The sequence below is a fragment of the Candidatus Methylobacter favarea genome (genome assembly GCF_902806695.1).
GTDB classification, from domain to species: domain Bacteria; phylum Pseudomonadota; class Gammaproteobacteria; order Methylococcales; family Methylomonadaceae; genus Methylobacter_B; species Methylobacter_B favarea.
Map to the genome: position 1 here is coordinate 1 of NZ_CADCXN010000091.1, position 57,671 is coordinate 57,671.

The 57,671-nt window shown below is 49.2% G+C and carries 52 protein-coding genes (1 of these 52 running past the window's edge); 26 read left to right on the plus strand and 26 right to left on the minus strand.

Features of this window, described 5'->3' with window-relative positions; translation table 11 throughout:
* Positions 1-299: 299 nt before the first annotated feature.
* The 4 genes from HUX64_RS14360 to HUX64_RS14375 form a co-directional block, all read right to left on the minus strand.
* Positions 300-731, minus strand: coding sequence for a VanZ family protein (locus HUX64_RS14360; protein WP_174626907.1), 432 nt, complete (start codon positions 729-731; stop codon positions 300-302).
* Positions 732-801: 70 nt separating this feature from the next.
* Positions 802-1,899, minus strand: a complete 1,098-nt coding sequence (nadA, locus tag HUX64_RS14365) for a quinolinate synthase NadA (RefSeq protein ID WP_174626908.1) — start codon at positions 1,897-1,899, stop codon at positions 802-804.
* A 439-nt stretch (positions 1,900-2,338) separates the two neighbouring features.
* Positions 2,339-4,123 (minus strand): aspartate--tRNA ligase, encoded by a 1,785-nt coding sequence (aspS, locus tag HUX64_RS14370; RefSeq protein WP_174626909.1) that lies wholly within the window; start codon positions 4,121-4,123, stop codon positions 2,339-2,341.
* Positions 4,124-4,190: 67 nt separating this feature from the next.
* Positions 4,191-4,502 carry an FmdB family zinc ribbon protein gene (locus HUX64_RS14375; protein ID WP_174626910.1) on the minus strand — a complete coding sequence of 104 codons (312 nt, stop codon included), beginning with the start codon at positions 4,500-4,502 and terminating at the stop codon, positions 4,191-4,193.
* Positions 4,503-4,614: 112 nt separating this feature from the next.
* On the opposite strand from HUX64_RS14375, the gene pyrC reads away from it, so the two are divergent.
* Entirely contained in the window at positions 4,615-5,658 is a 1,044-nt protein-coding gene (pyrC, locus tag HUX64_RS14380) for a dihydroorotase (RefSeq protein ID WP_174626911.1), read from the plus strand.
* Positions 5,659-5,707: 49 nt separating this feature from the next.
* Here the strand turns inward: pyrC and HUX64_RS14385 are convergent, their stop codons facing one another.
* Positions 5,708-6,469, minus strand: coding sequence for an MlaA family lipoprotein (locus HUX64_RS14385; RefSeq protein ID WP_174626912.1), 762 nt, complete (start codon positions 6,467-6,469; stop codon positions 5,708-5,710).
* Between the two features lie 129 nt (positions 6,470-6,598).
* Here HUX64_RS14385 and rnt point away from each other — a divergent pair, with 129 nt between their 5' ends.
* Entirely contained in the window at positions 6,599-7,243 is a 645-nt protein-coding gene (gene rnt, locus HUX64_RS14390) for a ribonuclease T (RefSeq protein ID WP_174626913.1), read from the plus strand.
* 60 nt (positions 7,244-7,303) lie between these two features.
* Here rnt and grxD read toward each other — a convergent pair whose 3' ends face one another.
* Entirely contained in the window at positions 7,304-7,624 is a 321-nt protein-coding gene (grxD, locus tag HUX64_RS14395; protein ID WP_281355340.1) for a Grx4 family monothiol glutaredoxin, read from the minus strand.
* Between the two features lie 166 nt (positions 7,625-7,790).
* Between grxD and HUX64_RS14400 the strand changes: the two genes are divergently transcribed.
* The 4 genes from HUX64_RS14400 to ilvD all read left to right on the plus strand — a co-directional run bounded on the left by HUX64_RS14400 (position 7,791) and on the right by ilvD (position 12,365).
* Positions 7,791-9,014 carry an aspartate aminotransferase family protein gene (locus tag HUX64_RS14400; protein ID WP_174626914.1) on the plus strand — a complete coding sequence of 408 codons (1,224 nt, stop codon included), beginning with the start codon at positions 7,791-7,793 and terminating at the stop codon, positions 9,012-9,014.
* The gene (gene argF / locus HUX64_RS14405) at positions 8,983-9,885 is read left to right on the plus strand and encodes an ornithine carbamoyltransferase (RefSeq protein WP_174626915.1); all 903 of its coding nucleotides are present in this window, start codon (positions 8,983-8,985) and stop codon (positions 9,883-9,885) included. The genes HUX64_RS14400 and argF overlap by 32 nt, the downstream gene beginning before the upstream one ends.
* A 42-nt stretch (positions 9,886-9,927) precedes the next feature.
* Positions 9,928-10,599 (plus strand): TIGR04211 family SH3 domain-containing protein, encoded by a 672-nt coding sequence (locus HUX64_RS14410; protein ID WP_174626916.1) that lies wholly within the window; start codon positions 9,928-9,930, stop codon positions 10,597-10,599.
* Positions 10,600-10,670: 71 nt separating this feature from the next.
* A complete protein-coding gene (gene ilvD / locus HUX64_RS14415) occupies positions 10,671-12,365 on the plus strand; it encodes a dihydroxy-acid dehydratase (RefSeq protein WP_174626917.1) in 1,695 nt (564 codons plus the stop codon).
* Between the two features lie 213 nt (positions 12,366-12,578).
* Here ilvD and HUX64_RS14420 read toward each other — a convergent pair whose 3' ends face one another.
* The 4 genes from HUX64_RS14420 to HUX64_RS14430 all read right to left on the minus strand — a co-directional run bounded on the left by HUX64_RS14420 (position 12,579) and on the right by HUX64_RS14430 (position 13,648).
* Positions 12,579-12,863, minus strand: a complete 285-nt coding sequence (locus HUX64_RS14420) for a hydantoinase B/oxoprolinase family protein (RefSeq protein ID WP_174626918.1) — start codon at positions 12,861-12,863, stop codon at positions 12,579-12,581.
* A 78-nt stretch (positions 12,864-12,941) separates the two neighbouring features.
* Positions 12,942-13,103, minus strand: coding sequence for a hypothetical protein (locus HUX64_RS19310; RefSeq protein ID WP_217426549.1), 162 nt, complete (start codon positions 13,101-13,103; stop codon positions 12,942-12,944).
* Positions 13,082-13,294 (minus strand): hydantoinase B/oxoprolinase family protein, encoded by a 213-nt coding sequence (locus HUX64_RS14425; RefSeq protein WP_174626919.1) that lies wholly within the window; start codon positions 13,292-13,294, stop codon positions 13,082-13,084. Before HUX64_RS14425 ends, HUX64_RS19310 begins: the two co-directional genes overlap by 22 nt.
* A 171-nt stretch (positions 13,295-13,465) precedes the next feature.
* Complete coding sequence (locus HUX64_RS14430) at positions 13,466-13,648, minus strand: hypothetical protein (RefSeq protein WP_174626920.1); 183 nt, start codon at positions 13,646-13,648, stop codon at positions 13,466-13,468.
* 905 nt (positions 13,649-14,553) lie between these two features.
* Here HUX64_RS14430 and HUX64_RS14435 point away from each other — a divergent pair.
* From HUX64_RS14435 to HUX64_RS14445, 3 genes are all read left to right on the plus strand, one after another.
* Entirely contained in the window at positions 14,554-15,294 is a 741-nt protein-coding gene (locus HUX64_RS14435; protein ID WP_174626921.1) for a hypothetical protein, read from the plus strand.
* Positions 15,295-15,323: 29 nt separating this feature from the next.
* Complete coding sequence (locus HUX64_RS14440) at positions 15,324-15,734, plus strand: DUF3574 domain-containing protein (protein WP_174626922.1); 411 nt, start codon at positions 15,324-15,326, stop codon at positions 15,732-15,734.
* Positions 15,735-15,926: 192 nt separating this feature from the next.
* Positions 15,927-17,102 (plus strand): M20 aminoacylase family protein, encoded by a 1,176-nt coding sequence (locus tag HUX64_RS14445; RefSeq protein WP_174626923.1) that lies wholly within the window; start codon positions 15,927-15,929, stop codon positions 17,100-17,102.
* On the opposite strand, the gene ribA is transcribed toward HUX64_RS14445, so the two are convergent.
* The gene (gene ribA / locus HUX64_RS14450) at positions 17,099-17,713 is read right to left on the minus strand and encodes a GTP cyclohydrolase II (protein WP_174626924.1); all 615 of its coding nucleotides are present in this window, start codon (positions 17,711-17,713) and stop codon (positions 17,099-17,101) included. The two genes, HUX64_RS14445 and ribA, sit on opposite strands and share 4 nt — an antisense overlap.
* A gap of 493 nt (positions 17,714-18,206) precedes the next feature.
* Here ribA and hspQ point away from each other — a divergent pair, with 493 nt between their 5' ends.
* The 4 genes from hspQ to HUX64_RS14470 all read left to right on the plus strand — a co-directional run bounded on the left by hspQ (position 18,207) and on the right by HUX64_RS14470 (position 21,640).
* Positions 18,207-18,518, plus strand: coding sequence for a heat shock protein HspQ (hspQ, locus tag HUX64_RS14455; protein WP_174626925.1), 312 nt, complete (start codon positions 18,207-18,209; stop codon positions 18,516-18,518).
* Positions 18,519-18,971: 453 nt separating this feature from the next.
* Entirely contained in the window at positions 18,972-20,360 is a 1,389-nt protein-coding gene (locus HUX64_RS14460; RefSeq protein WP_174626926.1) for a hypothetical protein, read from the plus strand.
* A 225-nt stretch (positions 20,361-20,585) separates the two neighbouring features.
* Positions 20,586-21,137 carry an FMN-binding protein gene (locus HUX64_RS14465; RefSeq protein ID WP_174626927.1) on the plus strand — a complete coding sequence of 184 codons (552 nt, stop codon included), beginning with the start codon at positions 20,586-20,588 and terminating at the stop codon, positions 21,135-21,137.
* Positions 21,137-21,640, plus strand: coding sequence for a hypothetical protein (locus tag HUX64_RS14470; protein WP_174626928.1), 504 nt, complete (start codon positions 21,137-21,139; stop codon positions 21,638-21,640). The genes HUX64_RS14465 and HUX64_RS14470 overlap by 1 nt, the downstream gene beginning before the upstream one ends.
* A 119-nt stretch (positions 21,641-21,759) precedes the next feature.
* Here HUX64_RS14470 and HUX64_RS14475 read toward each other — a convergent pair whose 3' ends face one another.
* From HUX64_RS14475 to HUX64_RS14495, 5 genes are all read right to left on the minus strand, one after another.
* Entirely contained in the window at positions 21,760-24,312 is a 2,553-nt protein-coding gene (locus HUX64_RS14475) for an endonuclease/exonuclease/phosphatase family protein (RefSeq protein WP_174626929.1), read from the minus strand.
* A complete protein-coding gene (locus HUX64_RS14480) occupies positions 24,231-25,508 on the minus strand; it encodes a glycosyltransferase (RefSeq protein ID WP_217426550.1) in 1,278 nt (425 codons plus the stop codon). The genes HUX64_RS14475 and HUX64_RS14480 overlap by 82 nt, the downstream gene beginning before the upstream one ends.
* 11 nt (positions 25,509-25,519) lie before the next feature.
* Complete coding sequence (locus tag HUX64_RS14485) at positions 25,520-27,775, minus strand: hypothetical protein (RefSeq protein WP_174626931.1); 2,256 nt, start codon at positions 27,773-27,775, stop codon at positions 25,520-25,522.
* A 483-nt stretch (positions 27,776-28,258) separates the two neighbouring features.
* On the minus strand, positions 28,259-28,876 hold the full coding sequence (locus HUX64_RS14490) for a class I SAM-dependent methyltransferase (protein WP_174626932.1): 618 nt from the start codon (positions 28,874-28,876) through the stop codon (positions 28,259-28,261).
* A 167-nt stretch (positions 28,877-29,043) separates the two neighbouring features.
* Entirely contained in the window at positions 29,044-29,502 is a 459-nt protein-coding gene (locus tag HUX64_RS14495; protein ID WP_217426551.1) for a hypothetical protein, read from the minus strand.
* An 863-nt stretch (positions 29,503-30,365) separates the two neighbouring features.
* Between HUX64_RS14495 and msrP the strand changes: the two genes are divergently transcribed.
* The 11 genes from msrP (at position 30,366) to HUX64_RS14550 (ending at position 43,397) form a co-directional block, all read left to right on the plus strand.
* Positions 30,366-31,295 (plus strand): protein-methionine-sulfoxide reductase catalytic subunit MsrP, encoded by a 930-nt coding sequence (gene msrP / locus HUX64_RS14500; protein ID WP_174626933.1) that lies wholly within the window; start codon positions 30,366-30,368, stop codon positions 31,293-31,295.
* Positions 31,296-31,299: 4 nt separating this feature from the next.
* Positions 31,300-31,941, plus strand: coding sequence for a protein-methionine-sulfoxide reductase heme-binding subunit MsrQ (locus HUX64_RS14505; protein WP_174626934.1), 642 nt, complete (start codon positions 31,300-31,302; stop codon positions 31,939-31,941).
* A gap of 185 nt (positions 31,942-32,126) precedes the next feature.
* Positions 32,127-33,116 (plus strand): DNA cytosine methyltransferase, encoded by a 990-nt coding sequence (locus HUX64_RS14510; RefSeq protein WP_174626935.1) that lies wholly within the window; start codon positions 32,127-32,129, stop codon positions 33,114-33,116.
* Positions 33,116-33,691: an HNH endonuclease gene (locus tag HUX64_RS14515; protein ID WP_174626936.1), complete on the plus strand. Its 576-nt coding sequence runs from the start codon at positions 33,116-33,118 to the stop codon at positions 33,689-33,691. Before HUX64_RS14510 ends, HUX64_RS14515 begins: the two co-directional genes overlap by 1 nt.
* Positions 33,692-33,712: 21 nt before the next feature.
* Positions 33,713-34,123, plus strand: a complete 411-nt coding sequence (locus HUX64_RS14520) for a very short patch repair endonuclease (RefSeq protein WP_246247041.1) — start codon at positions 33,713-33,715, stop codon at positions 34,121-34,123.
* Between the two features lie 303 nt (positions 34,124-34,426).
* Positions 34,427-35,437: a DUF475 domain-containing protein gene (locus HUX64_RS14525; RefSeq protein ID WP_174626937.1), complete on the plus strand. Its 1,011-nt coding sequence runs from the start codon at positions 34,427-34,429 to the stop codon at positions 35,435-35,437.
* Positions 35,438-35,538: 101 nt separating this feature from the next.
* On the plus strand, positions 35,539-36,744 hold the full coding sequence (locus HUX64_RS14530; RefSeq protein ID WP_174626938.1) for an ABC transporter permease: 1,206 nt from the start codon (positions 35,539-35,541) through the stop codon (positions 36,742-36,744).
* Between the two features lie 3 nt (positions 36,745-36,747).
* Positions 36,748-37,947, plus strand: a complete 1,200-nt coding sequence (locus tag HUX64_RS14535; RefSeq protein WP_174626939.1) for an ABC transporter permease — start codon at positions 36,748-36,750, stop codon at positions 37,945-37,947.
* A 542-nt stretch (positions 37,948-38,489) separates the two neighbouring features.
* On the plus strand, positions 38,490-40,034 hold the full coding sequence (locus HUX64_RS14540; protein ID WP_174626940.1) for an OprO/OprP family phosphate-selective porin: 1,545 nt from the start codon (positions 38,490-38,492) through the stop codon (positions 40,032-40,034).
* A gap of 229 nt (positions 40,035-40,263) precedes the next feature.
* Positions 40,264-41,793 (plus strand): choice-of-anchor I domain-containing protein, encoded by a 1,530-nt coding sequence (locus tag HUX64_RS14545; protein WP_174626941.1) that lies wholly within the window; start codon positions 40,264-40,266, stop codon positions 41,791-41,793.
* Between the two features lie 275 nt (positions 41,794-42,068).
* A complete protein-coding gene (locus tag HUX64_RS14550; protein ID WP_174626942.1) occupies positions 42,069-43,397 on the plus strand; it encodes a lipopolysaccharide biosynthesis protein in 1,329 nt (442 codons plus the stop codon).
* Between the two features lie 346 nt (positions 43,398-43,743).
* Here the strand turns inward: HUX64_RS14550 and HUX64_RS14555 are convergent, their stop codons facing one another.
* Together HUX64_RS14555 and HUX64_RS14560 are read right to left on the minus strand one after the other, a co-directional pair.
* Complete coding sequence (locus tag HUX64_RS14555) at positions 43,744-45,294, minus strand: alkaline phosphatase PhoX (RefSeq protein ID WP_174626943.1); 1,551 nt, start codon at positions 45,292-45,294, stop codon at positions 43,744-43,746.
* Positions 45,295-45,621: 327 nt separating this feature from the next.
* Positions 45,622-46,953, minus strand: coding sequence for a CorA family divalent cation transporter (locus tag HUX64_RS14560; protein ID WP_174626944.1), 1,332 nt, complete (start codon positions 46,951-46,953; stop codon positions 45,622-45,624).
* Positions 46,954-47,496: 543 nt separating this feature from the next.
* Between HUX64_RS14560 and HUX64_RS14565 the strand changes: the two genes are divergently transcribed.
* Positions 47,497-48,741 (plus strand): glycerophosphodiester phosphodiesterase family protein, encoded by a 1,245-nt coding sequence (locus tag HUX64_RS14565; protein WP_174626945.1) that lies wholly within the window; start codon positions 47,497-47,499, stop codon positions 48,739-48,741.
* A gap of 119 nt (positions 48,742-48,860) precedes the next feature.
* On the opposite strand, the gene corA is transcribed toward HUX64_RS14565, so the two are convergent.
* The 8 genes from corA to HUX64_RS19315 all read right to left on the minus strand — a co-directional run bounded on the left by corA (position 48,861) and on the right by HUX64_RS19315 (position 57,209).
* Positions 48,861-49,850 (minus strand): magnesium/cobalt transporter CorA, encoded by a 990-nt coding sequence (gene corA, locus HUX64_RS14570; RefSeq protein ID WP_246247042.1) that lies wholly within the window; start codon positions 49,848-49,850, stop codon positions 48,861-48,863.
* 12 nt (positions 49,851-49,862) lie between these two features.
* Positions 49,863-51,071 (minus strand): hypothetical protein, encoded by a 1,209-nt coding sequence (locus HUX64_RS14575; protein WP_174626946.1) that lies wholly within the window; start codon positions 51,069-51,071, stop codon positions 49,863-49,865.
* 236 nt (positions 51,072-51,307) lie between these two features.
* Positions 51,308-52,486 carry an MGDG synthase family glycosyltransferase gene (locus tag HUX64_RS14580; RefSeq protein WP_174626947.1) on the minus strand — a complete coding sequence of 393 codons (1,179 nt, stop codon included), beginning with the start codon at positions 52,484-52,486 and terminating at the stop codon, positions 51,308-51,310.
* A gap of 27 nt (positions 52,487-52,513) precedes the next feature.
* Entirely contained in the window at positions 52,514-52,966 is a 453-nt protein-coding gene (locus HUX64_RS14585) for an NUDIX domain-containing protein (protein ID WP_174626948.1), read from the minus strand.
* Between the two features lie 67 nt (positions 52,967-53,033).
* On the minus strand, positions 53,034-54,347 hold the full coding sequence (gene lplT, locus HUX64_RS14590; RefSeq protein ID WP_217426552.1) for a lysophospholipid transporter LplT: 1,314 nt from the start codon (positions 54,345-54,347) through the stop codon (positions 53,034-53,036).
* A 230-nt stretch (positions 54,348-54,577) separates the two neighbouring features.
* Positions 54,578-55,444, minus strand: coding sequence for a UDP-2,3-diacylglucosamine diphosphatase (locus HUX64_RS14595; RefSeq protein ID WP_246247043.1), 867 nt, complete (start codon positions 55,442-55,444; stop codon positions 54,578-54,580).
* A gap of 98 nt (positions 55,445-55,542) precedes the next feature.
* The gene (locus HUX64_RS14600) at positions 55,543-56,601 is read right to left on the minus strand and encodes a glycosyltransferase family 4 protein (protein WP_174626949.1); all 1,059 of its coding nucleotides are present in this window, start codon (positions 56,599-56,601) and stop codon (positions 55,543-55,545) included.
* A gap of 302 nt (positions 56,602-56,903) precedes the next feature.
* Complete coding sequence (locus tag HUX64_RS19315; RefSeq protein ID WP_217426553.1) at positions 56,904-57,209, minus strand: hypothetical protein; 306 nt, start codon at positions 57,207-57,209, stop codon at positions 56,904-56,906.
* Between the two features lie 340 nt (positions 57,210-57,549).
* Here HUX64_RS19315 and HUX64_RS14605 point away from each other — a divergent pair, with 340 nt between their 5' ends.
* Positions 57,550-57,671 carry the start of a hypothetical protein gene (locus tag HUX64_RS14605; protein WP_174626950.1) on the plus strand. The gene runs 346 nt beyond the window's last position, so only the first 122 of its 468 coding nucleotides appear in the window; it begins with the start codon at positions 57,550-57,552; its stop codon lies beyond the right edge, outside the window.

Genomic DNA, 57,671 nt, shown 5'->3' on the forward strand with positions numbered 1-57,671 from the left:
GCATCGGCCGTTCCATAACCTCGCTGTGCAACTATGAATGCTACGGCCTGCTCGAGGGTAATGCCGTTTTATACCGGGCATTGATTTCGCTGGCGCCGCTGGAAACCATACTGAAATCGCTCAAGCCCTAGGCCGTGCCCGGATATCCGGAATGGAATTACGGAGCAAGCGTATTAGTGATTTTGACAGCGAGGCTTTCTACACCTTAAATGTTAATTTCTTCACAGCTTGCTGCTTCAACACCGGTAAAGTTCAAGTCTGTAAACATCGCAAGCATTGCAATTAAAAGCGCGAGGACTTTATAAGCGCCCATAAAAATCTACTTGTTTAGTGAACATTAATCTATAGACTGACACGCCTATAATTGCCCCGATAAAATTAAAACCGGCATCGGTCAAGGAGCCAAATCGGCCCGGCACGAATGTCTGATGCCATTCATCCAGAAAGCCATAACCAACCGTCAGTATCAGGGTCAGTATTAAAGTATAGGAAAATTTTGCAAACCAATTGCGTAAAGACCAAAGCCAAAGCCAGGCAAGCACTGCATAAAACGGGATATGAAGAAAATTCTGAAGGTTCGGCGATATCCATGTGAGCGGGTTTAAGGTATGGTTCGCAATGCCTTGATCGTCGGGAATGGAAGACAAGCAAAAAATCCCCGCCATATAGAGCAATGGCCAAATAATACTGGCGCGCAAGTTGTGATAATGAATCGCGTAAGTTTTTTGCATGGCAGGGATTGAATTATAGGCGGTTTTTTTGCAGCATCCTGATGCGGACTAAATGGAGCCGGCAGAAAGACTAATTTATAGTCAGCATATTATCCAGAGCCTTTTTAGCTAACCGCGCATCTTCTACGGGCACGGAAATCTGATTTATCACATGCCCTTCCGCGAGATTTTCCAGCACCCAGGCCAAATGTTGAGGGTCTGTTCTGAACATCGTTGAGCACATGCACAGGGCAGGCGACATAAAATGCACATTTTTACCCTGAGACTTACACTCTTCGTGCAGACGGTTGACCAGATTTAATTCTGTCGCAACCAGCCAGCGGGTATTGGCTTCGGCTTCGCGCACTGTGCGCAGAATAAACTCTGTAGAACCGATGTAATCGGATCTCTGGCAAACTTCAAACGAGGCTTCCGGGTGCGAGATTACTTTGGTTTCCGGAAAACGTTGCAGAAAGTTATCAATTTGTTCCGGCCTAAATACCTGATGTACCGAACAAAAACCCTTCCATAGGATTATTTTGGCATTTTTAATTTGCGCTTCGGTCAGTCCGCCCATCGGCTTGTTAAAATCCCAGACAAGCATTTCCTCCAGCGGAATGCCCATGCTGTAGCCCGTGTTGCGGCCTAAATGCTGATCAGGGAAAAACAGCACTTTGGAGCGTTTGGAAAAACTCCATTCCAGTATTTTCCGGGCATTGGACGAAGTACAGACAATACCGTCATGCTTGCCGCAAAAAGCTTTAAGGTCTGCGGCGGAATTAATATAGGTAATCGGCGTAAGCTCGGTTTCCACATTGATAATTCTGGCCAGTTCATCCCAGCACTTTTGAACCTTCGCCAGATTTGCCATATCAGCCATGGAACAGCCTGCCGCTAGATCCGGCAAAATGGCAATCTGCTCGGGCCGGGAGAGAATGTCGGCTACTTCCGCCATAAAATGCACGCCGCAGAATACGATGTATTCGGCATCCGATTTTGCCGCGTCCCTGGAAAGTTTTAATGAGTCGCCGGAAAAATCAGCATGTTTGAATACTTCATCGCGCTGGTAGTGGTGGCCCAGTACAACGCAACGTGTCCCGAGCCGGGCTTTAGCCGCAATAATGCGGGCATCGCATTCCTCATCATCGAGTAATGCATAATCTTGTATGGGTAATGCAGTAGAAATCATATTAATTCAGGTTTGAATTCAAAAATATTGATTAAATCAAGGCCGCTATGGTTAAAGATGTTCATTTTGTTGACCATTGCCAATCTAACCGTATAACGGTGATTTAATCCTCTAAAATTTATTAGACAGCTAATTTCTTTTCTATATCCCTGGTTTTGGCAAGTATGCGTATGCAGTATGTATACTGCAATAAATTGAAAACAAGAATTTACAAAAAACTTGATGGAGCCATTGGCTGAACCACATGCATTCTAACCAAAACCGATTTTTGCAAAGGTTATAAGGTTATGGTGTTAAAAGTGCTGATAAATATGTGCCTGCTGGACTGCTGAATGACGGAGTGGGATCACAACAGCCTTTAATAGAAAGAAAGATAAGCTCTGAAATAAACACTGGCATTACGGTTTCGCGATCTGCTATCGTGATATTATTATTGCTCTTAAACTTTCTCTTTTCCCGCAGGTTTAATCAGGCGAATTCCCAGCTCCCGCAATTGCTCATCTGTCACCAGGGCCGGGGCATTTACTAAAGGACATGCCGCTGACTGGGTTTTAGGGAAGGCAATTACATCGCGAATGGAAGCCGATCCGGTCATCAGCATGACTAAACGATCAAGACCAAAAGCCAGCCCGCCATGCGGGGGGGCGCCGTATTTCAAGGCTTCCAGCAGGAAGCCGAATTTTTCTTCGGCTTCTTCCTCGCCAATCCCCAAAATATTAAAAACGGTTTGCTGCATGGCTGTGCGGTTAATACGAATTGAACCGCCGCCTACTTCGGTGCCGTTTAACACCAAATCATAAGCGCGCGATAGCGCTGCGCCCGGGTTGGCTACGAGCGCTTCATCTGAACAGCTCGGCGCAGTAAAAGGATGATGAATGGCATTGTAGCGCTGAGATTTTTCATCCCAGTCAAACATCGGGAAATCGACAACCCAGACCGGCTTCCATTCACCTTCAAGCAGGTTAAAGTCATGGCCCAGCTTTACCCGCAAGGCGCCCATGGCTTCATTAACGACATTGGCCTTATCGGCGCCGAAGAAAATCAAATCACCGGTTTGCGCATTCGTTTTAGCAAGAACTTTCATCCAAATTGCATCCGGCGCAAATTTTAGAATCGGCGACTGCAAGCCGTCCATGCCGGCCTGGCGGTCATTGACTTTTATATAAGCCAGACCTTTTGCGCCATAAATGCTGACAAATTTTGTCAAGTCATCAATGTCTTTACGGCTTAAATCGCTTCCCCTAGGCAAGCGCAGCGCCACTACGCGGCCGTCAGGATCATTGGCAGGGCCTGAAAATACCTTGAAATCGACAGCTTTCATTTCCTCTGCAATATCGACCAGCTCAAGCAGAATTCGCAGGTCAGGACGATCCACGCCGAACCGGGACATGGATTCCTGAAAAGTCAGGCGCGGAAATTTGGCGTCCAGCTTGACATTAATCACCTTGGCAAACAGTTGCCGGATCATTTCTTCCATGATAGTCATAATCTCGTTTTCATCCATGAACGATGTTTCTATATCCAGCTGGGTAAATTCAGGCTGTCTGTCGGCGCGTAAATCTTCATCGCGGAAACAGCGCACGACTTGATAATAGCGATCCATGCCCGCAATCATCAGCATTTGTTTATACAATTGCGGGGATTGCGGCAGTGCAAAAAAGGCGTTTTCATGGGTACGGCTGGGCACGATATAATCGCGCGCGCCTTCGGGCGTGGCTTTGGTCAGATAAGGCGTTTCGATTTCGAAAAATTCATTATCATCGAGAAAATTTCGAAGCGTCCGCGTCACATCCCGGCGTATTTTCATTTTTTCCTGCATGGCCGTACGACGCAAGTCGATATAGCGATAGCGCAAGCGCAGTTCTTCATTGACTTCTATATCGCTTTCTACCGGGAAAGGCGGGGTTTCCGATTCGTTTAATATTTCAATCCGGGCGGCCAGCACTTCAATTTCACCCGAGTGCATATTAGGATTAACCGTGCCGGCAGGCCGATCCCGAATTAGCCCTTTAATACTTAAAACATATTCACTGCGTGCGCTTTCGGCCACTGCGAAAGTTTCCGGAGAATCCGGATCAAATACCACTTGTACGAGACCTGTCCGATCTCTCAGATCGATAAAAATGACTCCGCCATGATCTCTGCGCCGATGAACCCAGCCGAATAACTCAACTGCTTGTCCTGAGTGATGTTTGTTTAATTCTCCGCACTTGTGCGTACGCATAAATTCTCTCTGTTAATCCCAAAAGCTGTCGATAGTACTTGCTTGAACTCCCTTATGCAAGACGGTGCTAATGATCGCCGCAGCTGCCGCCCGAAGGGCAGGCAGCGGGCTTTGAAGTCGACGAAGCGGCTGGGGAAGTAGCGGTCGAAGACGCCGTACTTGAGCTGCTGCTTTCACCGGCTACATTTTTCCTTGAGCCGCTTTTAAAGTCAGTTTCGTACCAGCCGCTTCCTTTTAATCTGAATCCTGCCGCTGAAATCTTTTTTATCAGTTCCGGCTTGTTGCAAGCCGGGCAGTAAATTAATGGTTCGGCGCTGAATTTTTGTAAAGCCTCATGCTCATGACCGCATGATTGACAGTGGTACTCGTAAATTGGCATTACTCACTCCGATAAGAAAAATAATAATAAAACTGAAATGAAGGGTCTGTGTTAGTTTTTCAAGACCGTTACTATAAAATAGTCATCTATTCTACAAAAAAGAACTTATATAATGAAGAGATTAACCATTACCCGTCCTGATGACTGGCATGTGCATGTCAGAAGCGGCGCTATTTTAAAAACGGTCATGCCCCATACCGCGCGGCAATTCGCCCGCGCAATCATCATGCCCAACCTGAAGCCGGCTGTTGCGACAGTGTCTCATGCTTTGGCTTACCGGCAAGAAATTCTTCAGGCGGTTCCTGAAACAGTGTGTTTCAAGCCGCTGATGACGCTCTATCTTAGCGGTTCGACAACCCTGGCTGAAATTAAAAAAGCCGCAGAATCTGAATATGTCCATGCCTTTAAACTTTATCCGGCCGGCGCGACTACCCATTCCGACTCGGGCGTTGCCGATATAAAGGCCGTCTACCCGTTGTTTACGGCAATGGAAAAATATGACCTGCCGCTGCTCATTCATGGCGAAGTCACCGATGAACACTGTGATATTTTTGACCGCGAACGGGTGTTTGTTGATACTACTCTGACGGATATCGTTCGTACTTTTCCGGGTTTGCGCATTGTTGTCGAACACGTTACCACTACAGAAGCCGTCCAGTTTGTGCAAGGGGCCGGCAGCAATATTGCCGCAACGATTACCCCTCAGCATCTGATGTACAACCGTAATATCCTTCTGGCAGGCGGCATTCGCCCGCATTACTATTGCCTGCCGATTATAAAACGCGAACGCCATCGGCTGGCATTGGTTGCTGCCGCCACCAGCGGTAGTACAAAATTTTTTCTGGGCACAGACAGTGCCCCGCATTTATCCTCGTTAAAAGAAACAGCTTGCGGCTGTGCAGGCTGTTTCAGCGCGCACGCTGCGCTGGAACTTTACGCAGAACTATTTGAACAGGCTGGGGCCCTGGATAAACTGGAAGGTTTCGCCAGTTTTTTCGGTCCGGATTTTTATCGGTTGCCCAGGAATTCAGACTTTGTCACGCTGGAAAAAACCTCCTGGAAAGTTCCGGCTGTTTATGGACAAAATGGCATAGCGATTACTCCGCTCAAAGCGGGCGAAGAGCTATTCTGGAAGCTGCAATCACAAGGGGCATAAAATAGCTCAGCAGCAGTTACTGCCCAGTTATATGTCATTGAAAGTATAATTAATAGGGTTGAACAGGCGCTAAATCATCCTTATCGAATTCTTCCTCATCTTCCAGCAAATGAGTATCTTCAGGCACATTACCGTCGTTAATCAGGTATTCCCGCTGCTGGAAATAAGCGCTTTTAAAAAATGCATACCGGTCTAAAGCCGCCTCCGACGCAACCCTTTCAGTTTCCAGATTATCTGCACGCTGATCGGTAGCATTTACAGCGAACAGTCCGCTAGTGATAACGCCGCTGTCAAGATAACTGATAGGATTCATGGCCGCATCCCCGAGCAGGCCGCCAACGCCGCGCGGAGAACTGGAGCCCAAAAACGGCAGCACCAGATAAGGACCGGAAGGCAGACCCCAAACGCCTAGTGTCTGATCAAAATCTTCCTTGTGCTTGGGTAAATCAATCGTTGTCGCGGCATCGACAAAACCTCCGAGACCGACCACCGTATTGACAATAAACCGGGATCCGTCCCTGCCGGTTTGCGCCAGTTTCCACTGCAGCAAATCGTTAAGGGTTACGCCCATATCGTTAAGGTTGCTGAAAAAATTAGTCACACCGCGGTCGGCGAATGCCGGCATGACCCATTGATAGCCTTTGGCCACCGGTTTCATGGCATACTGGTCAAAATTATCATTAAACACCTGTACACCTCTATTCCATCCTTCCCAGGGATCCCGGGGGTCTTCCGAGGTAGTTGCACATCCTCCCAGTATTGCAATCAAGGCGAGATAACCCAGTTGTACAAGCAACTTTTTCTTTTGCATTTTATCCCCTCCAGTTTTGCTATTATTTTTATTACATGTTGATTTTCGCGTAACATATCATAAACAGATCAAGCCATCGAGCACCCCATCCTTACTTCTCATCACTTTAATTCTCTGTATAACTCCATAATGGATACCCCAGCCATCCCTTTAGGCAAGCGCTTTAGAGGATTCCTGCCGGTTATTGTCGATATAGAAACGGCCGGCTTTAATCCCAAAAAAAATGCCCTGCTGGAAATTGCGGCAATTATTGTTGAATACAATAGCAACGCTGATCTGGAAATCACCGAGCGCTACTCCACGCATGTCATTCCCTTTAAAAATGCCGAACTGGACGAAGCGGCTCTTAAATTTAACGGCATAGATCCGCATCATCCTTTTCGGATGGCTATTGATGAGAAAGAGGCGCTGCACATGCTGTTTAAACCCATCAAGAATGCGGTCAAGCGCAACGACTGCAACCGCGCCATTCTGGTGGGTCACAATCCGGCTTTTGACATTAATTTCCTGAATGCGGCTATTTACCGAACGCAAACCAAACGCAGTCCTTTTCATCCTTTCAGCACCTTTGATACGGCGACACTGGGGGGACTGGTTTACCAGCAAACCGTCCTGGCTAGAATTGCTCAGGCGGCAGGCATGGAATGGGATAACGAAAAAGCCCATTCGGCATTATATGATGCAGAACAGACCGCTGAAATATTTTGCAGGATTGTCAATCGCTGGAAACAACTCGAATTACGGGATTCGGGTTCAGGAGAAATATGCCCATAGAGCTGAAGCGAAAGGCTCTATGGGCAGAATAAGCTACCCGGACTTATTACACTGTATTTATTACACTGTGCCGTTGACGGCTGCCAGCATCTTTGGCAATTCACCTTTTTTATACAAATCAATGACAATGTCACAGCCGCCTATCAGTTCGCCGCCGATATAGAGCTGCGGATAGGTCGGCCAGTTTGAATACGCCTTAAGCGCTTCCCGAAGCTCAGGATCTTCAAAAATATTCACATGTATATATTTTGCCTGACAGGCATCGAGTATCTGAACCGTTTGGCCGGAAAAGCCGCATTGAGGGAAGTCAGGTGAACCTTTCATGTATAAAACTACCGGATTATTTTCAATCTGGTCTTTAATTCTTTCTATAACGTTCATAATAGTCGCTCAACAAAATTATTTGGACCGGCTAATCTTATCAACTTTATGGCCCTGAAAAAAGTAAATCTTGCAATTCAATCTTGCTTGGTAATAAATTGAAAACTATAATCAAAAACTTTTTAACAGGGGCAGATTGCGCCTGTTTTTGCTTACAGGATGCTCAATGACCAGCCATATTATGCCAACCTATGGACGCTTGCCGGTGACTTTTGAAAGAGGCGAGGGCGTATGGCTGTGGGATGAAAAGAATAACCGTTATCTGGATGCCTTATCCGGCATTGCCGTATGCAATCTGGGGCATGCACATCCGGCTATCCATGCAGCTATCTGTAAACAAAGCAGAGCCTTGCTGCATACGTCGAATTTATACGGCATAGCCAAGCAGGAGCGATTGGCTGTAAAACTGGCTGAGCAAAGCGGCATGGATAACGTATTTTTTTGTAATTCCGGCGCCGAAGCCAATGAAGCCGCAATCAAGCTGGCACGCATGTATGGTCATGAATCAGGCATAGACAAGCCGGCGATTATCGTCATGGAGAAAAGTTTCCATGGACGGACCCTGGCAACGTTAAGCGCTACCGGCAATTCAAAAGTGCAGCAAGGTTTTGCGCCATTGGTGGAAGGGTTTATCCGCGTTCCTTATAATGACGTCAGCGAAATCAAACTAGAGCTTGAACAGCATAAGAATATCGTTGCCGTTTTAGTTGAACCGATTCAGGGAGAAGGGGGCGTCAATATTCCCGGGGAAGATTATCTTAACCAGATACGCAGTCTTTGCGACCGGCATCATGTGCTGATGATGCTCGATGAAATCCAGACCGGGATCGGCCGCACCGGGGAATTTCTTGCATATCAGCACAACAATATCATCCCCGATGTCTGCACATTGGCCAAAGCCTTGGGCAATGGCGTGCCTATCGGCGCCTGTCTTGCTCATGGCAAGGCCGCGCAGCTGTTCACAGCAGGCAATCACGGCTCTACTTTCGGCGGCAACCCCTTAGCCTGCAGCGCAGCGTTAGCGGTATTGGAAACCCTGGAGCATGAAAACCTGATTAATTCGGCTGAGCAAAAAGGCAATGCTATTTGTTCCGGGTTTACTGAACACTTACGGAATAATGAGCATATTGTTGATATTCGCCACAAAGGCCTGATGATCGGCATTGAACTCGATAAACCCTGCGCAGAGCTGGTTAAATCAGCGCTGCAACAGGGATTATTGATAAACGTTACCAATGAAAAAACCATCCGTTTGTTGCCGCCCTTGATCATCAATGATCAGGAAATTAATCAACTCGTTATCACTTTAACGACTCTGATTCAAGACTACACGGCTCATCTGCATACAACGCAAACCTATGAATCCCAGACACTTTATAAGCCTGCTTGATTTAACCGGCGAAGAATTTCGCTATCTTATCAGTAGAGCCATTGAACTGAAAAATAATCGCGACCCTGATTATCAGCCTTTAAAAGGCCAGGTATTGGCGATGATTTTTGAAAAATCATCGACGCGCACGCGAATTTCCTTCGAAGCCGGAATGACTCACTTTGGCGGCAGCGCATTATTTTTATCGCCCCGGGATACACAGCTGGGGCGTGGGGAACCGCTGCAGGACAGCGCCAAAGTTATTTCCCGCATGGTCGACGGCATTATGCTGAGAACCAACAAGCATGAAACAGTGACAACATTCGCCCAGCATTCCCATGTTCCCGTTATTAACGGTTTAACTGACCAGCAGCATCCTTGCCAGCTACTGGCGGATATGCAGACCTATTTTGAACATCGCGGCGATATTAAAGGCAAAACTGTAGCCTGGATCGGCGACGGCAATAATATGTGCCATTCCTACATACATGCCGCGAGCGTGCTTGATTTTAAATTGCACATTGCTTGCCCTTCCGGTTACCAGCCTGTAAAAGCTATTGTAGAGAGCGCCGGTGATCGTATCAGGTTTTTTGACACAGCCCTGGAGGCCGCTAAAAACTCCGATCTTTGCGTCACTGATGTATGGGCCAGCATGGGGCAGGAGGAAGAACTCAAACAACGCGAACATGCCTTTAAGGATTATCAGGTAAACACAGCCGTTATGAAGGCAGCAAATGATAGGGCCTTGTTCATGCATTGTTTGCCGGCACACAGGGGCGAGGAAGTCAGTGCTAATGTTATAGATGGGCCGCAGAGTGTGATATTCGATGAAGCTGAAAATCGGCTGCATGTTCAAAAAGCATTGCTGGAGTTTCTCATGGGTAAAAAATAGCGTTATAGTTGCTTCCTTTGACGACTAACTAATAGGATTCAAGTGAAAAAAATACTGATATCTTTGTATGTTTTACTGGTAGTTTTTGCTTCAGCGCAGGCTGAAACAGTCTATGTTACGGATAGTTTGAATTTATCCTTAAGGAGCGAACCCAGCAATCAGAGTAAAGTAGTAAAACTGCTTCCTACCGGAACTCCTCTAACGGTTATAAGCGAGAACAAAAAAACCGGTTTTACTCATGTTCGCCTGGAGAACGGCATCGAGGGTTACATGCCGACGCGTAATACCATAAAGGAACCTCCCAGCCGCTTTCAACTGGAAACAACCAATAAAACCCTTGCTTCCTTACAAACAGAAAATGCCTCCCTCAAAGCTGACATTGCCAAACTAAGAGACTCTATCACTCCAGGCACGTCTATTGAAAAGTCTTTAGCCGCAGAACGGGATCAGTTAAGCAGGGAACTTAGTGAATTGAAAAAAAGTGCTGCCAATACCTTACAATTAAAAAATGAACGGGATGAACTTCAGGAACGCGTGGTCAATGTGGAGCGGGATCTGCAGCAGTTTAAACTTGAAAACCAGGCATTGAAGGATAGTTCCAAACAGGACTGGTTTTTATACGGCGGCGTACTATCTCTGGCCGGCGTTCTTTTCGGATTTATTCTGCCCAAAATCGGCTGGCGCCGAAAAAACAGCGGCTGGGACAGTTTTTGAAGCTTTATGTTTGCCTGGCTAGCAGTTAAACCACAACCTTTATTTACATAACAACCTCGGGAAATTCTTGCATGGCTAATTCAGGCGACACTACACGTACCTATTCTTCTTTGGTCGTTGACGGCATGGAGCGCGCGCCAAGCCGCGCCATGCTGCACGCCGTCGGTTTTAAAAATGAAGACTTCAAAAAACCGCAAATAGGCATAGCCTCAACCTGGAGCATGGTCACGCCCTGCAACATGCACATCAACAAACTGGCTGATGCAGCGGCGTCGGGGGTTGACAATGCCAATGGCAAGGCCGTTATTTTTAATACCATTACGATATCCGACGGCATATCGATGGGCACTGAAGGCATGAAATATTCGCTGGTGTCGCGTGAAGTCATTGCCGATTCGATAGAAACCGTCGTCGGCTGCCAGGGTTTTGACGGTATTGTTGCGATTGGCGGCTGCGATAAAAATATGCCGGGCTGCATGCTTGCCCTATTACGACTGAATCGTCCTGCCATCTTCGTTTATGGCGGCACCATCATGCCGGGATGTCACAAAGATAAAAAACTGGATGTTGTTTCCGTCTTTGAAGCAGTCGGCGCCAGAGCCAACAACCAGATCGATGATGCCGAACTTGCTGAAATTGAAGCCAAGGCGATTCCGGGAGCTGGTTCTTGCGGCGGCATGTATACCGCCAACACGATGGCTTCCGCGATTGAAGCCCTGGGCATGAGTCTGCCGAACAGCTCCGCCCAGGCGGCTATATCAAACGATAAAAGGCTGGACTGTGAACGCGCCGGCGCCGCTGTACTGGAACTGCTGAAAAAAGACATCAAACCCAGCGACATCATGACCAAAGCCGCGTTTGAAAATGCGATCACTGTCGTTATTGCCCTCGGCGGCTCTACCAATGCGGTATTGCATCTACTGGCGATGGCCAACGCCGGCAATGTTGACATTACCCTGGATGACTTCACCCGTATCGGCAAGCATGTGCCATTGCTTGCCGATTTAAAACCGAGCGGCCGTTACCAGATGGCCGAACTGATCGAAATTGGCGGCATTCAACCTTTAATGAAAATTCTGCTCGACAAGCGCTTGCTGCACGGCGACTGCCTGACCGTAACTGGCCTTACCCTGGCGGAAAATCTTAGCCGTGTAGAACCTTATCCGAATGGACAGGATATGATTCATTCGCTGGACAATCCAATTAAAAATAACAGCCATATTGTGGTTTTATACGGCAATCTTGCCTCCGGAGGCGCCGTTGCCAAAATTACCGGCAAGGAAGGCCTGCGCTTTACCGGCAAGGCTAAAGTCTTCGATACCGAAGAGCAGGCGCTGCACAGCATCCTGAATGGCGGCATCGTTAAAGGCGATGTTATTGTAATTCGCTACGAAGGACCTAAAGGCGGCCCGGGAATGCGGGAAATGCTGTCGCCTACATCGGCGATTATGGGCAAGGGCCTGGGCAAGGATGTCGCCTTGATCACCGACGGCCGCTTTTCCGGCGGCACGCACGGCTTTGTCGTCGGGCACATTACGCCGGAAGCCTATGTGGGCGGGCCGATAGCAATCATCGAAAATGGCGACATCATTACTATTGATGCGGAAAACAATGAATTGAAGCTGGTTATCAATGAACACGAAATAGCGCGCCGTCTGGAAAAATGGCAGCAACCGGCGCCCCGTTATACGCGGGGAGTTTTGGCGAAATATGCAAGGCTGGTCAGTTCTGCATCGCTGGGAGCAGTGACGGATAATCTGGATTAATTGCTGGGCGGGCTGGGTAAGGAAGCCCGACAATATCGTCCATCCAGGAACCCCAACCCCGAAAACTATTCCTAACTGCATTCAAACCCACCTCGCCTGGTTTTTAATCTGATCAATATTGCCCGCATTCGCCTCAGTTTCGGTAAAGCCAGGGAAGATTACGATTCAGTTATGGCTATGGATGACACTATTCACGCCAGACTTTCCAGACTTTCAGCGTTTAAACCCGAACGGCGGAATTCTGCGGTGACTGGAAAGGATATCGGCAGTGATCGGCTCCAGGAAATTTAGGCAGTAAATTACGTCATCGACGCCACGGTTGCGCCCGGGCCAGCCGCTTCGTTTTCGAATGGAAAATTCCTGCAACCATACCGGAAAACATAACTCCAGCACTTCCGGATCGGTAATCTGCGAGTTGGTCATGGGCGTGGGCATCGCAGCCGCCAAAACCGGCCCCTGCCCATACGTCCACCGGTTCGTAATATGGGTAGCGGTCATTGCCGAAGATGAAATTGTTCATCGAGATCAAGGGGCGGCCAGCACGCGGACTGTGACGTACAAAGCCTCTACGATGTATTACGAGGTTTCGATATTGCCTTTTAGCACTGCGGCCGGATAGCCGATATTATGCATGAAGCGGCGGGTATGACACTTCCCGGCGGCTTCATGCAGCGGGCGTTGAGCGGGATGTCGTCCTGCACTAGCGTTACGAATACCTAAAGAACCGCCAGCGTGCATACCGCGGCAGGGACGTTGAAATTATTCGACAATTGCAGGAGACTACCCGTGAAGTTGATACAGGCTTGCTGCTGCTTACGAATATTGACGCCGATTTCTATGCCGTCATTTATGATATATCGGCAATCCTTTTCGGATAATTTCGTAAGCTCTGCAATGCGGGCTTCGGCCTTTCCAACACTATTTTGCATACATGCCTGCATTACTGGTAGCGGATATAGGCAATCGTGCAGCAGTTCGGGCGCCCTTTTGTTAGTGCAATTTGCGCCTGCAGGCCGGTGGCATCGAAAATTGCACAGGAGAAATCAAGGCGTTACTTGGTATTGACTGAATACGCTGCATTCCAGCACAAATCCCTATTATTAGTCAAAGAATATCAATAGATTATAGCTTTTTTCAAGCACGACTGGATCTGCGCGGGTTCTGGCGGCAAATGCCTGATGCAGGTGCTCCGAGAGGGTCAACAACAAATCGCCATTGCTTTGCAGTTCTCCATGTCCGTCGGGTTCGATGGCAATGGTCGAGGTCGGATCTACGATGATCACAGGCCGGTCTGCCCTAGCGTATAGGCACGGTAGACCGGCGTGTCACGCCATCACGAAAGACAGCATTGAAGGCGTCAAGCCAGTAAGTTGGACTGCCGAGGCTTGCCACTGTCACAGCTTCAACCGGCAATGGGGGGTTCTTAACAAAACCTGAAACGTTGCCGGTACTGTTGCTTGAAATTACTACTCCATCAAACCCTAAATTAATTCCCCGTACTAATCGGATAAATGCCCCTAACCTTAGCGTGGTCAGATCCTTTAAGGCTGACTCAGAGTTTTATAGAAATAGTTAATAAACGCCAAGCTGTTATCTTTACATCTGCCGGGAGAGTTACAGTTGCCCTATGGAATGACTTTGCGCCTGTCAAAGCCCAACTCCACTCCAATCTGATTCATCTCCGCTGACCCTGTTAAAGACGCAAATCAGGTGTGCTAAAGCTTGAATTCCGGTCATAGCACTTTTGCCTTATTCTGCGCTGGGCATGCTGGTTTTTTATAGGTTCAAGCTTGACTCTTTCCCCACAGTTCCCTCAAGTCGGTTTTGTAATCTTTTCATCGGTTCCCCGATAACGTTATCTCGAATTATTAGTAACGTCTACTATAATCTTTTAACTTGACCGAAGAAAACCAGAGGTTTTAGTAGGGGTTATTCAGGGATTATTGTACTAACGATAACAGGAAGATTGATTCACTAAAATATCTTTTTCTACTGTAGCGCGCCTCCAATAATCGGGTCAAAGCAGGTGTAATAGCTGCATGACATTATACCTGAAACCGTATATCTTTTTAGTCGGGATATATATGATTAATAAAGCCGAATTAGTTACAATAATAGTATTGTTAACGCCTTAATAAGGTATATAGAGAAAATTAATAAATATTTTTCTTAGTTAGGAGTTTGATTCATGCATAGAATCAATACAGTATTAAAATCTATGGAAACTTTCAACCACCGCAGTGCATCACTTTTCTTGGTATTACTTATTTGTGGTGATCTTGCCTTTGTAGTCCTTCATTTTATTATGCTTTTTCTTAGATTAGAAAACTCTCCGCTTAGCCTCGAAATGGATAAAGGATACTCAGAGATATACCAGTACCTAAAGTATTTCTGGATTACCATTATTCTAATTCTTGTTTCATTAAAAGAAGCTTCGCTAAATTATATTGCATGGGTATTGGTTTTTGTATACTTTCTTTTTGATGATTCCTTGCAAATTCATGAGCGAGTCGGAAGCTACATCGCGGCAAACCTTAGTTTTATGCCAATTCTTGGGCTAAGACTTCAAGATTTTGGAGAACTTATTGTCTCAGCTGCTGCAGGAATTATTCTATTACTTCCTCTCGTATTGGCTTATAAGCACGGAACGAGGAAATTCCAAAAGATATCCCGAGACTTTGCTCTTTTAATACTTGTATTAATCTTCTTCAGTGTAGTTATAGACATGGTTCATATCGCAATTAAACTGGGTTGGGAAGTTACCTTTATTCTAGGCGTGATTGAAGAAAGCGGCGAAATGTTGTCGGTGAGTCTCATTCTTTGGTATGTCTTTCTAGTGATGGTGCGCGACTGTGATCCTGGTTGTTATCTTTATGAATATGCAGCTACCCTCCTGACTAGACGCTCCATAAAAGCAGACAAGTTTTAACATTAGCTTGCGCAGTTTCGGAGCTTTCCGTGCCGTGGTTTCATAATACACTTATTGTTGGGTTGGCAATCGCGCTTAGTGCCTGCGCCGCACGGGGCGAACTCGCCTGCAAGAGCAGCGAGCGGTTGGCCGTCCATGAGTCGCTGTACTTCGGTACGGCCAGGCCAAATGGAACGGTGTCCTATGAGCAGTGGCGCGAATTCCTGAAAGCCACTATAACGCCCCGGTTTCCCCTGGGCCTTACGGTGTGGCAAGCGACTGGACAGTGGCGCTCCGCTAATGGCGAGATTAGCCGTGAATCATCTTACGTTCTCGTCCTTGTTCATCCTGACGATGTAATCAGTGAGCGGGCTGTACTCGAAATTGTCGAAATCTACAAGTCCCGGTTTCAGCAGGAAGCCGTGCTTCGGGTTCGGGCCAGCGCATGCATGTCTTTCTAATTGAGCCTGTTTACAAAATTGGCGTTTAATCCTGCGGGGAATGAAGCGCCCGAGGTAAAAGTTACGGGCTGATCTTATTAGCTTCATTCTCATTTTGCTTTATAAATAACTCTCATTGAGTGTTAATACTTACATTTTCATGACTTTTAGTTGTAGCATAGTATTTTGAACAATGGGAATTCCATTTTTCTCATGGTTATAGCAAATGATTTCAAACAATTACACGCCGAAATGCGGCTATGGCGGCAGCATTTGCACCAGTTTCCCGAAACGGCTTTTGAGGAAACCGGGACAGCAAAATTTATCGCCGAGAAGCTGGCAGATTTCGGTTTGGACGTTCATCAGGGCTTGGGCAAAACCGGCGTTGTAGCTACGCTTTCTGCCGGCAGCAGCAGCAAAAAAATTGCCTTGCGGGCGGATATGGACGCTTTGTTCATTCAGGAACAAAACACGTTTGCCTATAAATCCCGTCATGACGGAAAAATGCATGCCTGCGGTCATGACGGTCATTCCTCCATGTTATTGGGCGCAGCCAAATATCTGGCTGGCCATCGCAATTTTAACGGTACGGTGTATTTTATTTTTCAGCCTGCCGAGGAAGGCCGTGCCGGCGCTCAACAAATGATAGCCGACGGATTATTTGAAAAATTTCCGGCGGACTGTGTGTTCGGCATGCATAATTTCCCCGATATTCCGCCGGGTCATTTTGCCGTTAAATCCGGCGCGATGATGGCATCCTTTGATTGCTTTGAAATCATTATCACCGGGCAGGCGACCCATGCGGCAATGCCGCATCTGGGCAATGATGCGATTGTCGCTTCCGCCCATCTGGTTACCGCGTTACAGACGATTGTCAGCAGAACCATCAATCCTGCCGATCCTGCCGTCGTCAGCATTACCCAGATTCATGCCGGAAATACCTGGAACGCAATACCGGAATCGGTTATTTTGCGGGGCACTTTCCGGTGTTTTGACCACACGGTTCAGAAAATCATTGCCGATAAAATCAGGCAATTGGTCAAGGCAATCTGCGAAGGTTTCGATGTTAAGGCGGAAATCAGGTTTAACCCGGAAAATCCGGGTTATCCGGTGACATTTAATTCCGAAACTGAAACCGGGATGGCGTTAAAGGCGGCAATAGACCTGGCGGGAGAGGATGGTGTGGATCGGCAACCTATTCCCTGCATGGGCTCGGAAGACTTTGCCTTTATGCTGCAGGAAAAGCCGGGCTGCTATATCTGGATAGGCAACGGCTCTTCTGAAAACAATTGTTTACTGCATAATCCCCGTTATGATTTTAATGATGACATATTGCCGATGGGTGCGGCTTACTGGGTGAAACTGGCGGAAACGGTTCTGGGCGTTTAATCCTGCTCGTTTGTCGGCTGAAACAGTATATGCGCCATTTTTTTGGCCTTGGTTTTTAAATAGCTTAAGTTGTCCTTGTGTGCGACAACTTCAATCGGGACACGCCCCGCTACATTTATACCCAGCTTTTTTAAGCCTTCTATTTTTTTAGGATTATTGGTAATCAGTTTTATGGAGCGTATATCCAGATCTACCAGAATTAAGGCGGCGATACTGTACTCTCTTTCATCAGCAAGGTGGCCGAGGTGAATATTGGCATCAACCGTATCCATGCCCTTATCCTGCAAATTATACGCCTGCAGTTTTTTCAGCAAGCCTATGCCGCGTCCTTCCTGACGAAGATAGATTAATACCCCGAAATCTGCTTCATCAATAAGCTCCATTGCCATATCAAGCTGCTCGCCGCAATCACATCGCCTTGAACCCAATACATCGCCGGTGAAACATTCGGAATGAATGCGCACCGGCACATCTTCTTTATCTGCAACATCGCCTTTAACCAGTGCGATATGTTCTTTATCATCAATGGTATTGCTGTAATAATGAAGAATGAACTCGCCGTGCCGGGTGGGGATGGGGGTTTGTACTAAATCGTTCAGTTGTGGTTTCACGTAAATAACTAATCCAAAAACTCTTTATATTTTACTCAATTCAACTGCGCAAGCTAAAATTTTATTCCACTCTTTCGGATACAGGTTTTGTCCTTATTACAAATACGAGTAAAATCGCCGCTTTTTGTAAGCACTTTCGATTTTTCCAGGTTAAATTTTCACCACTTAATCACAGCATTGCTTTGTTATGATAGTCTTTAGGATATATTTAATCCAGCTCGCCTAATCCGGAGCGAACTTGATGTTTGAACAGGTCATTAACGACCACCAAATGGAGCGAATTTTTATACGTTTTTAACTGTGCCCCAGGCGTCATCCCGCTTATGGGCTTTATCCCCAAGGGCATGTTTCCTTAGTGCTTGCAGTATACCGAACATTGCTGCCAGTCATCATGAATAATAGTTTGTTTTTGAGAGGGATAAGGCCAGGTCGGGAATGCGTTATCGCGTATATTTATAGATGCGCAAAAGGTAATAGGGCAAGGTAAACAGTGATGCAAAAGGCAAATTTTTTTATCGGTCAAATTATTTACCACAAACTTTTCGACTATCGGGGGGTTATTTTTGATGCTGATTTTCAATTTCTGGGCAGTCAGGATTGGTATGACAAGATTGCCCGCAGCCGACCGTCAAAAAATCAGCCCTGGTATCATGTCCTGGTAGACAATGCCACACATCATACCTATATTGCGGAAAGTAATTTAGAGCCCAGCAAAATAATCACACCGATTAATCATCCCTGGATTGATCGTTATTTCGAGCAGCTGGAGGATGGGGTTTATCAGCTTAAAACCAGAAAAAACTAGAGCTATCGGAGAAGCTTCCGAAGCCACCAAGCGAGGGCTTGGGATCCTTATTTCTAGCCTCAACCCAGATAAACATCTCTCCGCTCGCTCAATCCGTATCTTCTCAAAGGCGTAGCCTGAATGTGTTTGATCGTAGCCGGTAAAAATAGAGACTCCCTTTAGCACAACAACGGGATTGATCAACTGCAGGGCGCCTGCCATCGCCGGTCATGAATTCAACATCTGTTCCAGCAATAAAAGCTGCGTATCCCGGCTTGTATAGGCCAGTTTTTGCTATCGCCAAAACCGCTTTTAACGTTATGACTGAAAATTCCCTGACTCACAGAAATGTGATTTTGATGGTTTATTAAGTTTCATGCATTGTAATTATACATATCTAAATAAGAATCATTTGCAATATTAGAGTTATTTAATTTATCATACCTGCACCCCAATTTTATAATCGGATGTGCAATGAAAATTAACAACCATACGTTATTTAAAGGCAGTGTAATAACAGTGCTGATCGCTTTGACCACCTCGGTCAATGCATTGGAAAAACCGCAAACCATGGAGGAAATGTGGAAAATTATTGAGGCGCAACAAAAGCAAATTGATGAAATGAAAACCGCAATGGCGGCCAAAGTGCCTAAAACTGCTGATGGAAGTGTGAAAAATCTGGAGCGAAAAACTGATGTATTGAGCCAGGAAGTGGAAAAACTGCGGACTAATCTGGTTATTCCTGAAGAAACCAAATATAAAAGTGCTTATGGCCTGGGCCCTGCCGCTTCTAAAGTCTATCAGGTCGGCAAAGGACTGTCGATTGGCGGCTATGGGGAAGGCCATTATCAGGCCAATGTGGGCGAGAAAGGCAATAACAAAGACAATGCTGACCTGGAACGAATGGTTCTTTACGCCGGTTATAAATTTACTGATCGGATACTTTTCAATAGTGAACTGGAGTTTGAGCATGCTTCTACCGGAGAGGGAGCTGAAGAAAAAGGCGAGGTTTCGGTTGAATTTGCAGCGCTGGATTTCTTTATTGATCCATTAGCCAACATCCGTGCCGGCTTGGTGCTGATGCCCATGGGCTTTATCAACCAGATTCACGAGCCGCCGTTTTATTTTGGCAACAATCGGCCTGAAGTGGAACGCCGGATTATTCCCAGCACCTGGCGTGAAGTCGGCGTTGGTTTGTTTGGCCAAATCACGCCGGAGTTGACCTATACGACCTATGTAGTCAACGGCCTGGATGCTTCAGAGTTTAGCGCCGACGGCATCCGCGGAGGACGCGGCCAAGGCAGTCAGGCAAAGGCGGAAAACTTCGGTTTTGTCGGACGTGTTGATTACACGCCCGCGGCATTGCCCGGCGTCACCGTAGGCGGTTCCGCATATGTCGGCAATTCCGGACAAAACCAGAGTTTTGCCGGAACAAAGGCCGATGTTTTTACGCAACTTTACGAAGGCCATTTGCAATGGAAATACCGGGGACTGGAATTCAGGACCTTGGGTTCATGGGGCCACATCAATGATGCCGAATTGCTGAGCGCGCAAAAAGGCGAAGCCATCGGTTCAGAAAACTTTGGGTGGTATGCGGAAGTGGGCTATGACATTTTGCCATGGCTATTTAACGATACAACTCAATATCTTGCGCCATTCATCCGTTATGAAAGGCTGGATACTATTGCCAAAGCACCCGACGGTTTTGCCGATGATCTAAGCAAGGACTGGCAAATTTATCAGGCAGGCTTGCAATATAAACCTATCCCAAATGTCGTACTCAAGGCTGACTACCGCAACCGGGTTGCCAAACAGGGACCGCTATCTGATGATTTTAACCTCGGCTTCGGTTTTATTTTCTAGCATCAAAAAGCATTGGGCGCTTCATAATTCAAATCCTATAGTATGATATTAATGAGCCGGTAAGTCGAAAAATACAGTCTCTCGTTTCAGTACTAACTGGAGCGCTGATTCGACCGGAAACTGCCAGTAAGATATTTCTTGTTAAAGAAAGATCTTACTGGCAGTTTGTTTTAAGTTGCCCGGATTTTTTCTGCTGGCAAACCCGATTCTTGAAGGAGAACAGAAATGAAAGTAATCAGTCATAAGATATGTTTACTACTCTTATTGCTGCTGACAATTCCACAATCCAGCATTGCCACAATTTTTTACAGCAAGAATGAGGCGATGGAACTGGCTTTCGGTAAAAGCAAGCAAGTGGAATTGCTATCATTATTTCCGAATGATCAGGAAACGGCCAAAATTCAGAAATTAGCTAAAGTCAAGCTCGAATCCGGCTTATTTACATTTTATATCGGCAAGGAGCAAGGGAACATCCTTGGCTATGCGGCGATTGAATCCATAACTGTCAGAACCAAGCCGGAAACGTTGATGATTGTGTTGACGCCCGAAGGCGAGTTACGCAATGTCTATACTCTTGCCTTTCACGAGCCGCCCGAATATCAGCCGCCCGAGCGCTGGTATCAACAGCTGTATAAACGTCCGTTAAGCGCGATGGATTTTAATAAAGGCGTGGATGGAATAAGCGGCGCGACCTTAAGTACGCGAGCGGCAATCACGAGTATCCGCAAGGTGATGGCGATTTATCAGGTTCTCGTTAAAGACAAGAGTAAACTCTAATGCGTTATTTTGTAACTGGCGAACAGCATCGCAAATCATTGCTTAATACCCTGGTCCTGATGTTCCTCGGCTATATTGTTTTGTTATGGATAAGCAATGGCCTGATGTTTTTTCATCGCATGAATTTAACGCCTGATTCAGTGGTGAGCTATTATCTGGGTTCTGAAGAACAATTTATTCCGCCCAGAAGCTACGAAGGAATGCTGGAAGTATCTCATTTTCATTTGTTTTCTATGGGCATACTGGTAGTGACATTAACTCATTTAATGTTAATGACCGAGTTTTCGACCCGGTTAAAAATCTGGATAAGCAGTTTGACTTATCTGTCCGCCATAGCCGATGAAGCGGGCGGGTGGCTGGTCAGATTCGTCCACCCGCTGTTTGCCTGGTTTAAAATCGCAGCTTTTTTATTATTAGAGTTTTCGTTGGCGGCGCTGCTGATCGTCGTCATTGTAGCGCTAATTCGCGCCAGAATTCAGCTCCGTCAAAATATCAGGGCTTAGAATTCATGCTGAGCAGTTTCCAGCCATACGGGGTCCAGCCGTGTTCATGTTACGGTCGGAATAACCGACAGCTGTACATCTATCTGCACGGGCTTCTCAACATGAAGTTTGATGCAAAGCTAGCCATTGCCCTTTGCTAGGCCAGCAGACTCAGGCGTATTGACGCGGTCTGACCTTGATAAATGCGTCCTGGCCGGTATGCGCATCTCGACGATCAGCGGCAGATGATCCGATGCGAGGCGGGAAAGCTCTGCCCTCGGCACTTCGACATTAAGCACTTCAATGCCGGAGTCGATAAATATATAGTCAAGACGCGCAGTGGGGAAACGGCCAAAAAAAGTGCTGCGCGGCCGGTATCGGCTCAGTTCGAGCTGAGCGTCCTGGAGGCGCTGGCGCAGCTGTCGGCAAATGGCAGAGGAAGGCCGCGCGTTGAAATCACCGCAAAGCACGGCTGGCGAGCGGCAGCTGGGATGCTGCAGCCAGGCTGCGCCAAGCAAGGCTTGCACCTGCATCTGACGCTCCCGGGGCGATAGCCCCAAGTGAGTATTGATGACTTGAATCTCCATGCCGTTGAATTCAATTTCCACCCACAGCGCTCCGCGTGATTCAAGCTCCGGCCGCTTTGACAGGCGGGGCAAAGCGGCCGCCTTGATCAGGCGCATCGGCAGACGGCTAAGCACTGCATTACCGTAACGCCCTTCTCCTATATAGCGAGCCGGATGAAAATGGAAATTCATTTCCAGAGACGCTGCGATGCGCCGAACCTGGTCGATGCCGCCGGTGCGGGCCCGCCCTACGTCGAGTTCCTGCAGAGCCACAACGTCCGGCCTGTGGCAGGCGATGACCCGGGCAATGCGTTCCGGCGAAGGCTGGCCATCCATGCCGATACAGCTATGAACATTGTAGGTCATAATTCTCAAGACCTCGCCAACGGAGCCCTGCCATTGACGCACCTGAGCCATACGGCTCTCGGTTCTACCTAACAAATGGAGCGCTGCCTGGCGCAGATCAGCTGTACGCAGATAGCCGCGCTGTCGAGTCGGCAAGGGCAGGGGCGCATCGTTGGGCAGCAAGGCAAAGGCGGTAGTCTCTTCGGGTGAGATGCCGCCGTGAGCGCCGTGTTCTATAGCGAACGTGTAAGCCGGGCCGTCGGCTCGCCAGCCACAGGCAATGAATTCGCCGGCCTCCGGATGATGACACAATTTGATCAGATCCTGGCTGGCTTCCTCGAGGAAAGGATGATCAGCGCCCAGGATTTGAATGCTATCCTCGGGCAGCATGAACTCTCCGGCTTCGGTCCAGGCGCGCGCACGATTGGGGGCATCCTTGATCAGCACCAGCGGTATCCCGGCATCTTCCACAAGATCCCGTGCGAGCTCGGCTCGCGTTTTGGACGCAAGTTCGCCGTTTCGGTAGATCATGGCAACGGGGCCCAGGGCGGCGACGGTCAATTGCGGACTTTCTACCTCGGCTTGCGAGTTATTTCGAACCGGAAGCAGCCGCTGGATCTTTTTGCCGCCGAGGAATTGCACCCTGTGCAGTTGAATGCCCCACGGGCCATTGGATTGAACGGTAACCGGCTCATTCAGCTGCCGGGTGCACAACTCCGCGACTGCTTCGGCAAGGCTGCGGCCGTGCACCTGGTGGTAGGGCAGAGCGTATTGCTGTCCATGATCCGAGTAGATCCAGACATCGTAATGGCGATGTGCCGAGCGCTGCGCTGCACGCCAGATACGCGCGATAGCATCATCGATCCCCTTGAGTGTCCAGTGGGCAAATTCCGAAGAAGGACCGCGCCGATGGGCTTGCTCATCGTAGCCAAGAAAATTCAGGTGGATAATGGGCAAGCCTCTGGCAATATCGATTTTTACGCCAATCACAGCCAGTTCGCGGAGCAAAATCGCGATTACTACCCGCGTAGGCACGAATTTCAGTTCTGCGATCAGATCATGTCCATCGATGAGTCCGCGGATGCAATCCACTAGCGCCAGCATCGTTTCGAGCACAAGCAGAGCCGCTGTACGCACGAAACTATGGGCATTACTGATAATGAGCAAAACGAAGACCAGCGGGCTGGACTCGCGCAGGGAAGGTCCCCAGCCCAGGGCGTTCGGGCAAAAATGCGCCTCTGCGGCGCCGCCGGTATAATTGTCGACATAGGCACTGCCGCCCTTGAGCAGCGGCTCGGCTCCATATTTCTCCAATTTGCTCTCCACCAGGGCTGTGATCTCCGGCTCGAACATACGCACCAGTTTGCCGGAAGCGCGTTCCATGAAGTTAAAACCCGGCACTGCTGCTTTTATGCCATAAAACAACTCAGCCTGGACTGCAGCGGTAGTTGAGGGTATGCCCGCATACTGCGGATGCAGCCGGTAACGCTCACGCTTGATCAGACGTTGCAGGAAAGGCATCCCGCCCTGTTTCAGGCCATGGCTCAATTGCGAATGAGCCAGGCCGTCGATCTGAATAAGCACCAGACCCGGTTCTGTGGCTGGGCCTGCCGACCTCGGCAGCCTTAACAGCCGCGCCAGCCATTCGCTCCGGCTCAAGCCGCGGCGCAGTTTCCGGATGAAGGCTTCTATGCGGCCGATCACCCGTTTTTTCCCGGCGGGGATTCGCTGCTGGCGAGCGCGGCGCTGGCAGCTTCTGTCATGCCTTTGACAATCTCCCATTCCGTCTTGATGAACTGCAGCAATTTCTCCCATTGATATTCGGCTTCGGCGCGCTCGACAAATTTTTTCACGCGCAGGCTTTCATAGCAGGCCAGAGCCTTGGCCGTGGTGTGCGGCACCGAAAATTCCCTTGCTGTTTCACGGGCACAGTATTGCAGAGTTTGCAGACTCGCTTCAGGCAGGTTGATCATCCAGGTCAGGGCTGATATGAATGCCGGCAGCGTTTTATCGCGCAATAGGCGGCCATTGTGGCCATCCCTGACTACTTCCTGCACGCCGGCCGCATCCAGCGCCACTACCGGCACGCCCGCTGCCATGGCCTCGGCCAATACGATGCCCTGGGTTTCACTTTCGGAAGCGAAGGCGAATACATTCATGGCGTCATAAGCATCAGCCAGCCGTGGCAGTTCCAGGATGCCGGCAAAGTGCAGCCGGGAGTCGAGATTTGCGCGCCTGAAAATAGCGCGAATAGATTCTTCCGACGGCCCCTTGCCGCCTACCAGAAAATGGGCTCGGGGTTGAGTTTCAAGAAAAGCGGCTACCGCTTCGGCCAGGAAAACCAGATTTTTTTCCGGAGCCAGACGGCCCAGGTGGCCGACGACAAAGGCATCCTGCGGAATACCCATGGCGGCGCGAAAGGGCGCTCCTTTACCTTGAGCAAAGCGTTCGACATCGATGCCGGTAGGCACCGCTGTAATCGGCCTTATTACTCCCCTCTGCTGAAGGAGGACGGCGATGCTCTCACTGGGAGCAAAGACCTGATCGCACAAGTTGGCGTAGCGGGTGGCCAACTCGATCACGAAGCGCTTAAGGGTAGGCGAATTGCCCGGGACATAATGGGTATATTCCTCATAGCGAGTATGATGGGTAAATACCAGCGGCAGCCGGTGAAAGCGGGCCACGCGCAAGGCCGTCATGCCCAGGAGATAAGGATGATGGGCGTGCACGATATCCGGCCGGAGCTCATCAAGAGCGTCAGTAAGAAGGCCGGCGACCGGCAATACCACCGAAAAATCGCTGCCGTTAAAGTTCTGAACGGCGGGAATGCGTATCACGTCTGCCTCAGCCTGCGGCATATCGGCGAATTCAGGCGCTACCACCAGCACCCGATGGCCGCGCTGTCGATAAGCGTTCGTGAAGGTTTCCACCGAGCGCGCCACGCCGCCTACATGCGGGGTGAAAGTATTCGTCAGCATGACTATATTCATCAAATCACCTTTATCAAGCGGGCGCTGGTCTCACCGGGCAACACGCGGGAATGAACAAAGCCCGGCAGACGAAGCTCTATTTTAGGCGGCTGGCCATGCCAGATCGCCTGCCATCTTATTTTAATTGCTTCAGGCGATGCCGGCTTTTCCGGCTCTATCGTCATCGAGACGGTGCCGAATGCCGTCGGCGCCGGACCGAAGCTTAACGTCTCTTTATGAGACAGCCATGCCGGAAAAATGCCTTCACCCATGATCAGAGCCTCTCCTTCTTCGCGAAGAAAACAGTGACGCATCATGAGAATCCACTCGGCCGCCGCCCATACATGCTGGCCATCGCCCATACAGCCGCCGCCCGTACGCGGGTGGATAGCTTCGGGCCACTGACCGGTCGGCGAGGCCATGCCGGCGACTGCATCCATAAGCTCCCGGTAACGCATATCGCCGGCTCGCAGCAGCACCTGGGCGACATGTAAGGTCAGATAGGCATTGATGCCCGAATGAATCATATCCTGAAAAAAGCCGCCGCCGAAGAAGCAGTTTTTCAGTAGAAACTCTACTGTAGCGCTCAGCCGCAAGTCATCCGGCGGCTGCAATTGCAAGGGATAGCCGCCGGCGAGCGAGCCGATAGCGCCGGCATCCAGCCGACGGTAGGGAGAAGCCGGCATAGCCGCACCGCCAGTGCGTTCAGCGACCAGGTCAAGACTGCGCTCCAGCGCTTGCCGGAAATCCTGAGCCTCATGTTTGAAGGTCTGTCCAAGGGTCTTGTCGCCTAGGTATCCGGCAAGCGCCGCCGCTGCATGCAGGCCGGCAATTCCCCAGAAATCATCCCAGTAATAATAATCATTGGGCCCCAGATGTTCGGCGCTGAAGCCCGCTGGGAAAAGGCCCGCCTGCAGCGCCTGGCCTTCTCCCTTCAAACGCTTGCGCACGATCCAGTTGGCGCCGCGTCGGGCGGCAAGCCACCAATCTGCTTTTGGCGGCCGGTTAGTAACTTCACAGAAGCGGCGCATAATCCAGAGCGCTTCGCCATTGGAATCCCATTCCCCATCCTGCGAGCGGAAATAGCCTGTTGGCGTTTGGCGCGCGGGAAAACGGTCCAGTGCGCGCTCGACGCGCTCGTTAAACCCGGCACACAGCAGGGCATGGAGAATGAAAGCCGCGTCGCGGAACCAGAACCGCTTGTAGGTATAAGGACCCGGATAGATATCGTCGGCGCTGTGCAGCACTAAGGTATGCAGCCCTGCATCGTATAGAAACTGAAAGCGCCTGTCGGGAATGCGCAGCGCACAAGCGCCCTGAAGGCTGCTTGTCCAGGTGGCTGCAGAGGCTGCTGTTTTATTCGTCCATTGCAGAGGCACATGCACCGTGATCGTCCGCGACTGCCCGGCTTCCAGTTTAAACAGCGCCGCGGCCGTAGCCATGCCCACATCGCACTCGGTCTGCTGCTGATCTTCACGATCATTGAGATGAATTGAGACGTCGCCGCCGCGGTAATCCGAAACATGGTGGCGATCAACCGGTGCGCTGAAAGCAATTTTGCATTTTCCATCGACGAGCCAGCCCGTGCGCTCGGGCACGAGTTCTATGCGATTAATAAAACTGACGCCTTCCGGATTGTAAGGCCTGAGCGCCACTGCCAGCCAGCCGGGCCGGCTGCTGCGCGCTTCCAGTTGCAGCTGGCAGACGAGGCTCTCCGATACAGGCTCGACTGATGCCCTAGTGAGCAGCCAGAGATCGCCTTGCGTCGTCTCTGTCGTCACCACCGGACCTTGACTTAATTCCAGACGCTGTATGGTGGCGTCGGCACGCGATGGCAACAGAAGCTCGCCGTCCGATGCAATGACCCATCCGTCCAGCGACCAGCCGTCGTAAATGGGCGTCAGCAGTCCCCGTGGATCGATAATGGGTAAATCGGGGCACTCCGGCCAGCCGATAGCGGTCCAGTTACGATGAGTGAGATTGACATGGGTAATGGAAAAAGCCCTGGGCACGAAGGCATCATCCGCTGGATCAAACTGGCGTTCGATCCAGTAAGGCCATACCCAGTCCAGGTTATGCTGGATGACGCGGCTATTTATTAGCCCGCGGGCATGAAACAGGGCACCGGCGCGCAGCAACTCGACCGGCTGATCCACTTCGGAAGGCTGAGCGAAACGCTGCAGCCCAGCCAGGACTGTCATCGGGTCCAAAAAGCCGTGACTGCGCGCCAGCCGGCGCAACACAAACCGCCACGGCATCCATTTCAGCCACGGCATGGCGGGTCTCCCCAAGCGTCTTCGCGGATCTTTTTAACCCCGGCCTTGCGAACGGTTCGGTGAAAAAAGACGACGGCTTCTGAACTCATGATAAAACCCAAACCATAAAAACCTCATTCCGATGATGCGCGTTCCAAGGCACTATAACTCCTGTCATTACTCAGGCAAATTTTTTGATTCTGATCCGTTTGAATAATCTTCTGGTATGAATAGAGATCGCTAATCAACCCAAAGTTCCTCGCCAGGGAAATGCTTCATCAATTGAGGTTAAGTTATTCAAGATTTTAATCCCCCCCTTATGCGAAAAGATGAATGTGAGGTTGGGCAAATACTGATTAGCGCGTGATGATTATCAAAGCGATTCTTGGCCTTTTCATTGCATAACAGGCTCATTGACCCATGCATTTAGCCACCCGGACACGTCAAGTAAGCTTAAGGTGTGCAATTTTCACACTTGATCGATCACTGGTGTTCAGAAGCTTCCTATTTTCTGGCTTCAATCAACTTGATCATATCGCCGCTGCGCTCATCAATGCGCACCCCATCAAAGGCGCAGGCCTGAATGTGTTTGACCGTAGTCCGGTTGATATGGGTTCCGGCCATCGCAACAACAAGCGGATTGATTAACTGCATGGCGGCTGCCAGCGCCAGGCGTGAACTTAATACCTGTTCCAGCAATAAAAGCTGTCCGCCCGGCTTGCATACCCGATACAGTTCCTTCAATCCTTTCAGGGGCGAGGGCACTGAACAAAAAACAAACGAACCGATAACCGTATCAAAACTGTTGCTGGCAAAGCACAAGGACTGAATATCCATTAATTCCAGATCAACAGTGATGTTTTTTCTGCTCCGCTTGTGCGCCGCCTGCTGCAGCATCTTTTTACTGAAATCAATTGCGGTTATGCGCGCATCTTCAGGATAATAGTCAAAGTTCTTGCCCGTACCTACGCCTACTTCAAGGATATGATATCCCTCCACTTTTTCCCATAATTTTTGACGCCAGGATTTAAAAACCAAGCCTTCCATCACCGCTTCGATGGCGTCGAAATAGGGCGCAATCTGATCATATCGTTTTTGTATGCGGGCGCTGTCAGGCTTCATAATGAATTAGTCATTGATTGGATTGTTGTAGAGCACCGCCAGACTTGATCGCTATCGACTTCCTGTCAGTGCTGCGGACAGATTGTAAAAAGTTTAAATACCGGCCAGCAACGAGAGCAAGCCCCAGAGTCTTGAGGCCAATTGCAGCGATAGGGGAGCCCTCCATATCAAGTCAGTTTAATGATAGCGATGACGGCAGAAATGGTTAGGCCTAACGACCAGAACATGAATCTGTCCAGGCGAGTGGTGATGATGGTTAAATGCTTATCGATTTGCTCAAAGCGCTTGTCCACCTGCTCAAAGCGCTTATCCACCTGCTCGAAACGCTTGTCCACTTGCTCAAAGCGCTTGTTCATATCGGCGCGCATTTCATCAAAACGTTTGTTCATTTCTTCAAAACGCTTGTTGCTGTTCTCAAAGCCCTGCATCATCAACTCGCGCTGATGCTTGAGCTCTTCTTCAACACGGACAATACGCTCGCGGATATCCAGCTCATAACGCACATTGGCATTGGCAAATTCCGGATGCGCAGCCAGGCTTTGTTCGATAAGCTGCTGGATTTGTTGCAGATCTTCTTGAGCAAGCGCCATAATAATGGCTCCATCGGGGAATAGTTTTGATGCCATATTAGCGACAATACAATTAATTGGCAACAGCGCCCTCTGCTTTATTCCGGTTATGAAGTCATCCGATTAACAGCCAAATGGATCAGGAAAATCGGGAATTATAATAGCGGGCTCGCCTTCAATAGCGCATGAAAAATGGAGAAACCGCCTGCAAGATTACAGCCTGCGTTAACAGCACATTCAGAATTTCAAGGCGGGCGCATCCATGAAGTGTACTTGGGAAAGATAAAAAGATGCACTTGCATTCATTGGTGCGAGAGACATGGATTTTTCCGCAAACAGAGCCTGTTTGCCCTTGATAACCAGGCAATACCCGAAGAATCCCAAACGCGACGTCGAACGACAATGCCTGGAAAATTAATGTCAAGGCGCCAACCGCCGCCTCACTGAAGTCTCTATCGGTCTGAGAAGGCAGGCTTCCGTACCAAACCTGGGCTGCGAATTACATCGAGGGATGAGAAGGAGAAAATATCAGAGAGAGGCAGTTTTTTGTATCAATCACGCCTGGCATAAGGCATTGAGCGAGTTTAAAGTGCTGGAAGCGCTTCGGGCGGCAAAAACCGGATCAAATATTGGGCAGATAGCGGCAATGCATTTTGTAACTCTGCATTTGTTGCTTGCCAGGCCAGTTGCTTGCCAATTCGGATTTTGTCGGGTATTTTCAAGATTCGATGAATATTTTTGCCGTTTACCGGGGAGTACCTGCGATAGAGGCAATTCTGATCAGGCAGCATCATCAATGCGTCTATTCGGAAAACCGCACGGAGCCGGCTTGGGCATAACAATATGCTACTGTAAATTCCCTGAACCGAAGCAGCGATTGAATAATCTTATGGTTAGCAAATTTAAGGAGAATAAAGCGCATGAAAAAAAATGAAGCACGGATTAAAGCCTCCGAAATTACCCCGCGCGAATTGTTTTACGCGCGGCGTCGCTTTATGCAATTGGCCGCCGGCGCGTCTGCCGCGGCATTGCTGCCTGAATCGGTCCTGGCCGGCGATAAACTGGCGGACGTTAAAACCTCGGCCTATACCTTGCCGGATAAATTAACGCCGATGGAAGATGTGACCCGATACAACAATTTTTACGAATTCGGCACCGATAAGGAAGATCCGGCCAAAAATGCAGGCCGTTTGAAAACGCGCCCGTGGACGGTAACGGTGGAAGGTGAAGTTAACAAGCCCAAGGTTTTTGATATCGACGAGCTGCTCAAACTGGCGCCGCTGGAAGAGCGCATTTACCGGCTGCGTTGCGTGGAAGCCTGGTCGATGGTAGTGCCCTGGGTGGGATTTTCCCTGGCCGAACTGATTAAACGCGTAGAACCTACCGGCAATGCCAGATTCGTGGAATTTATTTCCCTGCATGATCCGGAGCAAATGCCCGGGCAAAAATTTTCCGTGCTGGAATGGCCTTACCGGGAGGGACTGCGCATGGACGAAGCTATGCATCCTCTGACTTTGCTTGCCGTAGGCCTTTATGGAGAAGTGCTGCCGAATCAGAATGGCGCGCCTGTGCGTGTGGTCATTCCGTGGAAATACGGCTTTAAAAGCGCCAAATCCATCGTACGCATTCTTTTTGCGGAAAAACAGCCGGTATCGAGCTGGACCCAGTCAGCTCCCGGCGAGTACGGCTTTTATGCCAATGTCAACCCGGCTGTCGATCATCCGCGCTGGAGCCAGGCCAAGGAGCGCCGCATCGGCGAATTTCTTAAACGCAAGACCTTGCCGTTTAACGGTTATGCGGATCAGGTTGCGCATCTGTATACGGGAATGGATCTGATTAAAAATTTCTGATGCCATGACTCTCAAGACTCTCGACGCCAGCTTTGTAGAGGGGATAAAAACAGGCGTTTTTTTGCTGGCTCTGGCTCCGTTGATTAAATTGGGAATTGGCTTCTATATTGATGCATTAGGCGCTAATCCTATCGAAAAAATCACTAGGACGACTGGCTACTGGACGCTGACTTTTCTGTTGATTACGCTCTCCATTACTCCAGTCAGGCGATTACTGGGCTGGAATTGGCTGATTCGCCTGCGGCGGATGCTCGGCTTGTTCGCGTTTTTTTACGGCAGTCTGCATTTTCTGACTTATCTCGTGCTGGACCAGTTCTTCGACTGGCCCGCCATAGTCAAGGACATCGTCAAACGGCCCTATATCACCGTGGGCTTTCCTTCTTTTATACTGATGATTCCCTTGGCGATAACCTCAACCGACCGTATGATCAGCAGGTTGGGAGGCAAGCGTTGGCGCTGGCTGCATCGTTTGGTTTATCTGAGCGCAGTGGGCGGCGTGGTGCATTACTGGTGGCTGGTAAAAAAGGATATTACCAACCCGGCCACTTTCGCCTTGCTGCTCGGGATTTTATTGGGTATCCGGCTGATTTACCGGGCGCGCGGTCTTATTAAAGTCAGGCTTGGCCCAAAGACTGTCTCGTCATAAGGGTACCTATGAAGCGGTGGCGAATATTCGGCAGGCCGGTATAATGCTTAATTTAAGGTTAACAGATTTTATTTCACCCGGCCATATCTATGGGATACTACAAGTGTTGGGTTACGCACCAAGGCCGCTAACCCAGCCTAAGGCCCTGTTGGCGCATGACAAAATAATAAATAGAGAATGCACAAATGATAAAAACAAGTTTTACATCTTTAGAGCTATGCGCCGGCGGCGGCGGGCAAGCTTTAGGGCTTGAAATGGCGGGCTTTAGTCATCAAGGGTTGGTAGAAATAGATCGCCAATGCTGCGAAACGCTACGCTTTAACCGCCCGCATTGGCAAGTTTTCGAACAAGACCTAGAGACATTCTGCGGCGCACCTTTCAAGAGTATAGACCTGCTTGCCGGTGGTTTGCCTTGCCCGCCATTTTCAAAGGCTGGCAAGCAGTTAGGTAAGGCCGACGAAAGAAACATGTTTCCGTCGGCTATTCGTCTTATTGATGAAATCCGTCCCCGCGCCGTTATGATTGAAAATGTAAGAGGTATTCTTGACGCGGTTTTTGATGATTACCGGAATTATGTATCAGGAAAAATAGGCAAGCTTGGTTATAAAACCGACTGGCGGCTTTTAAATGCTTCAGACTATGGCGTTCCACAGTTACGCCCCCGCGTGGTTTTTGTCGCCATCCGCAAGGAATACGCCGCAAATTTTGAATGGCCAACCACGAACACATATAACCCGCCAACAGTGGGAGAAACCCTTTTTGATCTTATGGCCGTGGACGGCTGGCGCGGCGCGGCAGCGTGGCGCGATCAAGCTAATCAGATAGCACCCACCATTGTTGGAGGCTCGAAAAAACACGGAGGCCCAGATCTTGGACCGACTCGCGCCCGTAAAGCGTGGTCGGCTTTAGGCGTTGACGGACTTGGTATAATTGATAAAGCACCGGAGCCTGATTTTTTAGGTATGCCGCGCTTAACCGTTCAAATGGTTGCGAGACTTCAAGGTTTCCCCGACGATTGGATTTTTACAGGGAAAAAAACGCCGGCTTACCGGCAAATTGGTAATGCTTTCCCGCCGCCTGTGGCGTGCGCTGTTGCCAACAAAATAAACGCTTGCCTTACCGCAGCCGACCAAGTTATTCAAATAACTACAGCACGAAAAAGGAAAACAGCTTAATGACAGAAAAAAAGAAATCCAGTTCTAAGGAAAAAATAAGACAATTCCTTCTCGCTAACATCGGTAGAGTAATTAAATCCCATGAATTACAAGCAGCGGCTGATGGAGCCGTTCAATACAGCCGACGTCTTCGAGAATTGCGGGAGCAAGAAGGCTGGAAGATTCTTACTCACAATGACAGCCTTGAATTAAAGCCGGGCGAATATCTCTTAACAGAAGCGCCATCGGGCACATTGGATTTAGCTTTTGTTCGAGGTCTATCGTCAAAATTAAGGGCTGAAGTTCTTGATCGTAACGGTTTTACTTGTCAAATGTGCGGACTTACGCCAGGTGATATTGACCCAGGAACAAGGCGCAAGGTTCGGCTTCACATAGGGCATATAAAAGATAAAAGCTTAGGCGGTAAAGATGAATTGTCTAACCTTCGGTCTTTATGCTCAACTTGCAATCAGGGCGCTAAAAATATTACCGCCGAAAAACCAACGGCCATTTGGTTATTATCTCAAATCCGACGCGCGGGCCAAGACGAGCAAAGAGCCGTTTACAATTGGCTTCGCGGAAGGTTCGGAGGTTAAAACCTAAAGTAATGGCATCTGGTGGATAAATTAAGCCCTGCCCGCCGCTCCCAAAATATGAGGGCAATCCGCAGCACGGGAACAAAACCCGAAATTATTGTCCGCCGTCTTGCCCATGCAATGGGCTACCGTTTCCGGCTTCACCGCAAAGACCTTGCAGGCAAGCCGGATATAGTTTTTCCAAGCCGCCGCGCTGTTGTTTTTGTTCATGGCTGTTTTTGGCATCAGCACCAAGACCCGGCTTGCAAGGATGCCCGCCCGCCAAAATCAAACATTGATTACTGGCGCCCTAAACTAACCCGCAACCAAACTCGCGATACTGAACAAGAAGCCGCCCTCCTGGCTCAAGGCTGGCGTGTTCTGGTTATTTGGGAATGCCAAATCAAGGACACGGAAAAGATCAAACAGACGTTAAAAGCATTTCTGGCTTAATTGTTTCATAAATATTGTGGCCCAAGAATATAAAACACAAGAAATGGTAACATCCGGTTTCTAGGATCCCATTTGCTGAGACTATCAGGCTGCTCTGGCCTATATTAATTGAGAATGGGCCCGCATTAATTAAGAACAGCTCTTAGCTGATTCAATACTCTCCTGTGTTATATTTTTTAAAATACCGCAGATACAGGTAAACTTGCTTTCTCGCTACCCGTAAAATGCTTCGGTTTCTTATCGCCAAACCGGGAAAACGTTTCTATCCGTCTATATTGAATTACTACTATTAAAAGGTATTATATGCAGCATTTTCGTCTTTCTTTAATCGTCACAGTCATTTGTCTGGCGGCAGCCTTTTATTGGGGCGGGATAATGGGCGCAGTTATTGCCGTTATTCTCGGAATTCTGGAGGTCAGCCTGTCATTTGATAATGCGGTGGTCAATGCCTCCGTATTAAAGCGCATGGATGAGCGCTGGCAATTCTATTTTTTAACCTGGGGGATTTTGATCGCGGTTTTCGGCATGCGCTTGTTGTTTCCCATTTTGATTGTTGCAGCAGCGACCGGTATCGGCTTTGCGGGCGTGGCGGAGATGGCGTTAAACGATACGGCAACCTATGCGCGGCATTTAACCGAATCCCATGTGCAGATTGCAGCTTTTGGCGGCATGTTTTTATTGATGGTGTTTTTTTCGTTTATTTTTGATGAAGGCAAGGAATTGCATTGGCTGGGACGGATAGAGGAAAAAATAGCCTCGTTTGGAAAGCTTGAAGCGATTGAAATCATATTGGCCCTGGGGGTGCTTTTAATAAGCCAGCACTGGCTGCCCGAGGAAATACGCCTGAAAGCGCTGTTTGCCGGCATTTCAGGTGTGATCCTGTTCGTTATTGTAGACAGTCTTGCGACTTTATTCGAGAGCGAGGAAGAAGGCGAAGAACTGTCTGTGGTGCTGAAAAAAGGCAGCATCATGAGTTTTCTGTATCTGGAGGTACTGGATGCATCATTTTCATTTGACGGTGTTATCGGCGCGTTCGCGATTACCAAGGATGTGATTATTATTATGCTGGGTTTGGCTATCGGCGCCATGTTTGTCCGAAGCCTGACAGTTTATCTGGTGCGCCGGGGCACTCTCGATGAATATGTGTTTCTGGAACATGGCGCCCACTATGCCATTGGCGTACTGGCGGGCATTATGCTGGTAAGCATGCGCTATCATACGCCTGAAGTAGTAACCGGTCTGATCGGCGCCGTTTTGATCGGCCTGTCGGTACTTTCATCGATTCGTTACAAAAAAAAGATGGCATTGATGTAAATGCCATCACTCTTGCGCCGCGGCGGCTGTAACTGGAATTCTCCCCATTAAAGCCGCCGTTATATTTTCATTACTGCACAGGCCTGGATTGGCTTCTCGAAATGCTGGTCACAGATACTTTTTATCACGCTCTCATCGCCGTTAAATCCCGGCCTTTGCGAGCTTTGCTTATTATTCTGGCCATGAGCATCGGCGTGGCTTCGGTTACTGTTTTAACGGCCCTGGGTGAAAGCGCCCGGAGCTATATTGTGCACGAGTTTGAGGCGCTGGGGACGCATCTGGTTATTGTCCTGCCGGGGCGCAATGAAACTACCGGCGGACATCCGCCGCTATTTGGAGAGACGCCGAGGGATTTAACGCTGGATGATGCCGGGGCCCTAGCCGGCAGTCCTTATATAGCCGCGATTGCGCCGCTTACCATCGGCTCTGCGCCGGTTTCAACACGGGGCCTGGAGCGTGAAACCAATATCTTCGGCTCGACTCATGCATTAAAACGGGTGCGTCATCTGAGTATGTCTCAAGGCAGTTTTCTGCCTGAAATGGAAGTCGATCAAGCCCTGTCGGTTTGCGTGATCGGCCAGACCATACGTGAACAACTGTTCGCCAATCAGCCGGCGCTTGGGCAATGGCTGCGTATTAATGACCGCCGCTTCCGGGTGATCGGCGTGTTGGCATCAAAAGGCCAATCCATCGGCGTCGATTTTGATGAAATGGTGATTATTCCAGTGGCCTCTGCCCAGGCTTTATTTGATACCCGCTCATTATTCAGAATTCTTGTGGAAACCAAATCCGAACAGGCGATGCACAAGGCCGTCGAGCAAATCAAAAGCCTGATAAAGGCACGCCATGAAGGGGAGGAGGATATTACTATCATTACCCAGGACAGCGTGGTCGGCACCTTTGATAAAATATTAACGGCATTGACTTTAACGGTAAGCAGTATTGCTGCGATAAGCCTGGCCGTGGCCGGTATTCTGGTGATGAATGTCATGCTGGTCAGCGTTACGCAGCGCACGGCGGAAATCGGCTTGCTTAAGGCATTGGGCGCTACCCGACGTCAATTGCACTGGCTGTTTTTAACCGAGGCGGCCATGCTTTCTGTGGCCGGCGCAGTGTTGGGACTGATAGTGGGACAATTAACCCTTGCGACATTACGGATCGTTTATCCCGCTTTTCCCCTTGAGCTTCCGGTGTGGGCATTGTTTGCCGCGCTGCTCGTGGCCCTGTTTACCGGTCTGGTATTCGGGGTATTGCCGGCTCGGAAAGCGTCCAGGCTGAAACCTGTCGCGGCATTGGCCAAACGCTAGGCAATGCGCTACGCCGACCTGATCTCCCTGTCATACCGGACGGTTATCAGCCATAAACTGCGTTCCTCGCTAACGGCTCTGGGGCTGATTATCGGTATTGCCGCCGTGATTATCCTGACGTCCATAGGCCGCGGCATTCATACTTTTGTACTGGCGGAGTTCACTCAGTTCGGGACTAATCTGGCGAGCGTATTTCCCGGCAAAAAAACTACCTTCGGCCTCTCAGGAGCAACGATAAGCACAGTCAGGCCGTTATCCCTGGCTGATGCAGCCAGTCTGGGCAAACTGGAAAATATTATTAATGTTGTGCCGCTGGTGCAGGGCAATGCCCGCATTGAAGCCGATAACAAACAGCGGCGCAGCAATGTTCTGGGTGTGGGTTCTGCGGTGCCGGAAGTCTGGAAATTAAAAACGGCCAGCGGGCATTTTTTACCCGCAGGCGAGCAAAGCAATCCGCGTCCTCTTGCGGTGTTGGGTAATAAATTAGCGGTGGAATTGTTCGGCACGGCCAGTCCCTTGGGCAAGCGTATCCGCATCGGCAGCGACCGGTATCGGGTCATCGGCGTCATGGAAAAAAAAGGCCAGATGCTGGGTTTTGATATGGATGACACCATCTACATCCCGGCCGCTAAAGCGCTGGAGCTGTTTGACCGGGAAAGCCTGATGCAGATTGACCTGCTGTATAAAAGCAATACGCCGATTGCAACCGTACAGCAAGACATCAAACGCTTGTTAGTCGCCCGGCACGGCGAGGAAGATTTCACGATTGTGACCCAGAATCAAATGCTGGAAGCCATGGATTCCATTTTGAATATCCTGACCATGGCTGTGGCGGCTCTGGGCAGCATTTCCTTGCTGGTCGGCTCGGTCGGCATATTAACGATTATGACTATCGCCGTTTCCGAAAGAATTTCTGAAATCGGCCTGTTGCGCGCCGTTGGCGCGGAGCGGCGAATTATTTTTCAGCTATTTCTGGGCGAGGCCTTAATGCTCAGCATGGCAGGCGGCTTGGCCGGTGTTTTGGCCGGCATACTGGTTGTGCAGATAAGCCGCGTACTACTGCCGGCGCTGCCGGTAGAACTGGCCTGGGCCTATATCGCCGCCGCGTTTGCAGTTTCCTTGCTGATCGGCTTGGTGGCAGGCGTGGCGCCGGCCATGAAAGCGGCCCGTTTGGAGCCGTTGGAAGCTTTACGAACTGAATAAGCGCCAATCTGATCAACAAGGGATCATCAGCTAAAAGAAGAAAGCGTCATACCCCTATTTCGTCCTTCCGGCAGGGAATGCCGGACCAATCCGCCAGGAGCGGGTTGGCATTTACCCCATCGGGGTGCGGGGCAGGAAAGCCCCGCATGAACCCAGAAGCCAGGGAAGGCAAGCCTCATTGCCACATTCACATCCCTGTGGCCTGGATTGCTCACCGCCTCCTTGCGGTTCGGGCTTCGCCCCATGCTGCGCACGTCCAAATTCGCTCCCGGCGAATTAGTCCGGCACTCCTTGCCGGTATAACGCCGTCATCTCAAAAAGTAATAATTTGTTGTAAGATTTCAACATTATCATTGCGCTGTTGCTTGTAACAGAATTGTAATAATAGAGTAATTAAGCTGTCATTTTCCGGCCTTATTCTTGCTCTGGTAATTTTTTAATAACAACCGAGAGCATAAATGAATTTCTCTAAACTTACATTGGCAATCGCAACCCTGTTAGGCGCAAGCGCATCATCCGGGGCTTTTGCTATTGATCTTTATGTGGATACCAAGACCAAGCAGCTTTACGCAGAACCGGGTCCGGGCCGGCAAAAAATGGGATCTTTCGTGCAGGTTGATGAAGCCGCCCCGAAACCTGCGGCTAAAGCCGGGGACACCGATGAAATAGCTGCTGTTCGTGAGGATTTAGCATTAAAAACTAACGAAATTAAAGCGCTTCAAGAACACATGACTGAGACAGAAGCAGTTAAAGTTAAGTTGGGAGATAAAGGTCTGGAAATTGAATCCAGTGACAAGAATTTTAAAATGGCTATGGGCGGACGTCTGCAGCTTGATGGTCAATTCAACGAAAATGATCACAATATTCCGCAAAATGCACGGTTGAATAATGGCGCAGGCGTTCGTCGCGGCCGTTACCATATGGAAGGCACGCTTTACAAAGATTACGATTTCAAATTTGAATATGATTTCGTTCGCGGCAACGGCTCAACTGCAGCCGGTATCACCGATGCGTGGGCAGAATATACAGGCTTCAAGCCCTTCTCGGTTACAGTCGGACAATTTAAAGAGCCGTTCAGCTTGGAATCCGTTACAAGTAATCGCTTCCTAACCTTCGTAGAGCGTTCATTGCCTAATAATGCTTTTATAGAATTCGCTAATCCCTATCTATTAGGTATTAGCGGCCAATCCTTTGGGGAAAGATGGACTGCGCGCGCCGCACTCCAGGCAGAACCAATCGGCGGCGGCGGCTACAACAATAATTCATCGTTAAATAATCAAGGCAATGCTAACCGGAATGGCCCAAGCGGCAATCCAACTTATGGGGTTACAGGTCGTGCAACTTTTCTGCCGATTTTTAACAGCAAGACCGAATTACTCCATATAGGCGCCTCAGGCTCCTACCGTACCGTTAACAATACCAATAATGGCGCCAACGCTGCTACTGCGGCCGCCACCGGCGGCGCTAACACCACAAGCCCAACTGGCTTGGCATTCGCCAGCCAAGTGAGCGATGTAGACCGCTCCAATTGGGCAAATACCGGGATATTAACTGATACTTTAGGCACGCCAAACAGAAGAGTATTAAAGGATTATTACCGGGTAGGTGCCGAGTTAGCGGGCATACACGGCCCTCTTTCTTTCCAAAGTGAATATATACGTACTCAACTCAACGGTACAACCTATGATTCAAGCGATCATTTAGATGGCTATTATGTATATGCCACTTATTTTCTGACAGGGGAATCGCGTACTTATGATGCCAAGAAAGGGGCGTTCGGGCGTCAAAAACCAAATCGTAACTTCGACCTTAAAAATGGCGGCTGGGGTGCGTGGGAAGTGGCTTCCCGCTTTGATGCGCTGGACATGAATACAGCTCATGTTAATGGCGGGCGTCTCCAAAGTGGAACATTGGCTTTAAACTGGTACCTCAATCCTCATGTACGAGTTATGTTAGATTATTCTCATATATTCAGTAATAAAACCATTAATACAGGCTTTGTTGGAGGAACTCGCGGAAGCCTCGCTTCCAATACCAGCGGGCAAAACCCGGACATATTTATGGTACGTACTCAACTCGACTGGTAACGACTATATAAGATTTGCTTGATCTAAAAAATTATTATCAGTGACAATCCGGCGTGAATTTCCCTCAACGCAAGCTATGATTAGCTTAAAGAGTCGCTGAACCAGGCCGCACTGGCTTTAATAAGTGCGGCTTTTTTTATGTGCCAGAATTCATATATCCTATGCAGTCTGCGAAGCTTATCAAGCTTTCAGCAAGACCTTATTCATAGCTGTATATATGGAACTGACATTGAAAACTTGTAATATTATCAAACTGCTGCCGATACTAATTCTGGGTGCTTGCGCATCGGCCCCGACAGCACCCTATGGTTGGGGTATAGAGCCTGTCAGTCTCTATGATTCGGGCTATGAAAAAGGTACGGAAATTATCAGCGTGCAGCCATCCACTTTGCGAGCGGTGCTCAGCAATTTCGAGACCGGTGAAGTTGATGTGCTGGATATCAGCCATCCCCGTCACTTGCAGAGAATAGCGCGTTTCGACCTGAAACTAAACAACGGGGAAGAATTGACCTCGGTGGCTTTTCATCCTTCTCTGAACATGTTTGCGGCAGTGATTGATGCCGGCAGCAGTCCCGGCAGGCTGGAAATTCGTTCGGCGTCAACCGGTGAAATGATAGACCGCAACGCTGTCGGCTTTGGGCCTGATTCAGTGGTTTTTTCTAAAGACGGCAAGCTTGCGCTGATCGCAAATGAAGGGGAAGACTTTTTGTTTGAGCCCTCAAAAAATCAGTTTTTTAAGCCGGAGGGCAGTATCTCGATTATTCATCTGAATCTATCTGGCCATATCAAAAGCCACAAAAATCTTGAGCTGGCAAACATGCTCAATTATGAAGGGTTTGTTGTCAGCCAAGGCGGGAGATTCCTGGAAAGAGACATCGACTGGAACGGCGACGGCGTCATCAGTAAGCAGATGGATTTTGATGGTAATGGGGTTATAGAAAAGAAAAAAGTCAATTTGGGCCACTTTGAAGGTCATGATGTTTTTGGCGTCGAAACCCATGGCGAACGGAAGCTGCTAATTCCTGTAAAAACCCATTCTCCAGCCTTGTTGGAGCCCGAATATATCGCCATTACGCCCGATGCGAGCAAAGCTTATGTGACTTTACAGGAAGACGATGTGGTAGCGGTCGTCGATTTGATCAACGAACAGATTATCAGCTACTACGGTCTGGGGGCCGCCCGGCATAAAACCGATGCCCGCTATGACGGCTGGGTAAAATTTGACCAATCGATGACAGGTCTGCGCGAACCCGACGGCATTGCGATGGCGGCCAGCGGCCGTTATTTTGTTACCGCCGATGAAGGCGACACCGAACCGGATGCTTCTCCATCTTCGGGGAAGCAGCCGGTCGGCGGCGGACGCTCGGTCAGTGTTTTTGATGCGGCGACCGGCACCTTGCTTGGCGATACCGGCAATCAACTGGACGAGATTGCCTTCGGAAATAAAGTCTATCCAGAACTGCGCAGCAACAAAAAAGGCTCGGAACCTGAAATGCTCGTTTCGTTTGATCTTGACGGCCTGCCTTTTGTAGCCGTCGGCATGGAAAGAGCCGGTGCAATTGAATTGATTTCCCTAGCCGACCCGTTTCATCCTGAAGTCGTCGCGCTGGGCAAGATTGCCGGCGATGAAAACAAGTCGCCCGAAGGGATCGAGCATTTTATAATTAACGGCGAGCATTATCTGCTGACGGCCAATGAAATGAGCGGAACGGTTGAATGTTTTAAAATTGTTAGAATCAATCCGCTTAGCGGACAGTAATACCGTTGACAGTCCATTGGCGGGAGGTGAATCCCTGAAGTCAGCACATTCCGGGTAGCCTCGTAGGCTGGAAAGTGAGAGCTTCAAGATTTAGATTAGCCTTAATTTGGTTATTTTCATCAAGTCTTACTTGCCTTGCTGATCAGTAATATCGCGTTGTGTTGTCTTTCAATAACAAGTGATGTCTTAAAACCCCGCCAGCTTTATCAGGTCACCCTTGCTGACGTGATAGTTTTTACTCAACCCAATCAAAACAATCAACGGATGGATTTATATTGAACCCCAACTTTTCCGTCCAGCCTGATAACTTCAGTTCCCTGATGCTGTTTGGCTTAAGCCTGAGCAATTATGCGTTAATGTATTGGGCGAATATTTTTTTGGACAGGCATCTGGCTATCAACGCGTTTGATGATTACAGCGTGGCGGTTTCCATCGTCACTTTGCTATCGACATTGGCCACTTTGGGATTGGAAAAGTACGCGCTGCGTGTGATTGCTCTCTATATTGAGCGCGAAAACTGGCCGCGCTTGCGCGGGTTTTGGCTGTTTTCGCTGCGCGTTATCGTCCTTTTCAGCCTATTGCTGATGGGCGTACTCAGTCTGGGACTGGAAACTTTTTTGGCTTTGCATAATGCTGATTATCATATTGCGATTGTAATTTATGCGGGCTTTCTGCCCGTGATTGCACTTTGCCTGTTTTTGATTGAAGTAATTACAGTCTACGGTGTGCAGATCCTGGCTTTAACGTTGTATCGTTTTTTTCTGCCTGCGGTGTTTTTGCTGCTGATTACCGCGTTAGACGATTTCCAGCTTGAAGTAACGGCTGTTTCTGCGGTGCTGTGTCTTGGCACAGCCTGGTGTTTGACGCTGATACTGATGCTGATTACGGCGCGGGCCGCCAGTCCTGGAGAGCTCGGAAAGACAAAAGCAAACTTGAAAAACCGGCCTTTGTGGCTGAAAAATTCTCTGCCATTATTGATAAGCAGTGTAATGATGACAGTGCTCACCAGCGCCGGCACTATTATTCTGGAAGTATTGCATCCCTCTGAAGCGGTGGTGGGTATTTACGCGGTCGCCATGCAAACAACGGCCTTAATTTCGCTGATCGGCACCTCGACCAATCGTTATTATTTGCCGATGCTGGTGGTTTTGCTGGAGCGGCGCGACCAGTGCGCCATTAATGCTTTACTCCATAAGCGCATGCGTTTGATTGCCGGTTTTATGATAGTTTTTATCAGCATTATCGGCGTTTGTGGGCGGCAAATACTTGAACTGTTTGGTTCAGAATTTTCAGAGGGTTACGCGACTTTATTCATTACTGCGGCCGGAGCTGCATTCAGCACACTGTTTTCCGATTCACCGTATTACCTGCACTTTGTGGGTCGCAATGGTTTGGTAGTCAGTTTAATGTCAGCGGCTGCGATGAGTATGGTAGCCCTGAGTTTTATTCTGGGTTACCGCTACGGTTCAACTGGCGTTGCCCTGGCTTACGCTGTGCCGACAATGCTGCTGTTTTCCAGCCTGAAATGGCTGGCTAATCGGGATATGCGCAGCCTGTTTGCAATCAATGCGCCACCGGTTTCGACAAGCCGTAGAACGCACTGAGAAACAAGGCTGATTCTGCAGCCCTGATTTGATATGATCCGTGGCGCACTTATCGTAGAGCCTGGATTTATTCGGATTTGCTACCCCTCACTTTGTATAGACGGGCCTTAACTTAAAGCCTATCAGGCAGAACAGGCTGACATCAATTTTAACGGTTGATCCTGATTCGCTCCTTATTTTCGAAGGTGCTGACCAGTTGCAAAGTATTATTTTATTAACAATGCCTGTTGTTAAACCGGTTCCGGTCTTGCAGCTTGTGCTCGTTATCCAGCGAAACAAGAATAAAAAAGGCCGCTATTAACTAGCGGCCGAGTGCTGCCTTCAGTCCTGGAACAATTTACTCATCCTATTCATGATATTTTCTGGGCTTAAAGCCGGTAATCCTGATCAAATCGTCAGTTGCGTAGTCATCGCGAGGCGCGCAATCGCTGCCGGCAACGCACGCCATATCATTGCTGTGCTGAACATGAACATAAGCCGTTTTGCCATCAGCGGTGAAGGCAAATCCGGTAGGCTCGGCGCTGCTGTCGCGAACAGACAGGACTTTCACGCAGCCGTCGGTTTTAACGTCACGATCTTCACCGTCAGGCAAACACGCCCATATATCACCGAAAGGATTGTCTTCGATTACATACATATTGCCGGTGACAGGCTGGAAAGCCAGATTATCAGGCTGGTTAAGATCGGTATCGCCTTCTACTACACGGTTAGCCGCAGCCACTGCAAAGCCTTTGGACTCTGTGCTGTCGGCCAGATAAGTCAGGCCGTTGGCGTTGACATCAGGATTATTGACGGTTTTTTCACCGCTGCCTGCCGGATTGGCATCAATCAGGCAAACCACTTCGCCATAGTTTTGAGCGCCGCTATTGCCGGTATTAGTCCAGCAGAACTTTACGCCTGCATCGGTGTACATGGGATCGAAATGACCATCTTCGGGACGGTAAAAACCGGTCGCAGAGTTAGCGAAAGCCGAGGCGCGCAAGTTAGCCGTATCAACTTTTACCCAGGCGCCTTCGCCGATTTCACAGCCTTGGCCGAATTGCGGAAAGCTGCTGCTGGTTCTGGACTGGCAAGAAGCCTGAAAAGCATAGACATTGCCAGCCGCCAGCGGCGACTGATCCAGGCGCCTGACAGGCGTGCCGTCCCAAAGCGCAGCAGGGACAAACTTGAACAGACTGCCGCCGTCAGCATCAGGGCCGCCCGATCCCGGACGTTCTTCGTCACCGTAATAAACCACACCTTCATGAGTGATATCAAGCCCTTCCCATGCCAGCTTGCCGACCGCGCCGCGATATTCCACTTGCCCTGTTACGGCATGGCCCGTACTGTCAATTGTGTCGCTTGTGCCGCGTGCGACCAACGTCAGTTCAGAGGCAGTCATCGGATTAAGAATTTCATACAGACCGCCGTCATCGGCTTCTTCTGTGGCAACAATAGTATTCCAGGGCGTGCGGCGAATTCCATCGCAACGGGTCATGCCGCGCAGAATCGTTTTTACTTTGCCGCTGATCAGATTGACTGTTTGTATGGAAGGCTTCAGTTTGGGTTTGCCGTCAGGATACGTACCGACGGCAGCGTTATCGGCTTCGACGCAGCTGACGATATGAGTAGGCGTCGAATCGTTAGGCCAGAAAGCTAGCATATCTGAATTTTGCGCGGATTTTCGCGTGACAATCCTGGCATCTAGGCCGGGCGCCACGTTAATCAGATCCAATGCCGATTGCAGTGGAACTCGCGGTACAGTTACACTCTCAGGAGCGTCTAAAGGATTGATAATGCCAAAGTATTTGTTGGCATGGGCGGCCAGGTGATGCTGAACTTTCATGCCGAAATCATCGGCCGCGGCTACAATACCCGGCAAGGTCAGGCTTATAGTCAAAATTAGGGGTTTTTTCATTATAGGCTCTCCTGGTTTAGTTTTTAATCGGCTAATGGCTGATGCCACTAACCTTAGACTGGCACTATAAGGGCCTCTTATTAATAACTAGTTACAGTTTCGTGAATATTATGTGAATGTAAACCGGAAAGTGTTTGATAGTTGGCAGGCAGTAAACGTGTTGGCGATTATTATCGCTTCCACTATTTCATCAGGGCGACTTGCTGCTACTGACTTGTTCCCTATCCAGGGTGTCGGAGATAGCCCAGGTTTGCCCAGTTACGGTTTTGAGTTAAAAGCGGGGAGCGGGGACAGCTACTATAGCCCCTAAGTAAGACGGAAAATCTGCTAGCGTTTGTCTGATTTACTATATTCTCGATTTTCAAGAAATTTCAAAATGGCAAACGTGAGCCACCCGACCATGACCAGTCCAAGCGTAAAAATACTGTAGGAGATGGGCCAGGGTATGCCTTTTGTCATCATGGTGAATTCGGACATGCCGCCGATGCCGGCCAAGACATTGAGCGGCATAAAGACCACGCTGACTACTGTCAAGCGTTTAACGACCTTGTTCTGGTTAATATTGATGAAGCCTACGGCGGCATCCATCAGAAAGTTGATCTTGTCGAAAAGAAAGGCAGTATGGCCGTCCAGGGATTCAATATCGCGCAGTATCTGTTGAGAGTACTCCTGCTGCTCTTTGCCAAGAAACTTGCCGCGCATCAGAAAAGAGACGGCACGGCGCGTATCCATGACATTCCGGCGGATACGCCCGTTCAGGTCCTCTTCATTGGCAATGTCGATTAATATTCTGGCGGCTTCCTTATCGCTCATTTGCTTGCTAAGCACATGATTGCCGACGGTTTCCAAAGCCAGATAAACATCTTCGAGCGCGTCAGCCGAATATTCGGCATTGGCCGCATAAAGATCCAGCAGCATATCCCGGGCGTCGGAAACATAATTGGCTTGACTGAGCGCACGCAAACGCTGAAGCCGGAACACCGGGAGCTCTTCCTTGCGAATCGAGAATAAAATATCCTGATACAGAATGAAGGCGACAACGACATTGCGTGAGATGTCGCCCTTGTCAAGCAAAAAATCCGAATGCAAATGGATTTCGCCGTTTTCTTCCACATAGAAGCGCGCGCTTGATTCCAGATCACTCAATTTATCGGGGTCAGGAAATTCTATCCCGAAAATATCGCCGATTCCTATTCGATCCTCAAACGTCGGCGCCACCAAATCTATCCAGACAGGTTTGGCCTCAAGCAAGTCCCGGGGCGTGTTAATCGAAATTTCGTGCAAGCGGCCCTCGTGTAAATTAAAAGCCTTGATTCTGGATTTTTCTGTCTTGTAGTCCTGTTTTTCAAGTATTTGCAGAATTGAAGCGGGGGCGTCCGGCAGAAGAGCTTGCTTATGATCATCATCGAGCTGCTCCCAGATCAGCACTTGCTCTTCGGGCGCCACATGTTTCAGAATAGAGGCAATTTCCGCAGGCGGCAAATGATTAAGTATCTGCTGCAATTGCGCCATATTTTCTTTATGCACGAGCGTCTCCACCAGATCATGGTGGGGCATGTCCTGTTTATGCACCAACTCTGCAATAAGCTTGTGCTTTATCAAAATATCATATACAGCTTGCTGGCTATTATAATGTTGAGCGGTCGGGTCTTTTTGCATAGCGGATTAACAGGGTTTAGCACAGTATGCCGGCGGATGATGAACGGGCCGAGTATTTGATGTGAAGGCAATTCTATCAAAGCGCTGTGATTTGTCGCGATTTTTATTCTGCCTTTCCAACTTCCCAGGCAACGGCTGATGACAGGCAGGCTCTGCTATTGCTTCATGTCGGCTTTGAAGAAGAGCCGTCGGTATAAATAAATTCAAATTACGGCAGTCGCTATAAGGCCGGCCTATAGTTAAAACCCTTCTGACGCTGATTTTTCATACTCTTGTCACCACCCTTTCACATTGATGAGTTATCGTTAAACCCATGCGTTACCGGATTAATTACGCCTTTGTCGAATTTTCCTGATGACTATCCGCCTGGGGCAAAAGGTAAGCATAAACATATCAGTGTTATTAGCCCCTCGCTAATTAAGGAGTAAAGCCATGAATAGGCTACAAATCCCCGGCAGCACAGCCTTGAAGTTGCTGTTGCCGGTTCCCTTCAGGCCGGCGCTTTAAAGCCTGGCGCTCTAACTGACCTTGATGGAGACTATCATGAGCTTGTGTAAAAACGTTCTTGCTATAGCGGCTGTACTGGCAGCGCTATTGCCACTCGTCACTATAGCCCATCAAGACGATGACCATAGGCATGACCGGCATGGCAGGCGAAATGTCCAGTTGGGCCCAAGACCCTTTTTTCTGGTCGAGGATATGGAGAACAGCGAGCTTAAAAGCGCGCTTCAGGAGTGTTCAAAAGGTCCTTTTTACAGAACCGATTTTTCGATTGGCCACCGCGGGGCTGCCTTGCAGTTCCCTGAACATACGCAGCAATCCTATGAAGCCGCTGCCCGGCTGGGAGCGGGTATTGTCGAGTGTGATGTCACTTTTACCAAGGATAAAGAACTGGTATGCCGGCATTCGCAGTGTGATCTGGAAACAACGACTAATATTCTGGATACGAATTTAGCAAAAAAGTGTTCCGTTCAAGCCGATTTCAGCAGTGCCACCCCTTATAAAAATGTTAAATGTTGCACCAGCGATATTACGCTTGCTGAATTCAAGACCCTTAAGGGCAAGATGGATGCAGGCAATCGTAATGCCAAAACGCTTGCGGAATTTATGAATGCTACGCCCGGCTTCCGCACGGACTTATATGCCGGCAACGGCGTGCTGATGACTCATAAAGAAAGCATTGAATTGTTCAAAAAACTGGGCGTAAAGATGACGCCCGAATTAAAAGCCCCCGATGTTGAAATGCCGTTTAACGGCTTCACCCAGCAGGCTTATGCTCAAAAAATGCTTAATGAATATAAGATGGCCGGCGTTAAAGCCAAAAACGTGTACCCGCAGTCCTTTAATCTCGAAGACGTCCGCTACTGGCTTGCCAATGAACCGGAATTCGGTAGCCAGGCAGTTTTTCTCGAAGATTTGAATGTGCCGGAAGATTCGCCTGCAGCGCTTGCAAGACTGCCATTACTGGCTGCGGAAGGGGTGAAAATCGTGGCGCCGCCGATGTGGGTTCTGGTGACGCTCGATGCCAATCACAAAATCATCCCTTCGGACTACGCGAAAGCCGCCAAAGCGGCGGGCTTGGACATTATAACCTGGACGCTGGAGCGTTCCGGTCTTCTGAAAGACGGCGGCGGTTACTATTATCAATCGGTTACAGACGCTGTTAAAACCGATGGCGACACCCTGGTAATGCTTGATGTGCTTGCGCAGGATGTGGGCATACTCGGCATCTTCTCGGACTGGCCGGCCACCGTAACCTATTATGCCAACTGCATGAACCTGAAGTAATTTTACCATTAAACCGAAGACAGGCGTCCAATCAGAGTATTAATACGCGGGCAACTGGCCGGGACCGGGGCGTTCACGCTTTCCTGACGAGGGCGCTGAGCAGCGTGTGGGCATTATGACTACAGCCAGCCGGCTTTTTTCAGGCGTAAATACAGCAGCAGACTGGCCAATGCGACGCCGCCGACTACCAGCGGATAGCTGTAGTCCCAATCCAGCTCCGGCATGTGCCTGAAGTTCATGCCGTACCAGCTGAACACCATGGTCGGTATCGCCAGGATTGCTCCCCATCCGGCCAGCCGTTTGACGACTTCGTTCTGCCGCACTGTTTCAAAGGTAAGATGCACCTGCATCGCCGCCAACAGCATTTCTCGCATGCCCCGGATAGCCTGGTCGATGCGTTGAATATGGTCGGCGATATCGCGAAAATACACCCGCACATCCTTGTGTATCATTCCGTTATGAAAGCGCATCAGTTCATTGCAGATATCGATGACCGGCGTGATCGCGCCTTCCAGCAGCAACAGCTTGCGCTTCAATTCATAAAGACCTTCCAGAGTCTTCCGGCTGGGCCGGTATTGAAAAATCGCCGACTCCAGCACATCGAACTGTTCCTGCAGGCCGTCAATGACATGCACATAGTTATCGACGATAAAATCCATAATTGAATACAAGGCAAAGCCGGGCCCTTTGGCCAATTGCTGCGGCATGGCCTCGCAGTGCTTTCTGACTTTACCGAGACCAGGCGAAGCCCCGTGCCTGACCGTCACCAGAAAATGCGGGCCCAGGAAAACATGGATTTCACCGAACTCGATCTGATCTTTTGCAAGCCGGACGGTATGCAACACCATGAATATGGAATCGCCGTATTCCTCGACTTTCGGGCGCTGATGCGCTGCGCAGGCATCTTCAATAGCCAGATCATGCAAGCCGAATTCCTCCTGGATTTTGGCCAACAGCTTGTTGTTTGCTTCATGCAGACCCAGCCAGACAAACCTGTTTTCCTGTTTCAGCACGTCACTGATGTCCTCGATGGTCACCTCGCCGATGCTGACGCCGTTTTGATAGGCCACGCATTTCATGACCATGCTGTTAGTGATTGTCTCTGTCAAAATGTCTCCCTATTATTTGGAAATAGTGATTTCCGGCGCCCCTTGCCGTGCCAGATCGGTCATGGTCATTTGAAAAATCTGGCATAATAGACGAAAGCCTTCGCGGTTCCATTGATAGCCGGATTCCGGTTTGAGCGCATAATGCCAACTGCCAAACTGTACGCTGATATCGGCAGCCGACTCGTCATCGCTAACCAGCAAGGCCATCGTGTTCACCGGATTCTCTCTGACATAAGGGGTTTGCGGATGTTTGGCAACAGTATATTCGGGGTCGTCGCTGATGGACTGGCCGATAAAGTTCAGCACATTATGAAAGCTGCGCAAGCGGAAAACCCCATGTATCGGCCACTGTCCGCCAGGATGACCAGGGCGGATGTCGACGCTGACATCATTGTCTGACTCCTGATTGGCTTCTTCCTGCAAACGTATGCGCTCTTCATTGCTTAGCGTCATCGGATCATAATTGGTCAGCAGGATACGCCCGATTACCCGCTTGCTCAATGTAATTTGCTTAGGCTTAGCCTGATATACGATACTGAATTCTTTTTGCAGCGCAGCCATTTGTTCGGCCGTCAATGCTTCGGCCGGCATAGTCCAATGCTGATCAAACATCAACGGTTCGACAAATAACTGATGTCTATCCTGAATAGCCGACAAATGCAGCACGGCTTGACGGAACAACCGGTAGCCTTCAGCAGCGCGGGGTTTATTTAGATAAATGCCGCTGTTTGTGCCGCCTTTAATCCGCACCTCGCCGGCCAGCAAGCGCAAAAGCAAGTCCACATCAACGCCTTGCCGCAGCAGCATGGTCAGTTTGCTTTCCTGAAACGGGGTAAGCAAGCGCCGGGTAAACTCCTCGCCCTCAATCGGCACGATGCTGATAGTCGGGTTCTCGGAAATCGAGCCGCCGAACACCGGCGTCAATAACGAGCCGGATTCTCCGGTAAGAGCCGGCGTCGCTCCGGCATTGAATTGAAAATTAAAGGTTGCGGCAATATTGGAAACGCCGGTGAAATGCATGGGCTGATGTTGATGGGCGCGGGCAATATTCAACAACAGTTGTTTGGACAGAATGTCCGTAGTGGCCTTGTCATAGGCGATGACAGCGCGATCCAGCGCTATCGGAGAAAAGCAGCCCTGAAGGCCGCATAAAACCAGCATTGTCAGCCATCTTGCAGGGGCTTTGGTTAACACTAGCGGGCGGTAGAGATTGAAGATCATATCGTTCCTTTGAATTTGGCCATAAGAACAATAGGAAAGCCAACCCGGTAAGTCAAATTCTTTGATTCTGGCCAGGTTATAAAAGGCTGCGCTCATTCTTCAGTGACTATAAGAACTGTAAGGAAAAGATTTATCGTACTTGGGTATAGAAGTGCCTGCTCATTGCTGCCATGTAGATGTACATACACTCCAGAAATAGGATAATTAACCCATCTTCGGCCTGATAGGGCAATCGCTCATTCTGGCCCCGCTGCGAGAGCAATCGCCGCTCTTTGGCGTTTGCTAAATGATAGCGGCGGAAGACGATCTGCGAGCAGGGTATTGACGATCGTTGCGGAGGCGGCGGGTTTGGCAAAACGCAGGGCGTTGGCTTTCATCCGGCTCAATCTGTCCGGGTCTTCCAGCAAGCGCTCCAGTTTGAAGGGCAAAGTGGTCAAATCGTTGCACTTGACGGCGATGCCTTCTTCCAACAGATGATCGCTATTTCTTTCCTCCTGCCCCGGGATCGGAGCGACCACGCACATGGGCAGGCCGCAAGCAATAGCTTCGGCGGTCGTCATGCCGCCGGGCTTGCCGATAAAAATATCAGCCATTTTCATCAATTTGTGCATTTCATTGGTATAACCCAGAACTTTAAAGCTGGAACTTCGATTATTGATTAATTGTAAAATGCGCTGTTTCAGTTCGCCGTTGCGTCCACAGACAACCACTGTCTGCGCGTTGCTATTCAGGTTGAGCAGCCGCTCCACCATGAATTCGGTAGGCCCCAGGCCAAAGGCTCCCGCCGACAGCAGCAAAACCGGTTTTTCCGGGTTCAATTCCAGTTCCAGGCGGCTTTGTTCGCGGTTGAGGGGCTGTTGAAAAACGGCATCAATGGGGATGCCGGACACCGTGATTCTTTCGCTGGGAATGCCGAGTACTTCAAGATGCGCTCTGGTTTCATCGATAGCGACAAAATAGCGATGGAATGAGCGTGACAACCACATGGCGTGAAAGTCGAAATCGGTCACTACAATGGACAGATGCGCTTGCAATTGTTTCGCCGCAATCAGGTGAGAGATGATGCCGGCAGGCATGAAGTGCGTGCAGACCGTGATATGGGGGTCGAATTCCCGGATAAACCGCACCAGCGGTTTGGTATTCAGCCGGTCCAGCATGTGCCGCATCCGGTCAGTGTGCCAGGGCTCGTCGCTGGTTTTATACCACCAGCCCAGAAAATTGGGCGCGGACCGCACCAGCGATGTGTAAAATCCGGAATAGAAGTCCCGGAACAGCTTGTTGGTGTATTGCAGCGCATCATTATTGATGACTTCGGCAACCCGGCTGTCAGCGGCAAAGGAAAGCTCCAACGCTTCGGCCGCTTTGATATGGCCGGCTCCCGCCCCGGCCGACATAATCAAAACCCGTTTTTTCATCAGTTTATAATGGACTTGTTTGGTTGTCTAAAACCCGGCATGTTGGTTACGCGGCAGCGCCGGTCGTCCGGTTTGCCGATAGTGTGTATAGTCGGCGAGTACCTGGGCGTGATCGAACGCCAGGGATTCAGGCAGCTCATTCAGGCTGAACAGCCGGCAATTTTTAGCATCATCCGCAGCTTCCGGCAAGCCCGATGCTTCGGCTACATACACAGCCGTCACGGTATGGCCGCGGGTATCTCGGGGAGGATCGGAATAGATGCCAAGCAAGGCTTGCAGTTGCACCTCCAGTCCGACTTCTTCCTTAGCCTCGCGCATTGCGGCGTATTCGACCATTTCGCCCAGATCGACAAAGCCGCCGGGAATTGCCCAGCCGTAGGGCGAATAAGCGCGCTCAATCAATACGATTGGGCGATCGGGAAAATCAGTCAGCTCAATAATAATATCGGCAGCGAGCAACGGCGTAATAGGTTTAGGCATAATAGCCTCCGAATAAATGGGGGTGGCAGTTCAAAGCCCGGGCTTAAGCGATGCTGTCCTTTTTTTATTAATCCTGATCATGGCCATGCTTTTTAGTAAGCATGGCCATTGTAACCGATACCACTAACCCAAACACGATCACGATGGCATTTACCGACAAGCGGGCTCTGATCATCAGCGCGTAAGCGCCCAGCATCAACAAAATGCTGAGATTTTCGTTGAAGTTCTGTACGGCGATGGAATGTCCCGAGCCCATGAGCTGGTGCCCACGGTGCTGTAGCAAGGCATTCATCGGTATTAAAAAACTGCCGGCCAGGATGCCAATCAATATCAGCATCAGCACTGCCAGCCGCCAGTCGGTTATCCATGCCATTGCGGAAACGGCTAATCCCATGACTATTCCCAAGGGCAGTACTTTCACGGCATGAGCCAATGGCACAGCCTTGGCCGCCGCAACAGAACCGATAGCAAGGCCGACTGCGACTAGCGCAGTCAATTGGGTTGCCTGCTCCAGATCGAGATTCAGCGCCGCCGCGGCCCAGGCGAGAATAATAAAACGCAAGCTCGTTCCTGCTCCCCAAAACAGCGAGGTTACCGCGAGAGATACTTGCCCTAACGAATCCTGCCACAGCAGCAGGAAAGTTCTCCGGAAATCCGCCAACAGCAATCTCGGCGTTCGATTCGATAAGGGGTGCTCAATGGGCAGCCTGGGAATGTAATAATTGAGTATCGCCGCCGCGAAATAAAGACCGAGGATGACCAAAATCGCGAACTCGGGGGCGGTATCAATGCCGCCATTGAACTCAAGCCCGCCCAGTTGCCGGACAACCTGATCCTCAACGCGATGTCCAATCAATAAACCGCCCAGAATGGCGCCCAGAATGATAGCTGCAACGGTCAGACCTTCCATCCAGGCGTTGGCCCATACTAATTTACAGGGGGGGAGATATTCGGTCAGAATGCCGTATTTAGCCGGCGAGTACATAGCTGCGCCAATGCCGACAAAACCATAGGCGAGTAAAGGATGCAAACCCGATAACATGGCCGTGCAACCCGCTATCTTGATACTGTTGCTAATGAACATGACCCGGCCTTTCGGCAGCGCATCGGAGAAGGCGCCAACAAAAGGCGCGAGCCCAATAAAGGCGAACACGAAGAACTGTTGTAATACCGGGGTTTGCCAGGCGGGCGCATCGAGATCTTTGAGCACGGCGATAGCGGCAAAGAGCAGGGCGTTATCGGCCAATGATGAAAAAAACTGGGCCGCAAGGATGGTGTTGAAGCCGCGACTTATAGAATTAATTGTGCTGTGCGGCGCCTGGAAAACCGGAATCGCTGCACTATAAATAGTTAAAAGTTTTCTTTTATTAGTTGTTTTCATCAGCTATAAACTTAAACCGGTACTGGCGATAAGACCTGACTGTTCGTACTTATGTACAGTACGAGGAGCGGGATTGGGAATTATTTTTGACCAGGCGGTGCCTAGGCAGTCCGTTCATAATGCCATATCAAGGAACGGCTTATCCTTAAAATTGATCGCCCTGAATTTATAATCATGGAATTCATCGGAAGTGTTACAGCTTGCGGCGGCCCAGGTTGACAACGGTGCATTTATCCATGAAGGTTGGCTTCCAGAGTCTCACTATCGGCAATGGCTGGTTCAGTCTTGCGCCAGTTCACGAGTTCCAGCGTGCCGTCCGCGCGTTCCACGATGGCGGTGCAGCTTTCCACGAAATCCCCGGTGTTGACATATAAAAATCCATCCATATCCTTGATTTCAGCGTGGTGTATATGCCCGCAAATAACGCCATCCAGGCCCTGGTCCTTAAGCGTGCTGACAATGCTGTCTTCATAATCGGAAATAAACTGAACCACATTCTTGACTTTAAACTTGACGAAGGCGGCAAGAGAGAAATTTGATTGTATGCCCAATAAACGCCTGCTTATTCGAAGAAGGCGATTCACCTGAAGCAGAAAGTCATAACCTTCGTTGCCCAGCTTGGCAACCCACTTGTGGCATTTGGCAATAGTGTCGTATTCATCGCCGTGGACAACCAGAAATTGCTTCCCTGTGGATGTGGTATGCACATCCGAGTTTTTGACGATAATGTCGCCAAAGACATAATTATCGTACTCCCGGACGTTTTCGTCATGGTTCCCCGGTATATAGATGACCTGGGTGCCGTGTCTGGCCTTGCGCAGGACTTTCTGAATTACCGTATTATGATCCCTGGGCCAGTACATTTTTCTGGAAAGCGCCCAAAAATCGATAATGTCGCCTACCAGGTAAAGCTTTTCGCTGTCGTTGTGTTTTAGAAAATCGAGTAAAACATCGGCCTGGCATTGCGTGGAACCCAGGTGCAAATCGGAAATCCAGATGCTTCGATAGGTGTTGTTAGCCATAATCCAACTGTTAACATTATTACCGGCGTGAGCTGCTTTGTCGATGAGCCTTAGCCGGTATTTGCTGGTGCTCATGGCTCGCTAAAACCACTGAGGCGTTTTTTTAACGGGCAACATTTCATTGGGACAGGATTTTTAACAACTTTATTTACTGAGTTTGAGCGTAACAGGAATCATTTTACCCAATGCTCAACTATTGAATTATTTTTGCTATCCCTGCTTTTTTCAAAAGCAGGAACAAGGTTATAAAAAAATTGTCTGGTGCAATTAGCCCAGGAATAATTCAAGGCATAATTTCGACAGTCCTGCGCGTCTAATTGCAGAGCCTCGGCAATCGCCTTCTTTAAATTTTCATCCAGTCTGCCGACTTTATCGCTGCCAATCACATCCACCGGCCCATTAACCGGAAAAGCCGCAACCGGCAGGCCACTGGCCAGCGCCTCCAGCATGACAATGCCGAAGGTATCGGTGCGGCTCGGGAATACAAACACATCTGCTGCCGCCATATAATTGGCCAAGGGTTCACCGGTCTGAAAACCGGCAAAAACCGTATCAGGGAATCTGGCTTTAAGCTCTTTCAACTGCGGACCATCACCGACAACGATTTTTGTTCCGGCAAGCTCCAGGGATAAAAAAGCGTCGATGTTTTTTTCAATGGCCACTCTGCCGACAAACATGCATACAGGGCGCGGCAGTGATATAAATGTTTTATCCCTGGGATAATAAAAATCAGAATTTACGCCGCGGGACCAGCGCACCAGAGTATTTTTAAATCCTCTTGCCTTCAAATCCGATTCTACCGAGGACGTAGCCACCATGATCTTTTTTGCCGGCGCATGAAACCAGCGCAAAAATCCATAACCCCACGATACCGGGATCTTAAAACGCAAATTAACGTATTCTGCGAATAAGGTATGAAATGACGTGGTAAACGCCAGCTTCCGGTTCAGGCAATATCGCCTCGCCGCAATTCCCAATGGCCCTTCAGTAGCTATATGAATGCGCTGGGGATTGAATTCATTAAGCAGCCTTTTTAGTTTTCTGTTACAGGCATACGCTAATCGAATGGAAGGGTAAGTCGGACAGGGAATTGTTATAAATTGATCCGGAGTAATGAGCTTGATTTGATGGCCGGCCCGTTCCAGAGTTGAACACGTATTTTCAATGGTTGTAACAACCCCGTTTATTTGGGGATGCCAAGCATCGCTGATGAACGCAATTCTCAATGTCATAAAGGCCCTGAATTATTGTTTATTTACGTGATAGCAGGATAAACGAGTCGTAGTAATCGCCAACCATGCTGATTTTTTAAATCGGAAAATCGGATCTGTAAATTTCGGATCAACAGGATGACTTGGCAAAAGCCAATGTTATAGAACAAATATGACTATTTAATGAAAACAGTCCGGTAACAAGCTTTTTTATGTTTTTCCGGTTTTGAACGGCTATGATTAAGCTGTTTTTTCTATGCACGCTATGCTTTTTGTATCGCGGCCTTGAAAAAATTCTCAAGGGAAGGGGGAGTTCAAGCTGATCATGCCGCCTTCAACCGCCCGATTGTTCGCCATTTATCTTTTTTAGCTTCGCCAGAACACCTCGGACATAATCCGCGGCTTACGAAACTGCTTTTAATAATGCTGGCAATCGGTATCAAAACCCGTCCATAAAAATCATCCGTATCTACGAAGCGGACGCTTCTGAAAGCAAGAGTCACAGGCTTCTGATAACGTGATAGCCAAAATTGATCAAAATATGTCTGTTCGTTCGGCAGCTCCCCAGGCAAGGAGAGGTTGAGAGAATAACGCCAGGCAGACTTAACATTCCAGCCGCTTAAGTCCACGGCAGTCTTGGTGCCGTTAACATCAGTCTCCCTATGTTAAAAAGCTCTGCTTTTATATTACTGTAACAATTAGCTTGTATTCTGCCTTATCTATTACGGAATTATGCATAAGCGGCAATTACTGTCAGCCTCGTGACTTGCTTTTGAATCCCTCCCTGCGCATGGGTAGGGGCTAACGTTTCCGGCCTGATAAAAGTATGGCTGGCTTTACGAAGGAGGGTCCGCTAATAGAGAGGCAGAGGAACTATTTTTGCCCTGTTTAACAGCTTCGCGTTGGTTGTTGCACGGCATTTACTAATACGTTATTGTATTTTATGGTTAAGCTGATTATGGTAAAAAAATGACTAACTTTTTCAGGTATGGGAAGTTATCAAGCGAATCGAGTATTGATAAAGGCAATACCCGCAAGAAAAAATATGACGACTACAAAAAAGAAATTATTGATACCCTTAACCGGCATAT

Excerpts from the sequence above, each read along its gene's own strand:
- nadA (WP_174626908.1), bottom strand. The coding sequence starts at position 1,899 with ATGATTTCTACTGCATTACCCATACAAGATTATGCATTACTCGATGAT.
- HUX64_RS19310 (WP_217426549.1), bottom strand. The coding sequence starts at position 13,103 with ATGCACGCTGGCGGTTCTTTAGGTATTCGTAACGCTAGTGCAGGACGA.
- ilvD (WP_174626917.1), top strand. The coding sequence starts at position 10,671 with ATGGCTAATTCAGGCGACACTACACGTACCTATTCTTCTTTGGTCGTT.
- HUX64_RS14460 (WP_174626926.1), top strand. The coding sequence starts at position 18,972 with ATGAAAATTAACAACCATACGTTATTTAAAGGCAGTGTAATAACAGTG.
- msrP (WP_174626933.1), top strand. The coding sequence starts at position 30,366 with ATGAAAAAAAATGAAGCACGGATTAAAGCCTCCGAAATTACCCCGCGC.
- HUX64_RS14535 (WP_174626939.1), top strand. The coding sequence starts at position 36,748 with ATGCGCTACGCCGACCTGATCTCCCTGTCATACCGGACGGTTATCAGC.
- HUX64_RS14465 (WP_174626927.1), top strand. The coding sequence starts at position 20,586 with ATGAAAGTAATCAGTCATAAGATATGTTTACTACTCTTATTGCTGCTG.
- HUX64_RS14400 (WP_174626914.1), top strand. The coding sequence starts at position 7,791 with ATGACCAGCCATATTATGCCAACCTATGGACGCTTGCCGGTGACTTTT.
- HUX64_RS14445 (WP_174626923.1), top strand. The coding sequence starts at position 15,927 with ATGGTTATAGCAAATGATTTCAAACAATTACACGCCGAAATGCGGCTA.
- lplT (WP_217426552.1), bottom strand. The coding sequence starts at position 54,347 with ATGAAAACAACTAATAAAAGAAAACTTTTAACTATTTATAGTGCAGCG.
- HUX64_RS14525 (WP_174626937.1), top strand. The coding sequence starts at position 34,427 with ATGCAGCATTTTCGTCTTTCTTTAATCGTCACAGTCATTTGTCTGGCG.
- HUX64_RS14580 (WP_174626947.1), bottom strand. The coding sequence starts at position 52,486 with ATGAAAAAACGGGTTTTGATTATGTCGGCCGGGGCGGGAGCCGGCCAT.
- HUX64_RS14470 (WP_174626928.1), top strand. The coding sequence starts at position 21,137 with ATGCGTTATTTTGTAACTGGCGAACAGCATCGCAAATCATTGCTTAAT.
- HUX64_RS14530 (WP_174626938.1), top strand. The coding sequence starts at position 35,539 with ATGCTGGTCACAGATACTTTTTATCACGCTCTCATCGCCGTTAAATCC.
- HUX64_RS14565 (WP_174626945.1), top strand. The coding sequence starts at position 47,497 with ATGAGCTTGTGTAAAAACGTTCTTGCTATAGCGGCTGTACTGGCAGCG.
- HUX64_RS14515 (WP_174626936.1), top strand. The coding sequence starts at position 33,116 with ATGACAGAAAAAAAGAAATCCAGTTCTAAGGAAAAAATAAGACAATTC.
- HUX64_RS14485 (WP_174626931.1), bottom strand. The coding sequence starts at position 27,775 with ATGCCGTGGCTGAAATGGATGCCGTGGCGGTTTGTGTTGCGCCGGCTG.
- hspQ (WP_174626925.1), top strand. The coding sequence starts at position 18,207 with ATGCAAAAGGCAAATTTTTTTATCGGTCAAATTATTTACCACAAACTT.
- HUX64_RS14555 (WP_174626943.1), bottom strand. The coding sequence starts at position 45,294 with ATGAAAAAACCCCTAATTTTGACTATAAGCCTGACCTTGCCGGGTATT.
- HUX64_RS14435 (WP_174626921.1), top strand. The coding sequence starts at position 14,554 with ATGCATAGAATCAATACAGTATTAAAATCTATGGAAACTTTCAACCAC.
- HUX64_RS14595 (WP_246247043.1), bottom strand. The coding sequence starts at position 55,444 with ATGAGCACCAGCAAATACCGGCTAAGGCTCATCGACAAAGCAGCTCAC.
- HUX64_RS14480 (WP_217426550.1), bottom strand. The coding sequence starts at position 25,508 with ATGCTGACGAATACTTTCACCCCGCATGTAGGCGGCGTGGCGCGCTCG.
- HUX64_RS14495 (WP_217426551.1), bottom strand. The coding sequence starts at position 29,502 with ATGGCATCAAAACTATTCCCCGATGGAGCCATTATTATGGCGCTTGCT.
- HUX64_RS14575 (WP_174626946.1), bottom strand. The coding sequence starts at position 51,071 with ATGATCTTCAATCTCTACCGCCCGCTAGTGTTAACCAAAGCCCCTGCA.
- HUX64_RS14510 (WP_174626935.1), top strand. The coding sequence starts at position 32,127 with ATGATAAAAACAAGTTTTACATCTTTAGAGCTATGCGCCGGCGGCGGC.
- HUX64_RS14505 (WP_174626934.1), top strand. The coding sequence starts at position 31,300 with ATGACTCTCAAGACTCTCGACGCCAGCTTTGTAGAGGGGATAAAAACA.
- HUX64_RS14375 (WP_174626910.1), bottom strand. The coding sequence starts at position 4,502 with ATGCCAATTTACGAGTACCACTGTCAATCATGCGGTCATGAGCATGAG.
- HUX64_RS14490 (WP_174626932.1), bottom strand. The coding sequence starts at position 28,876 with ATGAAGCCTGACAGCGCCCGCATACAAAAACGATATGATCAGATTGCG.
- aspS (WP_174626909.1), bottom strand. The coding sequence starts at position 4,123 with ATGCGTACGCACAAGTGCGGAGAATTAAACAAACATCACTCAGGACAA.
- HUX64_RS14360 (WP_174626907.1), bottom strand. The coding sequence starts at position 731 with ATGCAAAAAACTTACGCGATTCATTATCACAACTTGCGCGCCAGTATT.
- HUX64_RS14385 (WP_174626912.1), bottom strand. The coding sequence starts at position 6,469 with ATGCAAAAGAAAAAGTTGCTTGTACAACTGGGTTATCTCGCCTTGATT.
- pyrC (WP_174626911.1), top strand. The coding sequence starts at position 4,615 with ATGAAGAGATTAACCATTACCCGTCCTGATGACTGGCATGTGCATGTC.
- HUX64_RS14425 (WP_174626919.1), bottom strand. The coding sequence starts at position 13,294 with ATGCAAAATAGTGTTGGAAAGGCCGAAGCCCGCATTGCAGAGCTTACG.
- HUX64_RS14475 (WP_174626929.1), bottom strand. The coding sequence starts at position 24,312 with ATGGGAGATTGTCAAAGGCATGACAGAAGCTGCCAGCGCCGCGCTCGC.
- rnt (WP_174626913.1), top strand. The coding sequence starts at position 6,599 with ATGGATACCCCAGCCATCCCTTTAGGCAAGCGCTTTAGAGGATTCCTG.
- argF (WP_174626915.1), top strand. The coding sequence starts at position 8,983 with ATGAATCCCAGACACTTTATAAGCCTGCTTGATTTAACCGGCGAAGAA.
- grxD (WP_281355340.1), bottom strand. The coding sequence starts at position 7,624 with ATGAACGTTATAGAAAGAATTAAAGACCAGATTGAAAATAATCCGGTA.
- HUX64_RS14600 (WP_174626949.1), bottom strand. The coding sequence starts at position 56,601 with ATGACATTGAGAATTGCGTTCATCAGCGATGCTTGGCATCCCCAAATA.
- HUX64_RS14420 (WP_174626918.1), bottom strand. The coding sequence starts at position 12,863 with ATGACCGCTACCCATATTACGAACCGGTGGACGTATGGGCAGGGGCCG.
- HUX64_RS14585 (WP_174626948.1), bottom strand. The coding sequence starts at position 52,966 with ATGCCTAAACCTATTACGCCGTTGCTCGCTGCCGATATTATTATTGAG.
- HUX64_RS14560 (WP_174626944.1), bottom strand. The coding sequence starts at position 46,953 with ATGCAAAAAGACCCGACCGCTCAACATTATAATAGCCAGCAAGCTGTA.